At 43.4% G+C, this 57,671-nt stretch carries 56 protein-coding genes, 1 tRNA gene and 2 other annotated features (1 of these 59 running past the window's edge); of the genes, 5 read left to right on the top strand and 52 right to left on the bottom strand.

The features are described from left to right. The 4 genes from V1497_RS13225 to safA form a co-directional block, all read right to left on the bottom strand. Positions 1-477, bottom strand: the 5' portion of a protein-coding gene (locus V1497_RS13225) for a BofC C-terminal domain-containing protein (RefSeq protein ID WP_349408008.1). 96 nt of this gene lie to the left of the window's left edge; the window shows 477 of its 573 coding nt (coding positions 1-477); it begins with the start codon at positions 475-477; its stop codon lies beyond the left edge, outside the window. Between the two features lie 86 nt (positions 478-563). Beyond that, complete coding sequence (locus V1497_RS13230) at positions 564-1,319, bottom strand: YebC/PmpR family DNA-binding transcriptional regulator (protein ID WP_349408009.1); 756 nt, start codon at positions 1,317-1,319, stop codon at positions 564-566. Between the two features lie 282 nt (positions 1,320-1,601). Next, on the bottom strand, positions 1,602-2,168 hold the full coding sequence (locus V1497_RS13235) for a YhcN/YlaJ family sporulation lipoprotein (protein WP_349408010.1): 567 nt from the start codon (positions 2,166-2,168) through the stop codon (positions 1,602-1,604). Positions 2,169-2,244: 76 nt separating this feature from the next. Beyond that, positions 2,245-3,795, bottom strand: coding sequence for a SafA/ExsA family spore coat assembly protein (gene safA / locus V1497_RS13240; protein WP_349408011.1), 1,551 nt, complete (start codon positions 3,793-3,795; stop codon positions 2,245-2,247). 202 nt (positions 3,796-3,997) lie between these two features. Between safA and V1497_RS13245 the strand changes: the two genes are divergently transcribed. Beyond that, positions 3,998-4,543: a transcription repressor NadR gene (locus V1497_RS13245; RefSeq protein WP_349408012.1), complete on the top strand. Its 546-nt coding sequence runs from the start codon at positions 3,998-4,000 to the stop codon at positions 4,541-4,543. A 27-nt stretch (positions 4,544-4,570) separates the two neighbouring features. Here V1497_RS13245 and V1497_RS13250 read toward each other — a convergent pair whose 3' ends face one another. From V1497_RS13250 to V1497_RS13370, 25 genes are all read right to left on the bottom strand, one after another. Then, positions 4,571-5,020, bottom strand: coding sequence for an ACT domain-containing protein (locus V1497_RS13250; protein ID WP_349408013.1), 450 nt, complete (start codon positions 5,018-5,020; stop codon positions 4,571-4,573). Between the two features lie 95 nt (positions 5,021-5,115). Beyond that, a complete protein-coding gene (gene obgE / locus V1497_RS13255; protein ID WP_349408014.1) occupies positions 5,116-6,399 on the bottom strand; it encodes a GTPase ObgE in 1,284 nt (427 codons plus the stop codon). 21 nt (positions 6,400-6,420) lie between these two features. After that, positions 6,421-6,957: a Spo0B C-terminal domain-containing protein gene (locus V1497_RS13260; RefSeq protein WP_349408015.1), complete on the bottom strand. Its 537-nt coding sequence runs from the start codon at positions 6,955-6,957 to the stop codon at positions 6,421-6,423. Between the two features lie 180 nt (positions 6,958-7,137). Beyond that, positions 7,138-7,428, bottom strand: coding sequence for a 50S ribosomal protein L27 (gene rpmA, locus V1497_RS13265; RefSeq protein WP_221566230.1), 291 nt, complete (start codon positions 7,426-7,428; stop codon positions 7,138-7,140). After that, positions 7,421-7,768 carry a ribosomal-processing cysteine protease Prp gene (locus V1497_RS13270; RefSeq protein ID WP_349408016.1) on the bottom strand — a complete coding sequence of 116 codons (348 nt, stop codon included), beginning with the start codon at positions 7,766-7,768 and terminating at the stop codon, positions 7,421-7,423. The genes rpmA and V1497_RS13270 overlap by 8 nt, the downstream gene beginning before the upstream one ends. Next, positions 7,768-8,076, bottom strand: a complete 309-nt coding sequence (gene rplU, locus V1497_RS13275; protein WP_349408017.1) for a 50S ribosomal protein L21 — start codon at positions 8,074-8,076, stop codon at positions 7,768-7,770. The genes V1497_RS13270 and rplU overlap by 1 nt, the downstream gene beginning before the upstream one ends. A 12-nt stretch (positions 8,077-8,088) precedes the next feature. Beyond that, positions 8,089-8,289, bottom strand: a sequence feature (ribosomal protein L21 leader region). 47 nt (positions 8,290-8,336) lie between these two features. After that, positions 8,337-9,776, bottom strand: coding sequence for an Rne/Rng family ribonuclease (locus V1497_RS13280; RefSeq protein WP_349408018.1), 1,440 nt, complete (start codon positions 9,774-9,776; stop codon positions 8,337-8,339). A gap of 45 nt (positions 9,777-9,821) precedes the next feature. Continuing rightward, complete coding sequence (locus V1497_RS13285) at positions 9,822-10,610, bottom strand: M50 family metallopeptidase (RefSeq protein WP_349408019.1); 789 nt, start codon at positions 10,608-10,610, stop codon at positions 9,822-9,824. Between the two features lie 53 nt (positions 10,611-10,663). After that, positions 10,664-11,407 (bottom strand): peptidoglycan DD-metalloendopeptidase family protein, encoded by a 744-nt coding sequence (locus tag V1497_RS13290; RefSeq protein ID WP_349408020.1) that lies wholly within the window; start codon positions 11,405-11,407, stop codon positions 10,664-10,666. 189 nt (positions 11,408-11,596) lie between these two features. Further along, entirely contained in the window at positions 11,597-12,391 is a 795-nt protein-coding gene (gene minD, locus V1497_RS13295; protein ID WP_349408021.1) for a septum site-determining protein MinD, read from the bottom strand. A gap of 17 nt (positions 12,392-12,408) precedes the next feature. After that, positions 12,409-13,092: a septum site-determining protein MinC gene (gene minC / locus V1497_RS13300; RefSeq protein ID WP_349408022.1), complete on the bottom strand. Its 684-nt coding sequence runs from the start codon at positions 13,090-13,092 to the stop codon at positions 12,409-12,411. A gap of 62 nt (positions 13,093-13,154) precedes the next feature. Then, entirely contained in the window at positions 13,155-13,673 is a 519-nt protein-coding gene (mreD, locus tag V1497_RS13305) for a rod shape-determining protein MreD (RefSeq protein WP_349408023.1), read from the bottom strand. Beyond that, positions 13,673-14,563: a rod shape-determining protein MreC gene (mreC, locus tag V1497_RS13310; protein WP_349408024.1), complete on the bottom strand. Its 891-nt coding sequence runs from the start codon at positions 14,561-14,563 to the stop codon at positions 13,673-13,675. Before mreC ends, mreD begins: the two co-directional genes overlap by 1 nt. 12 nt (positions 14,564-14,575) lie before the next feature. After that, a complete protein-coding gene (locus tag V1497_RS13315) occupies positions 14,576-15,619 on the bottom strand; it encodes a rod shape-determining protein (protein WP_349408025.1) in 1,044 nt (347 codons plus the stop codon). A 74-nt stretch (positions 15,620-15,693) separates the two neighbouring features. Next, on the bottom strand, positions 15,694-16,323 hold the full coding sequence (radC, locus tag V1497_RS13320; protein WP_349410820.1) for a RadC family protein: 630 nt from the start codon (positions 16,321-16,323) through the stop codon (positions 15,694-15,696). A gap of 72 nt (positions 16,324-16,395) precedes the next feature. Further along, positions 16,396-16,989, bottom strand: a complete 594-nt coding sequence (locus tag V1497_RS13325) for a Maf family protein (protein WP_349408026.1) — start codon at positions 16,987-16,989, stop codon at positions 16,396-16,398. Between the two features lie 203 nt (positions 16,990-17,192). Beyond that, complete coding sequence (locus V1497_RS13330) at positions 17,193-18,224, bottom strand: hypothetical protein (RefSeq protein ID WP_349408027.1); 1,032 nt, start codon at positions 18,222-18,224, stop codon at positions 17,193-17,195. Between the two features lie 160 nt (positions 18,225-18,384). Next, positions 18,385-18,942, bottom strand: coding sequence for a hypothetical protein (locus tag V1497_RS13335; protein ID WP_349408028.1), 558 nt, complete (start codon positions 18,940-18,942; stop codon positions 18,385-18,387). Next, positions 18,942-19,511 (bottom strand): hypothetical protein, encoded by a 570-nt coding sequence (locus tag V1497_RS13340; RefSeq protein ID WP_349408029.1) that lies wholly within the window; start codon positions 19,509-19,511, stop codon positions 18,942-18,944. Before V1497_RS13340 ends, V1497_RS13335 begins: the two co-directional genes overlap by 1 nt. Positions 19,512-19,514: 3 nt before the next feature. Next, positions 19,515-20,459 (bottom strand): type IV pilus biogenesis protein PilM, encoded by a 945-nt coding sequence (pilM, locus tag V1497_RS13345; RefSeq protein ID WP_349408030.1) that lies wholly within the window; start codon positions 20,457-20,459, stop codon positions 19,515-19,517. Between the two features lie 15 nt (positions 20,460-20,474). Beyond that, positions 20,475-21,212 (bottom strand): prepilin peptidase, encoded by a 738-nt coding sequence (locus tag V1497_RS13350; protein WP_349408031.1) that lies wholly within the window; start codon positions 21,210-21,212, stop codon positions 20,475-20,477. Positions 21,213-21,441: 229 nt separating this feature from the next. After that, positions 21,442-21,825, bottom strand: a complete 384-nt coding sequence (locus V1497_RS13355; protein ID WP_349408032.1) for a type II secretion system protein — start codon at positions 21,823-21,825, stop codon at positions 21,442-21,444. Between the two features lie 16 nt (positions 21,826-21,841). Beyond that, a complete protein-coding gene (locus V1497_RS13360) occupies positions 21,842-23,053 on the bottom strand; it encodes a type II secretion system F family protein (protein ID WP_349408033.1) in 1,212 nt (403 codons plus the stop codon). Next, entirely contained in the window at positions 23,054-24,103 is a 1,050-nt protein-coding gene (locus V1497_RS13365) for a type IV pilus twitching motility protein PilT (protein ID WP_349408034.1), read from the bottom strand. Positions 24,104-24,113: 10 nt separating this feature from the next. Beyond that, positions 24,114-25,742: a GspE/PulE family protein gene (locus V1497_RS13370; protein WP_349408035.1), complete on the bottom strand. Its 1,629-nt coding sequence runs from the start codon at positions 25,740-25,742 to the stop codon at positions 24,114-24,116. A 102-nt stretch (positions 25,743-25,844) separates the two neighbouring features. Here V1497_RS13370 and V1497_RS13375 point away from each other — a divergent pair, with 102 nt between their 5' ends. Then, a complete protein-coding gene (locus V1497_RS13375; protein ID WP_349408036.1) occupies positions 25,845-26,219 on the top strand; it encodes a prepilin-type N-terminal cleavage/methylation domain-containing protein in 375 nt (124 codons plus the stop codon). A gap of 2 nt (positions 26,220-26,221) precedes the next feature. Continuing rightward, positions 26,222-26,722, top strand: a complete 501-nt coding sequence (locus V1497_RS13380; protein ID WP_349408037.1) for a prepilin-type N-terminal cleavage/methylation domain-containing protein — start codon at positions 26,222-26,224, stop codon at positions 26,720-26,722. Here V1497_RS13380 and V1497_RS13385 read toward each other — a convergent pair. The 4 genes from V1497_RS13385 to V1497_RS13400 all read right to left on the bottom strand — a co-directional run bounded on the left by V1497_RS13385 (position 26,719) and on the right by V1497_RS13400 (position 33,794). After that, positions 26,719-27,831, bottom strand: coding sequence for a hypothetical protein (locus V1497_RS13385; RefSeq protein WP_349408038.1), 1,113 nt, complete (start codon positions 27,829-27,831; stop codon positions 26,719-26,721). The genes V1497_RS13380 and V1497_RS13385 overlap by 4 nt on opposite strands. A gap of 118 nt (positions 27,832-27,949) precedes the next feature. Next, positions 27,950-29,647: a sensor domain-containing diguanylate cyclase gene (locus tag V1497_RS13390; protein ID WP_349408039.1), complete on the bottom strand. Its 1,698-nt coding sequence runs from the start codon at positions 29,645-29,647 to the stop codon at positions 27,950-27,952. Between the two features lie 99 nt (positions 29,648-29,746). Continuing rightward, positions 29,747-31,060, bottom strand: coding sequence for a folylpolyglutamate synthase/dihydrofolate synthase family protein (locus V1497_RS13395; protein ID WP_349408040.1), 1,314 nt, complete (start codon positions 31,058-31,060; stop codon positions 29,747-29,749). A 91-nt stretch (positions 31,061-31,151) separates the two neighbouring features. Next, positions 31,152-33,794, bottom strand: a complete 2,643-nt coding sequence (locus V1497_RS13400; protein ID WP_349408041.1) for a valine--tRNA ligase — start codon at positions 33,792-33,794, stop codon at positions 31,152-31,154. 104 nt (positions 33,795-33,898) lie between these two features. Next, positions 33,899-34,123: a binding site (T-box leader), on the bottom strand. 153 nt (positions 34,124-34,276) lie between these two features. Here V1497_RS13400 and V1497_RS13405 point away from each other — a divergent pair. Then, a complete protein-coding gene (locus tag V1497_RS13405) occupies positions 34,277-34,474 on the top strand; it encodes a hypothetical protein (protein WP_349408042.1) in 198 nt (65 codons plus the stop codon). Positions 34,475-34,674: 200 nt separating this feature from the next. Here the strand turns inward: V1497_RS13405 and V1497_RS13410 are convergent, their stop codons facing one another. The 9 genes from V1497_RS13410 to hemA all read right to left on the bottom strand — a co-directional run bounded on the left by V1497_RS13410 (position 34,675) and on the right by hemA (position 44,592). Next, positions 34,675-35,676, bottom strand: a complete 1,002-nt coding sequence (locus V1497_RS13410) for a spore coat protein YsxE (protein ID WP_349408043.1) — start codon at positions 35,674-35,676, stop codon at positions 34,675-34,677. Next, complete coding sequence (locus tag V1497_RS13415; protein WP_349408044.1) at positions 35,673-36,584, bottom strand: hypothetical protein; 912 nt, start codon at positions 36,582-36,584, stop codon at positions 35,673-35,675. The genes V1497_RS13410 and V1497_RS13415 overlap by 4 nt, the downstream gene beginning before the upstream one ends. A 12-nt stretch (positions 36,585-36,596) precedes the next feature. Further along, on the bottom strand, positions 36,597-37,709 hold the full coding sequence (spoVID, locus tag V1497_RS13420) for a stage VI sporulation protein D (protein ID WP_349408045.1): 1,113 nt from the start codon (positions 37,707-37,709) through the stop codon (positions 36,597-36,599). A gap of 567 nt (positions 37,710-38,276) precedes the next feature. Continuing rightward, entirely contained in the window at positions 38,277-39,581 is a 1,305-nt protein-coding gene (gene hemL / locus V1497_RS13425; RefSeq protein ID WP_349408046.1) for a glutamate-1-semialdehyde 2,1-aminomutase, read from the bottom strand. A 33-nt stretch (positions 39,582-39,614) separates the two neighbouring features. Beyond that, positions 39,615-40,544, bottom strand: a complete 930-nt coding sequence (gene hemB, locus V1497_RS13430) for a porphobilinogen synthase (RefSeq protein ID WP_349410821.1) — start codon at positions 40,542-40,544, stop codon at positions 39,615-39,617. Positions 40,545-40,588: 44 nt separating this feature from the next. Then, on the bottom strand, positions 40,589-41,380 hold the full coding sequence (locus V1497_RS13435; protein WP_349408047.1) for a uroporphyrinogen-III synthase: 792 nt from the start codon (positions 41,378-41,380) through the stop codon (positions 40,589-40,591). A 2-nt stretch (positions 41,381-41,382) separates the two neighbouring features. After that, positions 41,383-42,315 carry a hydroxymethylbilane synthase gene (gene hemC, locus V1497_RS13440; RefSeq protein ID WP_349408048.1) on the bottom strand — a complete coding sequence of 311 codons (933 nt, stop codon included), beginning with the start codon at positions 42,313-42,315 and terminating at the stop codon, positions 41,383-41,385. Between the two features lie 57 nt (positions 42,316-42,372). Continuing rightward, complete coding sequence (locus V1497_RS13445) at positions 42,373-43,200, bottom strand: cytochrome c biogenesis protein (protein ID WP_349408049.1); 828 nt, start codon at positions 43,198-43,200, stop codon at positions 42,373-42,375. A 27-nt stretch (positions 43,201-43,227) separates the two neighbouring features. Next, a complete protein-coding gene (gene hemA / locus V1497_RS13450; RefSeq protein WP_349408050.1) occupies positions 43,228-44,592 on the bottom strand; it encodes a glutamyl-tRNA reductase in 1,365 nt (454 codons plus the stop codon). A gap of 265 nt (positions 44,593-44,857) precedes the next feature. On the opposite strand from hemA, the gene V1497_RS13455 reads away from it, so the two are divergent. After that, positions 44,858-45,319: a hypothetical protein gene (locus V1497_RS13455; protein ID WP_349408051.1), complete on the top strand. Its 462-nt coding sequence runs from the start codon at positions 44,858-44,860 to the stop codon at positions 45,317-45,319. A gap of 53 nt (positions 45,320-45,372) precedes the next feature. On the opposite strand, the gene V1497_RS13460 is transcribed toward V1497_RS13455, so the two are convergent. The 10 genes from V1497_RS13460 to V1497_RS13505 form a co-directional block, all read right to left on the bottom strand. After that, positions 45,373-46,095 carry an amino acid ABC transporter ATP-binding protein gene (locus V1497_RS13460; protein WP_414703644.1) on the bottom strand — a complete coding sequence of 241 codons (723 nt, stop codon included), beginning with the start codon at positions 46,093-46,095 and terminating at the stop codon, positions 45,373-45,375. Between the two features lie 32 nt (positions 46,096-46,127). Then, the gene (locus tag V1497_RS13465) at positions 46,128-46,787 is read right to left on the bottom strand and encodes an amino acid ABC transporter permease (protein ID WP_349408053.1); all 660 of its coding nucleotides are present in this window, start codon (positions 46,785-46,787) and stop codon (positions 46,128-46,130) included. A gap of 124 nt (positions 46,788-46,911) precedes the next feature. Beyond that, positions 46,912-47,703: a transporter substrate-binding domain-containing protein gene (locus V1497_RS13470; RefSeq protein ID WP_349408054.1), complete on the bottom strand. Its 792-nt coding sequence runs from the start codon at positions 47,701-47,703 to the stop codon at positions 46,912-46,914. A gap of 329 nt (positions 47,704-48,032) precedes the next feature. Further along, positions 48,033-48,614: a ribosome biogenesis GTP-binding protein YihA/YsxC gene (gene yihA, locus V1497_RS13475; RefSeq protein WP_349408055.1), complete on the bottom strand. Its 582-nt coding sequence runs from the start codon at positions 48,612-48,614 to the stop codon at positions 48,033-48,035. After that, positions 48,611-50,929 (bottom strand): endopeptidase La, encoded by a 2,319-nt coding sequence (gene lon / locus V1497_RS13480; RefSeq protein WP_349408056.1) that lies wholly within the window; start codon positions 50,927-50,929, stop codon positions 48,611-48,613. The genes yihA and lon overlap by 4 nt, the downstream gene beginning before the upstream one ends. A gap of 183 nt (positions 50,930-51,112) precedes the next feature. Continuing rightward, a complete protein-coding gene (gene lonB / locus V1497_RS13485) occupies positions 51,113-52,780 on the bottom strand; it encodes an ATP-dependent protease LonB (protein ID WP_349408057.1) in 1,668 nt (555 codons plus the stop codon). 335 nt (positions 52,781-53,115) lie between these two features. After that, entirely contained in the window at positions 53,116-54,393 is a 1,278-nt protein-coding gene (clpX, locus tag V1497_RS13490) for an ATP-dependent protease ATP-binding subunit ClpX (RefSeq protein ID WP_349408058.1), read from the bottom strand. A 323-nt stretch (positions 54,394-54,716) separates the two neighbouring features. Continuing rightward, positions 54,717-56,012: a trigger factor gene (gene tig, locus V1497_RS13495; protein ID WP_349408059.1), complete on the bottom strand. Its 1,296-nt coding sequence runs from the start codon at positions 56,010-56,012 to the stop codon at positions 54,717-54,719. Positions 56,013-56,110: 98 nt separating this feature from the next. After that, positions 56,111-57,178 carry a hypothetical protein gene (locus V1497_RS13500; protein WP_349408060.1) on the bottom strand — a complete coding sequence of 356 codons (1,068 nt, stop codon included), beginning with the start codon at positions 57,176-57,178 and terminating at the stop codon, positions 56,111-56,113. 167 nt (positions 57,179-57,345) lie between these two features. Beyond that, positions 57,346-57,422 (bottom strand) — tRNA-Arg (locus V1497_RS13505). Between the last annotated feature and the right edge of the window lie 249 nt (positions 57,423-57,671).

The following is a 57,671-nucleotide window of genomic DNA, read 5'->3' on the forward strand; positions in this document are numbered from 1 at the left end:
ACTTTCAAGCTTCTTGACATCAATCTGGTAAAACGATTGGATGACTTGGTCCTCATGGGGTCTTCCATTAAATATTGTGAGTATCCCATCCTCCGTCAATCCAAAGTATCCGTTCACTTTAGATATAGGGGAGATATCATCAATTTCTTGTTCAAACATGACTTTGTTGAATGATTGATTGACTAATTGCCAATCAGCGTAGTTCGCCCAGAAATCCTCCATGGACCAAATGGTTTCATAAACGACATCTTTGCTGTACTCACCATCAAGGTAATTCTTTTGTAAATAGACTTCAACGGTTATCGGACCACTGACGGTATGTGCTTCCTGTTCAGCATGATTCATCGTTTTCGATTTGGAAGGCAGGCTTGCTTTCACTTCATCCTCATAGGTATGGAATAGAAACACGTATACTGCCCCTAACACGGTCACTAGTAAAGGAAAAATCCATGATGTCTTCTTCGGGAAGGATTTCACCTTGCGATCACCTCACGTAGTCGTTAAACGATAAATTACATTCGGTACTAGTTTTACCGTATTAAGGAAAAATATCCATCTTTCAATCAGGAAAGATAGTCTTCATACTCTTCTTCATTAATATCCAGGTTATGATAAACCTCCTGAACATCATCAAGGTCTTCAAGTGCATCGATCAGTTTGAAAACCTTTCTTGATTCTTCTGAATCAAGCTTCGTCAATGTTTGAGGAACCATCGTGATTTCTGAAGAGGAAATGTCGTACCCTTTTTGGATAAGCTCTTCTTTAACCTGCTTAAACTGATCCGGCTCTGTATAAACTTCAAAGCTTTCCTCATTTGTTTCCATTTCTTCAGCACCGCTGTCAATGACTTCTAACATAAAGTCATCCTCGCTCAATTCCAAGCCTGCTCGATTGATGACGAGCAACCCTTTCCGGTCAAACATAAATGAAACACACCCGGTTTCTCCCATGTTCCCATCATGCTTCGAAAAAGCATGGCGAACTTCAGCCGCTGTTCTGTTTTTGTTATCTGTCAAGATTTCGACCATTACAGCTACTCCGCCTGCTCCGTAACCTTCATAAACGATTTCCTCATAATTGACTCCTTCAAGAGTTCCAGTCGCTTTCTTGATTGCGCGTTCTATATTTTCATTTGGCATGTTTGCTGCCTTAGCTTTATCCATTACAAGACGCAAAGCGGGATTGGTTTCTGGGTCGCCTCCACCTTCTTTGGCTGCAACATATAGATCCTTGGCTAGCTTCATGAAGATTTTTCCGCGTTTCGCATCTTGTGCGTTCTTTCTTCTTTGTATGTTTTTCCATTTGGAATGTCCTGCCATAATTAATTTCTCCCCTTTTGTAAAAAGAGTGCTTTTTCATCTCAATATAGCACATTTTAAATGCTGGATAAAACGAAGGAAGACTTGAATGAACACTTTTTGTTTCGCTCTGTTATTGAAAATATTGAACAGCTCCAGGCGGACGCTTTCCGCGGGCAACGTTGGAGTCGCCGCCTTACGCTTCTATTAATATACAACAATAAAACGTGACGATGTCTTTTGCTTAAAAGCTTTACAAATGAAAAACGGCTCAGTTCTAACCTGAGCCGTCGGTCTTTCTATTTAGCGATTGTTCTGAAACGGACGTTGAAGGGCATCCCCTAGGTCGTCCATGATTGCCTCTATGTCGGAACGGGCTTCTTCAAATCCATTTCCGTCTCTTAAATCGTTATCCACGTCACGAATACGCGTGAACATATCTTCGTCTGTTGTAACTCGTACATTCTTGTCTGTCATCTTTTGGACAGCATTCTTTACTTCTGACCGAACGTTACGATCATTACGGTCATTCGTATCAACACCAATAAGGACAGTATCTCCTGATACAACAACACGTGCATCGTCTACGTCATCCATTTTGTTTACTTTCTTGGAGATTCGTCGAGCGAGGTCACTACCATTGTAATCGTCCGCATAATTGATTTCATTCATATCCAAGTCATTACGGTCACGATCACGGTCAGCTATTCTTGTCATCGGGCCATTATTTTGGCCATCATTCGTGTAATAGCCGATTGGACGAGTGTCATTGTCATAACGAGTATCCAACGCCTCATTATCATCACCATTACAAGCTGTCAAAGCACCCGTCAGCAACAATACTGATGTTAGAGCCATAAACTTTTTCATTAGAAAAACCTCCTTTCACCTTTTATGATGGCAATTGGAGGTTTAAATTAAACTTGTAAAGAATGGGAATTGTTTCCTATTCGGATTTCGATTCTTTCTTCTTTGGTTTTCTTGGCTGCATTTCAATGTCAATGTCCCAATATGGATCTCTTCCACCTGTTTGACCCATGAATGGAAACTGTTGACCTTGCCCCATACCACCAAACATTTGACCAAGTCCACCGTTTTGTCCTTGACCCATCATACCTGGCATCTGGCCATTTTGTCCTTGACCCATCATACCTGGCATCTGGCCATTTTGTCCTTGACCCATCATACCTGGCATTTGTCCGTTTTGCCCTTGACCCATCATGCCTGGCATTTGTCCGTTTTGCCCTTGACCCATCATGCCTGGCATCTGACCGTTTTGGCCTTGACCCATCATGCCTGGCATCTGACCATATTGGCCTTGATCCATCATGCCTGGCATCTGGCCATATTGGCCTTGATCCATCATCCATGGCATTTGACCATTACCACCATATTGACCTTGGTTCATCATACCTGGCATTTGACCGTTTTGGCCTTGACCCATCATGCCTGGCATTTGACCGTTCTGTCCCTGCCCCATCATACCTGGCATCTGGCCATATTGCCCTTGGTTCATCATACCGTGCATTTGATCCTGATCCTTCCATGGATTCTGTGCACTCTGATTTTGGTCCATATAAGGCATCTGGCCATATCCATTTTGTTGATAGCCTTGGCCGCCCATCCCGGACATACCGTTCCCGCTACCATATTGCTGATAATCCATATGCTGTGATTCCATCATCTGTTCATAATCCATTTGATTCCCCATCATTTGCCCATACATCATTTCACCATATGAATCCATTTCTTGCATATCATAACCATGGTGATACATATGCTCCATCCCATATCCTGGAGTCGAGTACATAGAACCATGGTGCATGGCATCATAATGACCCATATGCTCACCGTAATAGCCATCCATCATATATGGATCGCCATATCCATCCATCATCGGTTCACAGCATGGATCCATCATTCCATATGGACCTGGCATGTAGGGTTCACAACATGGATCGGGCATGCAATAATCCATCGGCGGACATTTCTCTACAGGCTTTGGTTTAGGTATTGGCTTTGGCTTAGGCATTTCATATGTTGTTGTCGTTTCTTCCTTGGAAAGACCGAGGGTAATATGAAATTCCTCTTCCGTCATCGGAGCCTTCGGTGGTTTCTTAATAGGCTCTTCTTTTTTGATCGGCTTTTCTTTCTTGATTGGCATTTCTTTTTTGATCGGCATCTCTTTCTTGATCGGCATTTCCTTTTTAATCGGCATCTCTTTCTTGATCGGCATTTCTTTTTTTATTGGCATCTCTTTTTTGATCGGCTTTTCTTTGCCCCCCATATTTAAAGGCATCACAGATGGGTTCTTCTGATGATGGGGGTTTGATTTAACCTTCGCCGTTCCGGTAGGCACCTTGACCTTCGCTCCTGGATAGATGGTATCCGGATTTTTGATTTGGGGATTTGCATCAATTACTGTTTGTAAATCTACACCGTACATTTTTGAAATTTTCCAAAGGGTATCCCCTTTTTTCACAATGTGAATTTTCAAAACGATCTCCTCCCTGCCTAATTCATTACACAGTATATGAGAATTTGGGCATCTTGCTACTCGACATCGAATTGTTCACCATAGACAATATATGACCGGATGAATCCGCATATTCGATATTGAAGGGATATCGTTTTAAGGAATGAACTTATGGTATCCTATTAGAGATAAATAAGTAGCTTTAGGGAGGAAAATGTCTCTTATGAAAGATAAAAAAACAAAGGTTTTAGGAGAAGAGAGACGTAGCTTGATCCTTGACTGGTTGAAAGAAAGCCGAACACCTTTGACAGGCAGTCAATTAGCAAAAGATACGAATGTAAGCCGTCAGGTCATCGTCCAGGACATTTCATTATTGAAAGCGAGAAATGAACCCATCATGGCGACTGCTCAAGGTTATATGTATATCCACCCTGCTCCGGCAAAACAAAAATTCACACGAATTATCGCATGCCAGCACACACCTGAACAAACAGAGGACGAGCTTTTAACGATCGTGGACTATGGTGTCATGGTGAAAGATGTAAGTATTGAACATCCTGTGTATGGTGATATGACAGGATCAATCATGATAAAAAACCGTTTTGATGTGGAAAAATTCCTTCATAAAGTAAAAGAAACAGGGGCTTCCTACTTGTTGGAATTGACTGGCGGTGTCCATATGCATACGTTGGAAGCTGACTCTGAAGCGCAGCTTGATCATGCATGTCAGGCACTACAAGAAAAGGGATACCTGCTCCCGATCAACTGAATGTGCCACTTGATCGATACGTTCCCATCATGCTCCAGAACCGATGATGCTCACTTTCTTCACATGCTCTAGCCTCTCGAGGGATTTCAAGATGCCATTGATGTCTTCCTTCGCTGAGGCTGTCTCAATAGACAACGTCACATTTGCCTTTCCTTGGAGCGGTATGGTCTGGTGAATCGTGAGGATGTTACAACCCAACCCTGCCAAAACAGCAAGTAAAGATGATAATGAACCGGAACGGTCCTCCAGGTGGATCGAAATGGAGACAATCTTTTCTTTCACCATCGTCTCAAAAGGAAAGATGCCATCGCGATATTTATAGAATGCGCTTCTGCTCATATCGACGGAATGGACTGCCTGATTCACCGTTTTCGCCTTCCCCGACTCCAACAATTCCTTCGCCTCCAGGGTTTTTGTCATCGCTTCTGAAAGCAGGTCTTCTTTTACGAGATAAAATCGTTCACCTTGTCGATCCATCCTTCACCCTCCTTATCGTGGAATTATTTTCTAAAGTATATCGGATTATGTATAGGTAAGCAATGAATTAAGAATAGACTGTCATAAGTGACAGTCTATTCAATGAATTCAAATTCATATTCAAGTATACGGACGGCGTCTCCATCTTCTGCACCGCGTTCTCTCAATGCTTGGTCGATTCCCATCCTTCTCATCTGCTGAGAAAAACGTCTCACGGATTCATCGCGTGAGAAGTCCGTCATTTTGAAGAGGCGTTCGATTTTAGCACCACGAATGACGAAGGTTCCATCACTTTCTCTTGAAATCTCAAAAGGCTGTTCTTCCGTTTGATGCTTATAAAGGACACGTTCCTCTTCTTCCTTCTCCGGTTCTGTGAGCGGAAATTCAGGCGTTTTCTCCAACTGATTAGCAATTTCGAACAGTAGGTCTCTTACTCCTGATTTCGTTATAGCGGATATCGGGAAGATCGGGTAATCCCCCACCTGCTCCTTGAACACTTCAAGATTTTCCTCTGCACCCGGGATGTCCATCTTATTGGCTACAATGAGCTGAGGTCTTTCCGTCAACCGAAGGTTATATTGCTTCAACTCATCATTGATTTTCAAGAAGTCTTCATAAGGGTCGCGACCTTCCATTCCAGACATATCTACGACGTGCACGATAACTCTCGTCCGTTCAATATGTCGAAGGAACTGATGTCCAAGACCTACTCCCTCATGAGCTCCTTCAATCAGTCCAGGTAAGTCTGCCATGACAAAGCTACGGTTATCATCCGTCTCGACAACACCCAGATTCGGGCTTAGCGTCGTAAAATGGTACTCCGCAATTTTAGGCTTAGCAGCCGATACGACTGATAGCAAAGTGGATTTCCCCACACTTGGAAAACCGACTAAACCAACGTCAGCCAACAGTTTCAATTCAAGTGTAATTTCTCTCTCTTCTCCAGGTTCTCCATTCTCGGATAACTCCGGAGCAGGGTTGGCAGGTGTTGCAAAACGCGTATTTCCTCGGCCTCCGCGTCCCCCTCTTGCAATGACGGCCTGTTGACCGTGGTCGACTAAATCGGCGATGACCTCTCCAGTCTGTGAATCCGTTACCACTGTTCCAGGAGGAACCTTGACGACTAAATCCTCAGCATTACGGCCATGCATGTTTTTCGACATTCCATTTTCACCACGAGGTGCCTTGAAATGACGGTTATAGCGGAAATCCATCAACGTTCTAAGACCTTCCTCGACTTCAAAAATGACGTTTCCGCCTTTTCCACCGTCACCACCTGCAGGACCGCCATTTGGTACATATTTTTCACGGCGGAAGGCAACCATACCATTCCCGCCATCACCAGATTTTACAAATACATTAACCTGATCCACAAACATTTTTGTTTCACCTCGATTTCTTCATCCTAGTTCCAGGATGTACAATACTTCATTTTCCTGACAGTAGCTTTCGATGATTGTAAGTGAATTATGTACATCAGCTTGTAAGTCCTTCTGTGCATTCTCGAATTCGGCAAGATTTAATTTACCTGCGAAATCAAAGCTGATTCGGGCTTTCTCTTCTAACAATTGAATGGTAATCATCAAGTGAGGTTCAGCCTCACATTCAATTACCTTTCCAAGCTGAGTTAGAAATGCAGATGTCCAATTGTAAAGAGGGTTATCGTATTCGGATAAGTCCCTTTCCTTACCGATCACTTCATAATCCAACCGAAAAGCATTTTGCTGCCAGTTGTAAGTCAATAATAATTCTGCCATTCTAGGCATGTGAAGATTCGATACTTTTGCTTCGTTCTTCGCTTCATGTACGACTTGTTCAATGATTTCCTGAGCACGATCCGTACGATCCAGTGCCAGGTTACCTTTAATCAATTGAAGATGATTCAGCCAATCATGGCGAGCATGACGTAATAAATCAACTGTATCCCATTTACCCATCGTAACAGCACTCCCAAACTCATAATTGACAAATCCCCCTTGTTAATGGAAAGGGGTTGAAAACGTTATGATCAACGGCATGGCTTTGCTTTTGCAGCTCGAATAAGTCGTGGCAATTGCTCAGCTCCAAAGTCGTTAAGAAGAAAAAAACTCTAACCAGTCCGGTTAGAGTTTTGAGTGTTACGCTTCTTTGGCTACTGGATAAACACTTACTTGCTTACGGTTACGGCCTAGACGTTCGAAACGAACAACGCCGTCCACCTTAGCGAATAGAGTGTCATCTCCTCCGCGGCCTACGTTTTTACCAGGATAGATTTTCGTTCCGCGTTGACGGAATAGGATAGATCCACCTGTTACAGTTTGTCCATCTGCTCTCTTAGCTCCAAGACGCTTGGAGATAGAGTCACGACCGTTCTTCGTACTACCAACACCCTTTTTGGATGCGAAGTACTGCAGGTTTAGTTTAAGCATGGGATGCACCTCCTACAACCTTTATTTTAATATATTGTCCATAATCACGTTCAATTGACCTCAGTGATACCAGCATGCCTTCTAATAAAAGCTGTATTTTCTCAGATGTTTCTTCACTTACAGCGGAAGGCGTTTTAAAGAGTAGATAACCGCCATCTTCACGAGTTTCCACCTCAGGTTCAACCTGGCAGATTTCCTCGATAGCATTGACGGACCCGAAGGAAACAGCTGTGACAGCTGCACATACAAGATCATGTCCATAAGGGCCTGATTCCGCATGTCCCGTAATGCTGAAAGACACGATTTTCTGCTGGTCACGATGTATATTGACTTTTAACATTATGCGTTAATCTTGTCAATAACGACCTTTGTGTACGGTTGACGATGTCCTTGCTTACGACGATAGTTCTTCTTAGGCTTGAACTTGTAAACAACGACTTTCTTACCGCGGCCTTGCTTTTCGACTTTAGCTGTTACAGTCGCGCCGTCTACCATAGGGCTTCCGACTTTAACGTCGTCTCCACCTACCATCAATACACGGTCGAATGTTACTGTTTCACCAGCTTCAGCGTTCAACTTTTCGATGTAAAGTTCTTGTCCTTCTTCAACGCGGAATTGCTTTCCACCTGTTTCGATAATTGCGTACATATTTGCACCTCCTATTATACTCAGACTCGCCATTGCAGGTGCCCTTGAATGAATATTGCCGTCGTATTTCTTCGTTACGTCGTTACTCCGGTCCTCACGTAGGCATACCTACGCTCCGGTCCTCGTAAACTTCCGTGCCTCGAACTACTCGGCTCTATTCCTTCAATCTTATCGTGCGGCTTGAAAACCTGCTCTGTGCGGTTGGAGCTAGGTGCTCCAAAAACCAACGAAAAAATCATACCATAACGAGCTTGTTATTGTCAATGCAGTTCCTTATTTATTCGAGCTTCAATCTTCTCCAAAGAACCTTGCTGTCGTACCCTGAAGCCATAGGGATCAGATACCTTGTTTTTCGTAAAGAAAAGCTTTGATGGTACACCGCTTGAGAGACGGTTTTCCCTGTCACAATCTGAGTCATTCACATAATCGTATAGGCGAGGGGACAACTCAATCCATATCGCTTCCTCTTCAATATGACGAAATTCAAATAAAGTCCGTTCTAAAGCATAGAACATCGTCTCCACATTATACGAAGGCTGGCTGCTATCATTTTCAGTCATAAGAGCCACTAAACTATCTCTCACTTTTTGACGCGTCACTTCCATTAAACCAAGAGCCGTGTAACCATAAATTTTTGTATGGACAGGATCCCTCTGAAGGTGTTCATGGAGACGTTTTTGAACCTTCTGTTTATGCTCTTCTTCTTTCATCCTGATAAAGTCAATCACAATCATTCCACTGATGTTCCGTAATCGTAATTGTCGGGCAGCCTCCTCTGCAGCTAGCAAATTCGTCTCTAAAATTGCACTCTCCCGATCCTGTTTTCCTGTGAATTTCCCTGTATTGACATCAATGACAGTCAGAGCTTCAGTCGTATCCACCTGAATCTGGCCGCCGTTCGCTAACCATTGCATTGGACGGAGAGCTTTTTGGATGACCTGCTCAATATCATAATACGAAAAAACATTCTCTGTTCCTTTATATAGCTTTGTTTCAAAGCGGTCTTGATACTTGTTACGGAATGTCCTGAAAACATCCACATCGTCAAAAATCAATTCGGCCGTACCATTCGAATGGTGGTTCAAAGCGGTGTCCACGATCGTACTTCCTTCGTAGAGTAACGAAACCTTCCGTCCCCCACGTGATTCAATCGCATTCCACTCCTGCCTAAGAACGTCAACTTCCTCTTTAAGTTGATCCATATCACATTGACTACTAGATGTCCGCATGATTAAGCCTTCTGGATTGTGGATGATGGATTCACCAATCCTCTTAACTTCTTCTTTCTCGCGTTCTGATAGCTTCTTTGATACGGCAACATGGCCACCAAACGGCAAATAAACAAGGTTTTCTCCTGGAATCGTAATATTTTCTACCAGGAGAGGTCCCTTGTTTTTAGAAGCTTCGCGTCGGACTTGGACGATGATCCATTGTCCTTCATGGACAAGCTCATTGATGGCCCCTTGGTCTTCCTTGTATCGTTTAAGGTCGGTCGCATGGATGAAACCATTTTGTGCGAATCCGATATCAATAAATGCTGCATCAATACCAGGCAGTACCTTGGTGATGCGCCCCATATAAATATTTCCGGCTTTCGGATAGGCATCCGGTCGTTCTACAAGGATTTCCACCACTTTGCCATCTTGTAAAATCGCTGCTCTTTTTTCAGACGTTGATAAATTAAAAACGATTTGATTCAATTCTTTGCCTCAATTCTAGTCGATCAACTACTCTTTTTATCCATTTTAACGAAAAAGGTCCTGGATTGCACATGTCCTGGCACTCTGTTTGAAATACGCAGTCAACACTTCTTTCTCCTTACAAATGAATGGACGTGATGACCTGATATGGATTTCATGTTCATACCCTTTATAAAGTCGAGATAGTACTTCAGCCACTGTCATGTTCGGATCAACTGAGAGAACTTTCATCTTTTTTGACTTCCCAACTTCATGCATTCTTTCCAACAAAAAACGCACATAATCATAGGGTTGATGTTTCCACTCCACATAGTGTGCGTACAAAAGAAATAACAAGATGATGAGCGAATTCAAATGGAAGGAATATAGGATCATCGAAAACGACAGGAATAAGCCTAATAAACAGATGGATAAGACAAGCATCCTGCTTTTCGCCTTCTTATAGGGGTACCAAAGCGTAAGGACTAGAAATAGAAGCTTTCCACCATCCAAAGGCCATATCGGCAAAAGATTGAAAATCAGGATCATCCAATTAATCGCAATGAAGCGTTCAAAAAAGAAGGGATCGCCTAACCCAAAGGTCAGACACACCATTCCAACCGCAATCATCCACAGATGTTGGAACGGGCCCGCGAGCGTCACAATCACTTCTTCGCGATACGGCCTGTTCCCATATTCATCCATCTCCGCCACGCCCCCAAAAGGGAGAAGCTCCACCTTTACGAGACGCCACTTGAAGGAGTGAGCCGCCAGTGCATGACCGAGTTCATGGATTAAAATCACGAGAAAAAGAATGAGAAAATCTCGGAAATAACCAGTCATGACCGCTATCAATGCGATCACCCAAAGAAGAGGATTGATTTTGATCAACGTAATGAGGTGCAACATCAGTCAGAGGATAGTACTTTCAAAGGATCGACGAAGCCACCGTTATCTTTGATCGCAAAATAGAATAATCCTGAATCCGTCTTCTCTTCCTTGGTTACTTTCCCTAAATTAACACCTGCATCAATGTAATTATAGAGCTTGATACCGTCCGCAATCTTATCGAGTTTCCCATACCAAGATTCACTGCCATCGAAATGTTGGACAACAACAGTTTTTCCGAGATTCTCCTTTTCACCGACAAAGATGATGAAGCCTTCTTTTATGGATGCCACATCTGAATTGCTCCCCGTTTCCAGGAGGACACCTTTCCCATTATCCTTGAACGATTGAAGAACTTTCGCATTCGCAGGTAAAGCATAATCCTTGATTTTGCTGATGTCCGTTTCTTCTCCTCCGCTTTCTTTCTCCTTTTTTCCAGGCAGGAGTGCAAGCGGCTTTCCGAATTTCTCTTCGTACCATCCAGCCACGGAAGCAAACTGAAACTCCTCTTCAAAGGCTTGATTAACATAGCCTTGTAGGTGTTCGAATTGTCCAGGATTTTTGAAGATAATCCCAACGACTAAAAATAGGCAAATTGAGGCCATGATTCGAAAAAGGAGACCCTCAGTCGAAAATAACGGGTGGCCATTCTCACTCCGTTCAGGGAAATTCCTATAGCTTGAAACCGCATCACCGGGCTGTTGTTTATGTGTTTTCATATGATTTTGATACTTACGTCGTATCTCATCCGCTCTACTCTTCATGGACTTCCACCCTCTGCACATGTTTTGTACATGTTTATGACTTGTCCTGAGGGTTTATGCTTGATTTGATGGAAGGCGATAAGCTGGTTTAACTGAGGATTGGCTTTGAGGTAACACATTTACTCAATATAAAAAGCTTGTAGCGAAATCCGACGGACCGCTACAAGCTTAAAATTTCTGAAACTCTATTTATCTCATCCCAAAGAACTGCTTCACTCTTTTGAACAGTCCCTTATCTTGCTCAAGAGACATCAACGGAACAGACTCTCCAAGAATCCTTCTCGCAATATTACGATAGGCTTGAGAGGCTTTCGTGTCTGGGTTCAACGCAATCGGTTCCCCTCGGTTCGAAGCACTGATCACATGCTCATCATCGACAACGATACCAAGCAATTCAATGGCAAGTACATTCACGATTTCATCAACATCTAAAGAATCCCCATTTTCCATCATATGGGCTTTTAGCCTGTTGACGATGAGTTTAGGTGATTCGATGTTCTCTTGCTCCAACAAACCGATAATACGATCCGCATCCCGGACAGAAGACGTTTCTGGATTCGTCACGACGATTGATTTATCAGCACCGGCAATCGCATTCTTGAACCCTTGCTCGATCCCTGCAGGACAATCGATGATTACGTAATCGTAATCTTGCTTGAGTTCGGTTACAATCCTTTTCATCTGTTCTGGTACTACGGCACTTTTGTCCTTCGTCTGAGCTGCAGGCAGAAGGTAAAGGCACTCGAATCGTTTATCTTTAATTAAGGCCTGATGGAGTTTACAGCGGTTATGTGCAACATCCACCAAGTCGTAGATGATACGGTTTTCAAGTCCCATGATGACATCCAAATTACGCAAACCGATATCGGTATCAATCAAACATACCTTCTTTCCAAGGAGTGCAAGTGATGTCCCAATATTAGCTGTTGTTGTGGTTTTTCCAACTCCGCCTTTTCCAGATGTAATTACGATAGCTTCACCCACAAAACATTCCCCTTTCCCTACAGTCGGTTTAAACCGGGTCTGATCTGGTGTAAGACATGCAGACGGTCGATTTTGACCGTATCCTCTGAATCATCCAAGTATGCACATACACCAGTATATTCTTGTTCATCTTCTTCATGTTGAAAAACATGTTCTGCAATCCGTACTAAGGACGGGATCATCTTAGAGGCTGCAACGACTGCTGAACCGCGTCCTTCACAACCAGCATGAGCGATGCCCTTCAGGCTGCCCATAATGAAAATGTTTCCTGTAGCGGCGACGAATCCACCAGGATTAACGTCTCCTACAAGTAAGAGATCCCCATTGACCTTTAGCGTCTGTCCAGAGCGGATCATCCGATTGACAGATGTTATTTCATTTTCCATTTTCATGTTTTCTGCTTCTTCTTTCGTAATCACATCGGATTCGATTACTTCGACAAGCAGGTTTTTCTTTTGATATATGATTTTTCTAAGCAGTTCTTCTTGATATGCTGTCAGGTACCTTTTGCCTACCCTCACATTCACTGGAATCTTTGGACCATCCGAGTTTTGATTTTCAGACGGATGAATCAATTTCGAATCCAGTTCAGAGAGTAGATGATCAAAGGAGCAATCATCATCCAGGTTTAAGATGAGCCCTTCTTTCGTCCCCTTTATTGTTACAAATTGATTATTAGTCTGTTTTTGTTTTTGCGCCATTACCCTGTTCACCTCAACAATCACAAATTCGACAATGTCAAATGGGATTCCTTTTTTCTACCCTATTTTTCTTGTAGGTCAATGGCGACATCGATCAACCATTTCCGAAGCGGGTAATAGACCAAGACGACAAATACGCTATTCAACAATAAGGTTGGCAAATAACGATCATATATGAACACTTCAACCATCATATTGGCGATTCCGATCAGGCTATAAAGACCATAGATCAGAAATTCAAATGCCGAAAGACCTATAAGCATGACGAACAATGTCACAAAAATGTTTCCATGGAAATAACGGGCAATGAAGGTCGTCACATATGCCGTCAAGCCCATCGAAAACATATATACACCGATCAAGTCACTGAAAATGAGATCATAAAGGAGTCCAAAAACGATTCCGTACGTGACTCCTCTCATTGGTGAAACATACATCCCTATGAAACAAACCATCACCACTACAAAACGCGGAATGATGACCATATCACTTTCCATATGTTGAGGAATGAAGAGCTGCATCAAAGTGCTTTCGCTGATGAATAACAAATATGTAAGAAGAGGAAGAAGAAAGCGTTTCATTACTTTCCTTCCTCCTCGGTTTGATCAGGGTCCGTCTCGACGTCTACTTCCTGCATCGTCCGTTTGACGACCATCACATGATCAATGTCATAAAGATCAGCTGCAGGCTGAATATACGCTGTTTGAGTCGGTTCCACTTTATCAGGCTCTACATCGACGATCTTCCCGATTTCCAGTCCTTTTGGAAAAACGCCTCCGTACCCTGAGGTCGTGACCGTTTGGCCCTTCTTCAATTCTTTATCAATACCAATCATCTTCATCAGCAGCACTTTCCTCTTCGGGTCATACCCTTGGATCAGACCATGGATCCGTTCGTCTTCGCCATGGATGACAGCAGATATCCGACTATTCGGATCATGGCTGCTTATCAATTCGATAGTCGAATGAAAAGCAGAAACCTTATCCACCTTTCCAATCAATCCCTTGGCCGAAATGACTGCCATGTTCGGTTCAATGCCGGCTTGCTTCCCTTTGTCGATTTGAACAGTCTGGTACCACAATTTCTCAGGCGAACGACCGATGACTGTCGCTTGCCAAACCGTGAAATCAGACAGACTTTCTTTCTTATCAAGTGTCTGCCGTAGCGTTTCATTATCTTTCTTCAAATCTTTCACTCGGCTTGCGAGCTTATCATACTCATTCAATTGCTTTTTCAAGATTTTATTCTGTTCATAGATTTGTTTCATTTCAACAACGTTCCCAAAGAAACCCGCTACAAAATGTGCGGGTTTATAGAAGATTGACTGGGACCAGCCAACTGTATCATGTAGGAATTGTTCAGGCCATGATATGTTTTCTCTTTCTTTCATTGAAAATCCAATCATCGCCACTAGAACAATCATACTGACTAATAGAATGATAAGACGTTTGTTAGAGAAAAACTGCGGCACGATTCACACCTCTTAGTACTTTGATTTAGAACGGCCGCTGCCAAAACCAGGTTTATTACTGATTTGCTGGTAGTTCTCAATGGCACGTCCAGTTCCGATCGCCACGCAGTCTAACGCATTCTCTGCAACGATGACTGGCATCTTCGTCTCTTCACTGATTATACGGTCAAGGTTACGTAGAAGTGCTCCGCCCCCTGTCAAAACAATGCCGCGGTCCATGATGTCAGCAGCAAGTTCTGGTGGAGTCTTTTCCAATGCAAGCTTGACAGCATCCATGATCGTATCGACTGTATCTTTCAATGCACCGGCAATCTCTTCACCTGTGATCGAAATGGTTTTCGGAAGTCCTGTGAGCAAGTCACGTCCACGGATATCCATCTCTTCCATGCCATCAGAAACATCTGCAGAACCGATGTCCAATTTGATCGCTTCAGCTGTACGTTCACCGATGATGACGTTGTATGTCTTTTTGATGTACTGGATGATCGCGTCATCCATTTCATCTCCTGCTACACGGATCGATTGTTTTTCAACAATTCCGCCAAGAGAGATGATCGCTACTTCAGTCGTACCTCCTCCGATGTCAACGACCATGCTACCTGTCGGCTCCCACACAGGAAGGTCTGCCCCGATTGCAGCAGCTAGAGGCTCTTCAATCGTTTCAACTTCACGTGCACCAGCTTGCTTGGTTGCTTCTTTTACAGCACGCTCTTCAACGTGTGTGATACCAGATGGTACGCATACCATGACGAATGGTTTACGTGAGAAGACGGATCGGTTCTTCTGTGCTTGCTGGATGTAATACTTCATCATCGTAGCTGTCGTATCATAATCTGCGATAACGCCATCTTTCATTGGGCGGCGAGCGACGATGTTACCAGGCGTACGTCCGATCATGTTCTTCGCAGCATTTCCGACCGCTTCAATGTCTCCGCTCTTTGTATTGATTGCAACAACGGAAGGTTCCCGAACGACAACACCCTTCCCTTTCACATAGACAAGTGTATTTGCAGTTCCTAAATCAATTCCCATATCTCTTGAAAATCCACCAAACATTTATGTAAATCTCCCTTCATTACTAGCAAAACTCATAACTTTGATTATACTCCAAACCAAAAGGCTTGAACAGTCTAAACGTAGCCTTTTTCTTTAAGACTTACGAATTTCTGATCACCGATAATGATGTGATCCAGCAGGTCAATTCCGACGATTTTACCGCATTCCAAGAGGCGTTGAGTCACCTCGATATCCTCACGGCTTGGATGGGGATCACCGCTTGGATGATTGTGGAAACAGATGACGGATGCTGCTGAACGTTTCATCGCTTCCTTGAACACTTCCCTCGGATGTACGATGGATGCATTCAAGCTGCCAATGAAAACTGTTTGTTTGTGTAACACCTGATTTTTGGTGTTCAAATAAATACAGACGAAATGCTCTTGTGATAAGAACCGCATTTCATCCATCACGTACCGTGCACCGTCTTCAGGGGATCGGATGATGTACCGCTCCTCAATCTGAAGCCTGCTGACACGCTTCCCAAGTTCAAGCGAAGCAAGGATCTCAACAGCTTTAGCATTCCCGATTCCTTTGACAGTGGTCAACTCATCAATGGTCGCATCTTTCAGAAGATGCAGGCCTTCGAATTGTTGGATGACCCGTTGCGCCAACTGCAGAACGGATTCTTCTTTTGTACCTGATCGTAACAGGATTGCGAGAAGCTCTTGATTAGAGAGTACGTTCGCACCCTCTTTCAGCATACGCTCTCTTGGTCTTTCATTCAATGGAAAATCACGGATTGTCAGGGGTTTTATACCCAATTCACATCCTCCTTAGGATAAATTCCGTGACTGACTGAGATCATTTGTTATTCCAAATTCTTTCAATTCACGAACGGTTCGCGACAATGGCAGACCAACTACGCTGTAATAATCTCCATTCAGACGTTTGACGAGCGTAGCACCATAGCCTTGGATGCCATAAGCACCTGCCTTGTCGAAGCTTTCACCGGTCCTTACGTATTCTCTTATTTCCTCTGAAGTCAGCTTCCAAAACGTCACTTCTGTAGCTTCGTGAAAATAAATTTCCTTTTCCTTGGATAAGATGGCGACACCTGTATAAACGAAGTGGGTTTGACCAGATAGATTTTCAAGCATCTCCTGGGCTTCCTTCTCACCACTTGGTTTCCCTAAGATCTGGTCATCCAATACGACCACCGTGTCCGCACCTAAGACGACATCCTCCTGATTGTGCTGGAAAACATCTCTCGCTTTACGTAATGCAAGTTGTTCGACCACCTGGGCCGGAGAATAGGATTCACTTATATTTTCATGTACAGAGCTTTTTTGGATAGTGAATGGAAGGTGGGCAATTTCGAGTAATTCTTTACGTCGAGGTGAGCCTGAGGCTAAGATGAGGCGTTTCATACAACCACCCTTTACGTCTAGAGTAGGGTTATGATTGTCATTTTCCTGTAATGGAAGGGATTATTTACAGAATATCAAATACCTTCCAGTTCGACAACCAAAATAAACGATCACCCTCCTTTATTATCGTTCGTAAAAGGAGGGTGATTTATGACTACCATCTTGTCGAAAACCAAGAAAGATCCTCAGGTCAGGTTTCAGCTTTAAAAAGATTCAATGAGGGCTTTGTAATGGATCAAGGCGTCGAGCTTCGCTTGCTGTACCGTCCATCGATCACCAGATATCTCTGATACATTACCCATTGCATTCACAAAAGCGACAGCAAGTGGTTGTTGTTGAGAAGGAAGCTCAGATATGGATGCCAGCGCTTCTTTTTTCCACGATGCAACTTCTGAAGGATTCGAATTTGCCGTTGAGAACATGGCTTCAAGCAATTCTTTTCCTTTCACTAACCACGTTACATTTAACGTATCAGGTACTTGAACAGCTTCTGCTTCCATCGGGCGTTGATACGGATAAGGTGATTCAGCGAGAATTCCGCTTTCTTCATATAAAGCGGATAATTCTTTTACTTCGGTTAATGATCCACCAATTCCGATGAAGACGCGATTGTCACTCTTGTCCACAACTGCTGCATAACCCTTCGCTTTAATGTTCGATGCAATCTCTTCTGCAGATGAAAGACTCGTATAAAGACCACCCTGGACAACAAAAGGAGATACAGTAAAGTCGAGTGTATTGACTTTAGGGGATGATACAGGGTTCTGAACGGGTGATGCGGGAGTGTCCTTTGATACAGGCGTTGATTGTGATTGGAATTCTTCACCTGTGAAAATCATCAATACGATAAGACCGATCAAGCATCCAATCAAAACCGCACTACCAATTGGTACAAGGAGCTGTTTAGGCAGTCGAAAAGGTATTTTAGGACTTGGAAGTTGACGATATTCAGGCTCCCGTTGTTTTTTTCGTTGAATGGGTAGTCCCGGTTTACGCTCGTTTGTGAAATATTCCGATTCGTCCCATTGCTTCTCATCACGGTTTGCATGAAACAAATAAACATTCGATGGATTGACGTCTTTTGGCGGAGCCAACTCAAAAAAGGGATCAGCTGAATCAGCGTCTATTGATGCTGCTATTTCCTGGTCATCCAGCTTTTCCTCATCTCTCATTTCCCGCACAGGCCTGTCCTTTCCATTGACTCGTATTGAGATTCCTTTATCCTTCTCAGGCACCCTTATCAACTCCTTTCCAGTCATTCTATTCTATGTGATTTGCAACCTGATTAGAACTTGTCTGATAGGATAGTAGAGACACTATATCACAGGGAAAATAAAAAAGAACAAGACCACTGTCGTCTTGTTCTGAAAAGGTTTCGAGTATATCTGACAAACCTTACTTTTTATGATAGGTCGTTACTGCTAGCGTAAATGTAATAGGTGCCTTTGCTTCCTTAACCTCTACAGGAATGTCGACTCTCTCGATGGTATAGAGATGCGCTGCACCTTCCACCTCATCGATGAAGGATTTGACTGAGCTCATATCCTTCGCCTCCACTTCAACTGTAAAAGTCAAAGGTATGAGAGTCGAGAGATCATTTTCCTCCTGATTCGGTTGGTTCATAGCCTCTGCATTCCGCTCTTCATATCCTTCAATCGCGATTTCAACAATCTGGCTTGAAGACTTCACTTCAGCCTCACGAAGATCCAGGACAACTTGATCCGTTAAAGGCTTTTCAGGTATTTCGAACACGGCATCCTCTTCGTCCACTTTTTCCTGCAACTTCTTGTTGGCCGTTTCGATGAACGTCTCTTTCATTTGGATGTCAGATTTCAATTCATTCATTTTCAATAGATTGGGTTGGATAAGAAACACATAACCCGCTGCAAATAACAAAAATAAAATAATCGACAAAAGCATAACCATTCTTTTCTGAGATGGTAAGGAAGACATTAAGGTGTCCCCCCTTCATTGGAATAGGTAGTAGGGTCATATTTCACATCGTAATCAGCGGTGTATTTCTTTACTTTTGCAGCTTTTTCCTTATCAGCTTCATTCTTTGTCAGCTTCAAGAGCTGCACACCCAAAATGCCAGGCGTTTCAGCCAGTTTCTGCTGGTAGGCTGCAACATCTTCAAGGCGTTGGAATTGAGCAAGAACTTGTATACGCCCATCATTTGTAAAAGAAATATTCACTAAAGCATCTTTTGCGAGCGGTTGAAAGACGTCATCGACAACCCTGGTCGTCTCCATCCGTTCTGAAAAGACTCGGTCGACTTCTTGCTTGAATGCTGTCGAATCCTGCGCCATCTCTGATAGTTTGTTTCCGATTTCTGTGCTCTTTGCTTCTAAAGTAGATCGTTCACTTTCCAGCTTTTTCACTTCGGAATTCGTCCAATACGCTGAAAACGCAAGCAAGATCACACCAGTCAAGGCGACCACAACGAGTATAACCGAGGATCGCCGTGTTCTTCTGACAATTTTCTTCTTCTTTTGAGGAAGCAGATTGATATCGACTTGCATGTCCTACTCCCCCTTTAACCCTAAGCCGACAGGTGCGTAGAATTTAGTTGGTACGTCCAAACCTCTGAAGAGCTTCACACTGCCTTTAGGGATTTCGATGACGTTGATGTTGAACGCCTCTTCAACTTGATTCTGGAATTTTTCAAAAGAAGGATGGTCGCCAGATATGAGAAAAGCATCGAATTCCACCCCTTCGGACAGGGAGAATTGATAGAAGTTCATAATCCGACCGATTTCAGTCGTAATTTCTGTCCATCGCTCTTCATAATCAAAATAATCATGTTTCGTTCCTTGGTGGTCCTGAGGTGGGTGTAAGGAAATGAATCGCGTAAATACTGGGGAATGCTTATCAAACGCAGTCCCACTTATCCCATTCCGCTCTACGTTCAATAGGAGGTAACGTTTGGTATCCTCAACCATACCGATATGGTGATACAAACGATAAATCGCCAATGAAGAAAGTTCGGCATCAATCGGTTTAAGCTTTGCTTCCTCCAGCACGCTCATATACTCCTTCATCACATTTTCCGGTGCAGCAAACAAAAGATAGTCGGTCGTCTCTTCATGCTGTTCCAGCTTATGCGTATCGAACACAGGTTCATCGAAAGGAACATGGATGGATGCGCCGATTTCAACCCCGATGTATCCTTCCAGTTCCTTTTCAGGAATTGCCGAAGGGACTGGGATTTTACGGATGAAGGTGATCGCATCGGGGACGGTGAAACGGACTTTTTTTCCCTTCAGCTTCCATTCGTCCACACATTGATGGATCATTTTGCTCAAGGTCGTACGATCCAGAATCTTCCCTTCATGAATCACCCCTTGAGGCAAAATTTTCTCGCCAAGCTTGTCCACGACTAAAGGAGACTTACTTGTCAGTTTTACATAACGGATGCAATCATCCTGAAAAACAAGAAAGACGGGTAACGTTCTCTTGAACAATTTCATGGTGAACGAACTCCTTTAATTAAAGTACCATGCTAAGATGGATTCCCCCCAAAAGAGAGTAAGTAGAGCAGCCAATACGATAAAAGGTCCGAAAGGGACATGTTGTTTCCGCTTCACCTTTTGCTTCACTATTAAAGCGATGCCGATGACCGATCCAATCAAGGAAGCAAGAAATAAGACAAGTAACGTACCCTTCCAGCCGAAAATGAGGCCAAGTAAGGCAAACAGCTTAATATCGCCTCCACCCATACCACCTTTACTGACAATCGCAATCAGAAAAAGCAAACCGAACCCTGTCATGCTTCCAACCCAGGCATCCCACCACGGATCCGTCGGCAACCATAGTCGATAGACTACGAGAATCGGTGCAAAAAAGAGCACAATTTTGTCCGGAATCAGCATATAGTTGAGGTCACTAACGAATACGATCATACATAATGAAACGGTGATGAGACTTAATAGAAGCATCGGTGACCATCCAAATTGCAAGTAGCTGAAAGCAAACAAAAGTCCGGTACTGAGCTCGATAATCGGGTAGATAATGGCGTATTTAGTGTGGCAGTAACGGCACTGCCCTTTCGATAATATGTATGATAAAACAGGAATGAGATCGATCGGCTTAAGTGGCTGTTTGCAGGTTGTACAATGGGAGCCTGGCGAAACGATCGACTGTTTCTGTGGGATGCGTAAGCCGACGACATTGAAGAATGATCCCAACACCAAGCCGAAAATGAAAAACAAAGCAATGTACATCAAAATCTCTCCGTATATAGGAAATGAACCCTCTCGAGATGAGAGGGTCGTTTATTAATAGAAGGATTGGTTGATTTGGAATTTCCCCTTACCAGGAGCGAACCGCAAATTTTCACTTCCACAGTACGTGGTGGTAGTTAATCGAAGATCTTTTAAATTCCTGTCGCTTCTTAACTTGCTTGGGCTTCCTGAAGGTCGTGAATTCCTCAACTACAATAATATTTATTTACTAATTAGATGTAAGAGTTCCGGTATAGGAGGCTTTACCATTTGCATCAAAACTTATTTCTACAGATCCTCCTGTATATGGACTTCCGGTTTTCGGATCTTCTGGCATTTCTTCTAAGTAACCATCTGATACCAATTTGCTTACTTTAACTGTGTCGTCGGAAGAGATATCTTCAGCCATAACATATAGTCTCGCAGCTTCTTCAATTTGCTCGATATTCGCTTCATGAGCATTCTCTTTAGTATTCGACATCAACGCGCCGATGGATGGCACCGCAATCGCTGCAATGATCCCAAGGATGACGATTGTTGCAAGCAGCTCGACAAGGGTGAACCCTTTTTGTGATTTCAACACGCTCTTTCTTTCTGACAAAACCTCTACCATACTGCGTCTCCCCTTTTTATAAATTAATATTTTCATACAACCCAAACATAGGTAACACGACTGACAATACGATTACACCGACGACAATGGAAAGGAATAGAATCAGGATTGGTTCTAGCAGGGTCTGGAGACGATCCGTCGTATGCTCCACTTCTGCTTCATAGAATTGGGCGATCTTGTTCAGCATCACATCAAGGTTTCCCGTCTGTTCACCAATCAAAATCATATGTACCACTAATGGTGGAAAAGGCCATTCACCCCTCATCGGCGCTGTCATTGAATTCCCTTGTTCAACGGCTTGGAGGCTTTCATCGATGACTTTTTTGAATACTGCATTTCCGAGAACGTTTCGTGTAATCGTCATAGATTGCAAGATAGGGACTGAGCTGGTAAATAACGAGCTGAGCGTTCTAGAAAATTCAATTAATAGCGTTTTTTGTAAAATTGAGCCTAATAATGGCACCTTCAGTATAGCATAATCTATGTAATATTTACCAGGTTCTTTTTTTCTCAAAAAATACAATGCTATTAGTACCATTAAAATGATAGTAACCATGACCCACCAGTAGCTAACGCTAAAATTACTGATGGCAATGACCCATTTTGTCAGCTGTGGGAGTTCTTGTTCAGAGCTGGCGTACATGGATGTGAATTGCGGTACCACCATGTAAAGGAGGATGTTCAACACCGCAATCGACACCACCCCTAATAAAACGGGATAAGTGAGGGCGGATATCACTTTCTGTCGCATTTCGTACCTTTTCTCGAAGTAATCTGCCAGGCGGATCATCGCAGAGTCCAAGTTACCACTCACTTCACCAACTCTAGTCAAATGGACGACAAGGGGAGGGAATACATTCGGATGCCTTTCCATCGCAAGCGATAAGGATTCCCCTTCTTGCACCAGATCCTTCATTGAATCCAGCGCCTGTTTCAGCTGCTTATAATCCGTCTGCTCTTCAAGGATTTCGACCGCTTTGACGACTGAAATGCCTGCTTCCAACAACGCTGAAAATTGTCTTAAGAAGACGACCAGCTCACGTGGTTTCATCCCTTTATTGATGGTAATTTCTTTGTTCAGCATCGTTTTTTGATGCTCTGTCACCTCTGTAGCCGCAATCCCCCGCTCCTTCAGAAGGGTCACTGCACCTATACGTGAGTCTGCATTCACTTGTCCTTTTGTCTTGTTTCCTTGCCGGTCTCGACCTTGATAAGCGTAGATTCCCATTTACACCATCATCTCTTTTAGAAACGGTCTGACCGATTCTCGTGATATTGCACCGAGCTTGAGTTTTTCTTCAATCGACATTTCCAACGTATACATACCTTGAGCTCTGCTCGTCTGCATCAAGCTCTTGATTTGATAAATTTTCTCGTTTCGAATCAAGTTGGAAATCCCCGGATTGTTGATCAACAGTTCTGTAATAAGCGTCCGACCATCTTTGTTGATATTTTGGACCAATCGTTGCGATAAAACAGATACAAGGACGGATGCGAGCTGTACACGGATTTGGGACTGCTGATTAGCTGGGAACACATCGATGATCCGATCGATCGTCGAAGCGGCATCCGTCGTATGGAGCGTTCCTAACACGAGATGGCCTGTCTCGGCTGCAGTAATCGCTGTCGAAACGGTTTCCAGATCTCTCATCTCCCCGACCAAAATGATATCGGGATCCTGACGAAGGGCAGCTCTGAGACCTGAAGGGAATCCTTTCGTATCCAGTCCGATTTCTCGTTGCAGGATGATCGACTGGTTATGGCGATGCAAGTACTCAATCGGGTCCTCCAACGTAATGATATTACGGTTCTGATTCTGATTCACATAATCAATCATTGAAGCGAGGGTCGTCGATTTACCGCTTCCTGTCGGTCCAGTGACGAGAACGAGCCCTTGTGATTTACCCATGATTTCTTTCATGTTAGGCGGTAAACCCAGATCATCAATTGATGGAATGACATTCGGGATGATCCGGATTGCGAGACTAATACTTGACCGTTGATGGAAGGCGTTGATCCGGAATCTTGAAACACCTTTGATGCCATAGGAGAAATCCAATTCTCCTGCATGGATGAATTCTTCCCATTCCTCTTCATTCATCATTTGTCGAGCGATAAACTCAGTGTCCTTCGGCATCAATTTCTCCATCTCTCTCGGAATCAACTCGCCATGCACCCGAAAGATCGGAGCAAGTCCGCAGGACAAATGGACATCAGATGCCTTCATATCATGAGCCAAGATCAGTAGCTGGTGAATCTGTTCCAAGTCATAATTCATAGAAATCCCCCTAATCGACTAAAGATACACGCATAACCTCATCAACGGTCGTCAACCCTTGTTTCGCTTTATGAAGCCCATCGTCAATCAGCCAACGAACATCGTTTTCCTGTAAATGCTTCTTGATCAGATCATTTGAGCTTTTCCGCATGATTCGTTCACGGATGACCTCATCCAGCTTGATGACCTCATGAATCGGAATACGCCGTTTGAAACCAGTATTGCGACACGTTTCACACCCTGCACCACGGTAAAGTCGTTCGACCGACATGCTTCTTGAATAGAACAATTGCCTCTCTTTTTCAGTAGGTTCATAGTCTTCCATACAATCCTTACAAATCCTACGTACCAGCCTTTGCCCCACGACACCTGTCACGGATGAGGCAATCAAATACGGTTCAATTCCCATATCAATCAACCGGGTAATGGCGCTGACAGCATCATTCGTATGTAAGGTTGATAACACAAGGTGTCCGGTTAGTGAAGATTGAATCGCGATTTCAGCTGTTTCTGGATCTCGGATTTCCCCGACCATGATGATATTCGGATCTTGTCGGAGAATCGATCGTAACCCTTTCGCGAATGTCAGTCCGACTGAATTGTTCACTTGTATTTGATTGATTCCTTGGAGCTGATATTCAACTGGATCCTCGATTGTAATGATGTTCACTTCTTCTCGGTTCAAGCGATTCAACCCGGTGTACAACGTCGAGGTCTTTCCTGATCCTGTCGGTCCTGTCAGAAGAATCAACCCATTCGGTTTATCAAGAAGGGATTTGAATGTTTCAGCATTCCTTTCAGTGAAATGAAGATTAGACATCTTCAAATTCGTTTTGGATAGATCGAGAATCCGGATGACGACCTTCTCTCCGAACATCGTCGGGAGGATGGAAATACGAAGGTCGATTTTGCTTTTGTTGATCGTCAGCTTGATCCTTCCATCCTGAGGTATCCTGAATTCCGTGATATCAAGATCCGCCATGACTTTTATTCTTGAAGTGACAGCTGCTTGCGTTGATTTGGGTAAGGATTGCTCATTCCGAAGTACACCATCGATCCGGAATCGGACCAATAGCTGTTGCTCCTGGGGATCGATATGGATATCACTTGCAAGGCTTTCAACAGCATCCGAGAGGATCTGGTCCACGACCTTGACCGCTGAGGCATCCACCTCATCACGCTTCCCATCCTTTTCAAGTGGCTGTTTAAGCTTCTCTAAGCCTCCGTAATATTTATTGATCGCCTGAATGATTTCCGATTTCCCTGCAATAACCGGCATGATCTGGAATCCGGTCGACAATCGTAAATCTTCGATAGAATGATAGTCCATCGGGTCTGCCATCGCGACCGTCAACTGGTCATTCCGTTTATTGATTGGTATGTAAATGTTACGTCGCGCTAATTCTTTCGGGACGAGAGTAGTGAGACTCGTATCAATCGTGATATTGGCAAGGCGGACGTGAGGAATCCCCAGCTGGAATTCAAGCACTTCAATGAGTTTTCGTTCCGTAATATAGCCTCTGTCGACCAGTGCATCTCCGAGCTTCTGTTCCTTTGATTTCTCTGCCAATGCTTCATCAAGTTGATCCTGGGTAATCAGGTTTTTACTGACAAGAAGATCCCCAAGACGTAGTTTCATGTAATCACCCTTTATTACCACATTTTCATCTTTCCTTTCTACTATTTTACTATAAAAACCTCCTAAGGGATGTTAAAATATAGATAATTATGAAGAAAGTAGTTGAAAAAATTGATGAATCTGAACGAAAAAGGGATATCATTAATTGAAGTGTTAGTCACTGTTATGATTCTTGGTATTGTTTTTACGCTTTTATTCCAGACGACAGACTATGTCACAACAGCTACGAACCTTCATGATGATCAGAAAAAAGCTGTTGAGCTAGCCGAGCAAGAGCTCAACTCAGTCCTTCTTCAGCTTAAGGAAGGGCAATCACCTCCATCTACATACATGAAAGATGGCTATATCATAACAGTCAGTCAATCAAATGCGCCTCAATCACCACCCAACCTTGACCGCCATGTCTCTTTATCAGGTGTTCATACGAATCAAAAAAACTTGATCACGATCACAGTGACTGTGTCCTGGGGGAACTGAACATGAACAATGAACGTGGAATGACCTTGATTGAACTATTAGCTGCGCTCACCATCTTTTCGTTGATTGTCGGAGTCGTATATAGTCTTTTAACATTTGCTCAAGCATCATGGACGCATACTGAAGGGGTTACGAAGGCAGAGACAGGTGTGCAGGAGCTCCAGACTGTCCTCACCCGTGAACTTGCTTCTCCTGTTAATTTGAAGGTTTTGAACAATGGCCTTCAGTTCGAGAGTCAGGATGGGTTTTATTACATATTGAGTCTGCAAGGAAAGCAACTGTCCTTGTATAAAAATGAGGTGTCCTACGCGACGAGTCCCCTTTATCAACAATTCTCACTTCCAATTGACGGTGTATCCGTAATGGACAAAAATAAAAACACACTTCCATCGGGAAGTGCGCTGAGTGAAAAATTCGGTTACCTACGTATTTATTACACGAAGGAAGGATTAAAATCCAAACAAGCTTTTACGGAGTTCACCTTGAACTTGTACGACCCTTAATTTTTGATTAAGCTCCCTGAAGCCTGGGTGAGGACGGGTATCTTTTTAGTCTTTTTAAGAGCACCGATCTCACTATTCAATATTTTGATATTCCTTCCAGGAGAGACGGGCACAGGTACGCCCAACGTTTCCTCATATTTGAATCCAGCCAATATGTATATGCCCCGGTTCGATTCAATCGTAGAATCCGTTACCTCAATATTCCCTTTAGGTGTTTGAATCACCATGTCGCTGTGGGAACTGTTTCCTGTGCTTTGCATGGTGGTCTTTTCAATGATGATATCGCCTTTTTGGGAGGTAAGCTGGATTTTCGAGTTTCCATTCGATTTTGTCGTTATCGTAAACACGCCTTTGAAGGTCAAACTCCCTGTGGCCTCAAGGATAAGATTATCCTCTTCATTGAATTCATCTCCACCAACACCAAATACGGTTACATCCCCATCAATCAGATTTCCTTCATTTTCTTCATCACATTCATCATCGTCGTCTTTCTTTTTACCTTTTTTTGAGCCGTTGTTTTCTTTACATTCATCCTTGCTTTTTCCATTTGCCTGATTATAGCGATCCAGAAACTCACGGAAGGTCAACCATATCGTGTCGACTACTTTTCCGTTCTCCTTCTTTTCAATAAGGACTTCAGCCTTCCCTGCAGTTTCAACGACTGTCATTTCGTGTTCCGCATAGAACCGTTCTCCGGGATCCTTTTGGTGATTATGATTTTTATCACCCGAGACCCCTTTTACAACAACCGTATATTCTCCTATGTAACGAGTTAATTTGTCCTTTGATAGTTGCTTTCCCTCTTTGTCCAAAGCGTATTGATATAAATCCAGCTGTCCGGAGGGCTGGGTAATGACCATTGGAGCGCTTGGTACGTGCAGGTTGCTGACAAGGTAGGAAACCTTCTCAAGCTGGTCCTGCCGTTCGAATGTTTCCATTGCACTGACGGCCAAATTTACAGCTTGTTTCTGATGAATCAGTCTCGTCTCGTTCAGAAAGAGTTTATTATACATCGTGAAACCTGTTGGGACGAGTATGCCAAGCACCATGATAACCATTAAGACGACTACAAGAACCCCACCACGATTGGATTTGATAACCTGTAACATACAACCACCCTTAACCATTCGTTATCTATTCCATTATCTTGTAAAAATAAATGAATGTGAAGATAAAATTGTACCACTTACCAAAAGAAACACGAAGAAGGGGCTGTTAATCCCCTTCCTAACTGATATAACTGGCCACTTTATTCCTTCCTTGCTGTTTGGCACCAGTATACATGGCTCTGTCTGCATTCCGGATCAACGTCAACGGATCTTCACCTTGTCTAGGCGCTGTAGCCACTCCGATACTGACAGTAATGTTGATGCTCCTGTTACGGAAATCGCCAAGATCATTCTGGATTGTGAAAGGATTGAGCGAAATATCCTCCCGGATTGCTTCAGCTAGCTCCAAACACGCTTCATGATTCAAATCTGGAAGAAGGATGACGAATTCTTCTCCCCCATAGCGTGCCACCGTCCCGTTATTGCCGATCATCTTGACGAGCCGATCCGCAACCTGACACAGTACAATATTTCCTGCTTGGTGACCATATGTATCATTGACTCTCTTAAAAAAATCGATATCCAGTAGGATCAGTGAAAAAGGCTTCTGGTCGTAATCATATTGGTGATACATTTCTGAAAGTCGATCCTCGAAATATCGGTAATTGTAAAGATTCGTAAGATGGCATCTCTCACTTCGATACTTGGTCGCTTCATAATTTTTCGCGTTATCCACGGCAACTGCAAGATAATTCGATAAAATTTCCAAGATCATCACATGCGCTTTTTCGAATGCTCGTTTTTGATTGGATGCAAGCGTGATCGCCCCTACCACTTCATGGTTGCGAATCATCGGAACGGAGACGACAGATTGAGCTGTTACAGGAAGTATCCCTTTCGAATACTTCCGCCACTGATGCCTTCCCTCAAACCTGAGACTATGGCCGCTTTCCCATACTTTGCCGCTGATCCCTTCCCCTTTAAACAAGTGGGTGAAATGCGTGCATTCGGCCTTTTGTGATTCATACTTTCGAATGACCTTAAGCTGGTTATCATCGACGATATCCAATATGTATGCGTAATCGACTTTCAACATTTTTGTAATTCGAGCGAGATAAATGTCGAGTATTTCGTCCACCTTGAGACTCTCAGTCAATTCTTGTCCAATTTTACTTGTGAACTTGAGAAGGTGGTTGATTTTCTGACTTGAATGGAACATTCTCAAAATAAGCGAAATAACGACGAATGGGACACCGACGAAGAGGATGGCAGATGTACCTAATTGTGAATATAAAATGAAAAAGGTAATCCCGACAGGTAATACGAAGGATTCCATCAAGAATTCCAAAAGGAAGTCCTTATCAAACAAAGAACTGGTTTCTTTATATAATTTTATTCTTAAAAAATGTAAGATGAGATGATTGATGAAGAGTGCTGTCAGTGAATAACCGATGACTGGGAGAATAGCAGGATATTCGTTCATTCCGAGCCCGCCGATCTTTCCACCAAGCAAATAGTACACCAACGCTGATCCGACGGAAACGACCATGAACATCAATGAGCTTGTCCCAAGTCGATAAAGTGGGTATTTCAAACGAATAATGGATACGACAATCGTGATCTGAACAAGAACAAGTTCGACTAGCAGACCGAAATGCAAGAATATGGCTAGTGAAATCCCTTGGATGACAGAGATGTTCGTACCCTTGATTTGGATAGGATATAAAGCCACGACGACCATCAGGAGCAGCATCCCTGTGATATCGAACCAATATCCATGAAGAGACGGGATCGAATACGTGAAAAATGCGCCTAGTACAATCGCCCAAGCGACTAAGCAAAGCAGCGCAAGCCACATCTTTGCCCTTTTGTTCATCCGATCCCCTCCTTCCTCCAAATTTCTTAATTACCGATCGTGACTAACGTACTAGTTTCCAGTTATTCATATTTTAACAAACTATTCTAAATATTGTCATTAAAAAGTTTCGCAATTTTCGTTTTTCAAATATTCACGGACCGCAGAGATGAAATATAAGGAACCTGTTATGATCAGAATGTCGTTCTCGCCCATAAGGTTCCGTTCGATTCGAATTGCTTCCCTGTAATCTTCAATGACATCCTTTTCCGGAAACCGGGAATGATCATACAACGAACGAGCGGAGCTTGCTCTTGGGAAATCGAATGAGGTAAAGGTAATATGATCGACTGAGTCATATAGCACAGATAACATTTTGTCGATTGGTTTGTCTTTCATAGCACTGAAAATAAGGCGTTTAGTATGATTCGGGTAATGAGATATGAGCGTTTGATTGAGGCTTTGTACGCCTTCTTGATTGTGTGCACCATCTAGTATGATCAAAGGTCGTTCGCTCACTTTTTCAAATCGTCCAGGCCATGTCGCCTTCATCAGACCTTGATACATTTGAGATTCAGTAACCTTATATGGATGATGTTCCATCAGGTTCTCCAGCATCGTAATCGCCATGGCGGCATTCTTAACCTGATGTAAACCGCTCATCCCAATCGTTACTTCATCATAGACGGTGTTCGGTGTACGGAGAGAAAAGCGTTCACCATCCCTCAAGCTTTGATGCTGAAGGATCTGATAGTCTTCACCGAGCTTATAAAGCAAAACATTTTTTTTTTCGGCCTGTTCTTCCACAACCGTCAACGCTTCCGCTTGTTCAACACCTGTCACCATCGGGATCCCTTGTTTCATGATGCCGCTCTTTTCAATAGCGATTTCTGGCAATGTATCTCCCAATATAGCGGTATGGTCATATCCGATATTTGTAATCCCTGTCAATATAGGTTGTATGACATTCGTGGAATCAAACCGACCCCCTAGACCCGTTTCAAGAATAACAAGATCGGGCTTTTCAAAATTTGCAAAATACTCAAAAGCGATGACCGTAATGACTTCAAATTCCGTTGGCGTCCCATATTGAGAGGCTGCAACCTTTTCGACAACGGGCCTTACCTTATTTGCGACACGGACGAGATCGTCATCATCGATCGGTGAGCCATTTATGGAAATACGTTCATTGAATTGCTCGATGTAAGGCGATGTGAACGTCCCTACCTTATAGCCCGCTTCCTCCAACATGCACCGTAAATAGGTCAGGGTTGACCCTTTACCGTTCGTCCCGGCTATGTGGATGGCATCTCGTTTTCTTTCTGGATGACCGAGCTCGTCCAGCATCATTTCCATCCTGATAAGCCCTGGCTTCATTCCGAATGCTAACAACTCATGTATCCAATGCATTGTTTCTTCATATGTTTTCATCATACAAATCTCCTAAACCTAAAATGAAGAAGAGGATGACCCGCATAAGTCTTACTTGTTGTATGGGGCCACCCTATTCTTGGAATGTTATTGATTAATTTTTCAATTCTTTAATACGTTCTTCGACTTTCTTACGATTATCGAGATACGTTTTTTCTTTCTCTCGTTCTTCTGCAACGACTTTTTCAGGTGCTTTCTTCACGAAGCCTTCATTGCTCAACTTTTTCTGAACGCGAAGGACCTCTGAATCCCACTTTTTATATTCATTTTCCAATCGTTTAATTTCTTCTTCAAGGTCAATGAGTCCTTCTAATGGAAGGAATATTTCTACCCCGCTGACGATGGACGTCATCGCTTTGTCCGGAGCCTCAAGATCAAGAGACATCTTCAACGGATCTGGATTACAGAACTTGTCGATGTAGATGCGGTTTGATTCTAGCTGCTTCAAGACCTCCCCATCATGTGGGTTCAATTGGATTTCGATCGGTTTGCTCGGCGGTACGTTCATTTCAGAACGGGTATTCCGAACAGAACGGATGATTTCAGTCAGCAGTTTCATTTCTTTTGCAGATTCCTCAAAGTGAAGGTCTTCTCGCTTTTCAGGCCAAGCTGCAACTGTAATCGATTCACCTTTGTGCGGGATATGCTGCCAGATTTCTTCCGTTATGAATGGCATGAATGGATGTAACAGTCTCATCGTCTGGTCAAGTACGTATGCAAGAACAGAACGTGTCGTCTTCTTCTGTGCTTCATCATCACCATATAGTGGAAGCTTCGCCATTTCGATATACCAGTCACAGAAGTCATCCCAGATGAAGTTGTACAATGCACGGCCAACTTCACCAAATTCATAGGCATCAATTAGCTTTGTCACTGATTCGATCGTCTCGTTCAATCGAGTCAGAATCCATTTATCAGCCAATGTTTTTTCACCGGTCAAGTCGATTTCCTCGTATGTCATGCCTTCCATGTTCATCAACGCGAAACGGGAAGCATTCCAGATCTTGTTTCCGAAGTTCCAAGTGGATTCGACTTTTTCCCAATAAAAGCGTAAATCGTTTCCTGGCGAGCTTCCAGTTGATAAGAAGTAACGGAGGGAATCGGCTCCATACTTATCAATGACATCCATCGGATCGACACCATTACCAAGAGATTTACTCATTTTACGACCTTCAGCATCACGTACGAGACCATGGATAAGGACATCTTTAAATGGACGTTTGTCCGTGAATTCAAGGCCTTGGAAAATCATACGTGCTACCCAGAAGAAGATGATGTCATAACCGGTTACGAGAACATCTCCTGGATAGTATCGTTTATAATCGGCAGAATTTTCATCCGGCCAGCCCATTGTAGAAAATGGCCATAATGCTGAGCTGAACCATGTGTCTAAAACATCTTCATCCTGTGTCCAGTTTTCAGGATCCTTAGGAGCCGTTCGTCCAACATACAGTTCCCCAGTTTCTTTATGATACCAGGCAGGTATTCTATGCCCCCACCACAATTGACGGCTGATACACCAATCACGGATATTCTCAATCCAGTGTAAATAAGTCTTTTCAAAACGGTCAGGGACGAAATTCACTTTCCCTTCCTGTTTTTGTAATTCAATTGCTTGATCGGCTAGTGGCTGCATTTTTACAAACCATTGTGTAGAAAGATAAGGTTCAACGACAGCTCCACTTCTTTCGGAATGGCCGACATTATGCATGTGTTCTTCGATTTTGAACAGGACGCCCTGATCCTGCAGATCCTTAATGATTTGTTTTCGGCATTCAAATCGATCCATTCCTTGATAAGGTCCTGCTTCCTTATTCATCGTGCCATCTTCGTTCATGACGAGGATTCTCTTCAAGTTATGACGGTTACCGATTTCAAAATCATTCGGGTCATGAGCCGGCGTGATCTTGACCGCCCCGGAACCGAATTCCATATCAACATAATCATCTGCGACAATTTCAATTTCTCGGTTTGTAATTGGCAGTTTGACTTTCTTACCGATCAAATCTTTATAACGGTCATCATCAGGATGGACAGCAACAGCAGTATCCCCAAGCATCGTTTCAGGACGGGTCGTCGCAATTTCAATATGACCGCTTCCATCTGCGAGTGGATAGCGCATGTGATAAAGTGCGCCTTGTACATCCTTATAGATGACTTCGATATCTGACAACGCAGTTTTCGTTTTCGGATCCCAGTTGATGATATATTCACCGCGATAGATCAATCCCTTTTCATAAAGGGTGACGAAGACTTCATTTACCGCGTTTGATAAGCCTTCATCCAGGGTGAATCTTTCTCTTGAATAATCAAGTGAAAGTCCGAGCTTCGACCATTGTTGGCGAATGAACGTCGCATATTCATGCTTCCACTCCCACGTTGTTTCTAAGAATTTTTCCCGTCCTAATTCATAACGGTTTGTTCCTTCTTCTTTTAGTTTCCCCTCCACTTTTGCCTGTGTCGCAATTCCAGCGTGGTCCATTCCAGGCAGCCATAGAGCATCATACCCTTGCATCCGCTTTGTACGGATCATGATATCTTGTAAGGTCGTATCCCAAGCGTGGCCCAGGTGAAGCTTACCGGTTACATTCGGAGGAGGGATGACGATCGTATAAGGTTCTTTGTCTTCCCCGCCTTTTGCTTCAAAAAACTTTCCATCCAACCAATATTGATACCATTTTTCTTCTGTCTTTTTTGGATCATACTTCGTTGGCATTGATATGTCCTGCTTTGACATGTGTGATTTCCTCCTTCTCATCATGTGCTTTTGACTTGTACGTACGAGTCGTATCTTTTCATAATTGAAAAAGTCCTTGAAATAAAAAAAACCTCTTATCATCCTCAAAGGACGAAAGAAGTTCGCGGTACCACCTTTGTTTACAGACGCAGTCATCCATGCGCTGTACACTCATAACGATAACGGATCGGATCCGATTCCTCTTACTGCTTCGTTCAGAGGAATTGCTCCAGGGCGACATTCAATTGCTACATCCTGAGGAATCTTTCAGCTGTTGATTCCTCTCTCTTTAGGGTTCACAATTTACTCTTCCCTATCAAAGCTTCTTTTTTATTCGCGTTAAGTACTATCTAGTTTACGTATGAATCGTAGTGTCGTCAATAGGCTTTCCACTTTTTTCGGATTTTAAACAAAAATTGGGCACACGACAAACGCATTTGTCATAGTTTATACTATCCCTCTTCGTAGAAAGGACTTTGCTGATGAAGAGACGGCGCGGCTTCGACAAATACAGGTTCCAATATCATCTGAGACAATTCAGGAGTATCTGTGAACAATTCGTTTTTCCGCTTTTGATTTTTCAAGCGATTCGAACCCTTTTGTTCCCTACGGCCTTCGATATTGCTCTGGTCGTCCTTCTCTTAGTCATCCATCTGGCCATCTATTATGAATTTTGGTGATACCAAAAGACTGTTTTCGTTTCATACCTTTTTAAGTGCAAAAAATAAAGGGCTGACCCAAGAGAGCCAGGCACCTCCATTCTTGTTAATATTTAAAGGAAATAGAAGCGTAAGGCGGCGACTCCAGCGTTTGCCCGCGGAAAGCGTCCGCCTAAAGCTGTTTAAAAAGAAAGTACCGGTCGGCTTTTTTCGGTCAGCTTTTATTCAGACATCTCATGTAGGAATCGATCTGTGAATCGATCAAGAGCAGCCATAACCTTCAGTTTCCGATCCAATTTACGGACAAGCTCCAGCTGTGATAGATCTGGTGATCCTTGATACGTTTGGATTGTCGCAAACACCGGTTCTGGAAACTTCAAGTAACTGGCGAGAAGGAGCTTTTCCTCAGGCAATAATGGCAAGTGTGTTTCATAGCGGTTCAACCATCCTATTGCGTTTTGTTCGCTCCACTCAGGATATTGGGCTGCCGTCCTGAAGAAATAAGCTAAATCACGAACAGGTGTATCCAGGATCGCCTTTTCGAAATTGATGAAGTGCCCTTCCCCGAATTGATCTTGGACAACATGCCCTCTGAACGGTCTTCCATGACAGAGCACACTGCGATACCGCTTGTTCTCTTCACAGCTTCTATACCAGTCATGCACTTTTTGCTTCGCTTCTTCGGCGATTCGCATCAATTTATGAAATCGAGAGAGATACCTGAGCTCAAATGGTGAAATGTACGTTTGGCGTTCAGCTACTTCCGTAAAACGTTCCATCTCAAGCTGTCTGTGCTCAAACCTCCTGACCAGTCCGGAATAGGAATCCTTCACCACTTCCTCTGAAAAGGTTTGGGCTTTCACGGTATTCACATGAAGCTTACCAAGCTCATCAATTATAAAATCCTCATACAACAAGCTTGATTGGGAATCATGCTCATACCATTTCGTTACATAATAGATACGATTATTCACGAGTACGTATGGGTCTCCATACTTCGTAGGTGTAATTGGAATGACATGATCGTATTTCAACTCATGTAAACGTTCCATACAATGAAGGAACCAATTCATCTGCTCGAGGTCCATACTCGTTTCTTTAAGGGCAAATGTCCCTCTTTTTGTGGTAATCTTTTGGACTTTACCATAGGACTCGATTTTCTCTGGATATAAATCATAATAGTAAAGAATGATTCCATCTACAGAAATTGTTGAAGCCCTCATGTGACCACCTTCTTTGAACGATGATCGATCCAATAACATACTTCTTCAACCAAATTACGATTTGATTCCCACTCTCTTTCGAAAGTATCCAAGATTTCACTCGTAGAAGAATGCCCCCCTGACTCGATCCGTTGTACACACCTTTGGACTTCTCTTGGCGCGATCAACTCTGCAGCCAGTAATTGATCATATCCGTTCGCTAAAGGAAAATGGTCATGGATGGAATCCAGCAATCGATAAAGGGACTGTGTATCCGTCGCCAAACGCCAGTCTGCCAACAGATCACATATACCTTTCATGCTGATTTCCGGATCACCAGTACCCCCTTGCCAAAACATCCTTCCATGGACACGCTTTGCTTGGTGAGTAAGAATGGACGGTTCAAGTAATGGCAGCTTAATATGCTTGAAGCGGTCACGGATCGTTTCGTACGAATGCATTCGTCTCCTTGCTTCAGGAAAACTCCGATTGAGGATCGGCAGGTTCAAATCCGTCCTGTGTAACCCAAAGGAACGGATCATTTCTTCCCTTGATTCTTGCCGAACGTTTCTGAACTCCTTAGCATGTTCCAGGCCATTGGTCAGCAACCTTCCTATCAACATCCCCCACGTCTGTTCATGGTTATACTTTGGAAACGGTTCATACCGTTCATCATGAAGCGTGAGGTAACGCTCTTCATAGGGAAGGTGCCAATGTCCATCTCTGGTCCGAATCATCCGATCAGCAAGGATTTCATAGCTTTCCATTATTTCTCGCCAATTAAAGTGCCAAGTCATTGTTTGCTCATCCGACCAAATTCTCACTCGCTTGGTTCCAGCATCCGTCTCGATGACTTCATTTTTCTGTTTCCATCGCAAAGGTTTCAAAGGATAATTCTGCTCAATGAGCTCGAAAACATCAATGCTCATACTGACACCACCCTAACGGTGAGCCGATACTGGAATATATAAAATTTGTCCCTCTTCAATATCTTCACTTTCAAGTCGATTCACTCTCATGAGTTGACTTGTTGGTACGTCATATCTGCCAGCAATCGTATCAAGGGAATCACCCGCTTGGATGATGCACATCTTCATTTTAGTCAGCTCTTCGTCATCCCTTGTAAGCATTTTTGTCAGATAAAGTGCATTCTCTTCCCTTTGAGGTCGTTGAGGGGATGAAGCAACCTCTTCTTCCATCTCTTCATACTCTTCTTCATCTGATTCATACTCGTACTCATACTCCTCTTCCTCATACGCATACTCTTCTTCTTCATATTCCATGGCTTCATACGTCGCTTCTTCAGCTTCATACGTTTCAGCCTGATAAGCATCATTACGCATGTAACTTAAATTGAATGGCTGAGACTGTTCCTCGTCCTCTTCCACCCGGCTGGAGAAACCGACTTGAGGCTCGTGTCGAGGAGTTTGTTGGTGAACGGATTCCACTTCATCCTGATCGAATCGTTGAGGAGCCCTCCGAGATTCAAACTCTAGTATCGGAAAAGGATTGGAAGCTTCCTCTGAGAATTCATAATGCTCTTCGTTCTCTGGTTCTCTTCCTTCTTCCTGATTGCTTGCTTCATACGGCTCGTCTTGCTCTTCCATCGGATTCTCATAAACACCTGAAATACAAACAGATGCCGAGACTTCGATACACGACGGCGTAGGAATGTCATAATCAAAATGGTCAACCGAGACATAGAGATCATTTGAATTTCTAACCCTGTTTTTCGGCAGTGTGATATCAACCGGGAATTTGTGTTCCAGGTTGGCACACTCCTCCTTGGACTCCTTCAATTGGGAGAAAGAACGATAACTTAATGGATTGACAGAGTATTCTTGGTCCTGACCCTCCGTATCGTTTTCTCCTTTACACCGGTATTCGCCTGAAAGGCACAGATGACCTTTAATACAGACTTGATCATCCATTTCCTCTATTGTCACATTCGGATCAAGTGCAATGGAATAAAGTTCATCGACCTCCTGTCCCTTATTCAACCAGACGGATTCCTCTATTGAAAACTGTAACCTTGACTGATTACGCTCTGACATTGCAAACTTCCCCCTCTCAACACAATTATTCCTGTACAATACAGGTGTATGTGAGAGCCTAGAATTTATACCTAAAAAAGACAGCTTCCCTTAAAGTCAGCTTTTCTCTTTCAATGTCCTAGGGACGCCCTTTTCTTACCGTCAAATCAGCTTTTTTCCCTGTTTCACGGTACGAAAGACGAGTATTCCTACCGTCAAATCAGCTTTCTCCCAATTTCACGGTACGAAAGACGAGTATTCCTACCGTCAAATCAGCTTTGCCCCTTTTTCACGGTACGAAAGACGAGTACTTTGCCCGCAACTCAGCTTTTCTCTGTTTCGATAGGAGACATTGAATCCATATAAAAAAGCAAGGGTTGGCAGTGTGCCAAATCCCTTGCTATTAGCTCTGTTAAAAAAGGTTGTTAATTTTGAACAGCTTCAGGCGGACGCTTTCCGCGGGCAACGCTTCAGCCTCCTCGAGCTCGTTCCTCGCTCTGTGGGGTCTTCAGCTGTTGCTTTTCCCGCTGGAGTCGCCGCCTTACGCTTCTGTCTTCTTTAAATATCAACAATAAAAGTTAACAGAGCCTATTTATTAAGAAATTCTGCGACAGCTTTGAAAGCTTGTTCACTAGCTTCAATCGTACGATCGATGTCTTCGTCCGTATGTTTGGTGGATAAGAATAATCCTTCATATTGAGATGGCGGAATCGATACACCTTGCTCGATCATCGCTTTGAAGTAAACAGTGAAAGCCTCCAAGTTGGATGAGCTCGCTGTTTCATAATTGACCACTTCACGATCTGTGAAGAAGAAGCCTACCATCGAACCTGCACGATTGATATGATGTGGAACATTATACTTACGCGCTGCTTCCGAAAGACCCTTCTCCAATCGTTCAGCCTTCCTGTTGAATTCTTCGTAAGATTTTTCGGTCAGTTGACGGAGCGTTTCATAGCCTGCCGTCATTGCCAGTGGATTTCCTGATAATGTGCCTGCCTGGTAGATTGGACCGCTCGGCGCTACTTGATCCATGATTTCTTTCTTACCACCATAAGCACCGACAGGAAGTCCTCCTCCGATAACCTTTCCGAGGCAAGTCAAGTCCGGTGTGACACCATAATGTCCTTGTGCACATTGATACCCTACACGGAAACCAGTCATGACTTCATCAAAAATCAAGAGTGAGCCATGATCTGTCGTGATCTCACGTAAGAATTCTAGGAATCCTTCTTTCGGAGGTACGACTCCCATGTTTCCAGCAACAGGCTCGACGATGACGCCAGCAATGTCATCACCATACTCTTTAAACGCATAACGGATACTTTCTTCATCGTTGTACGGTACCGTAATCGTATTTCGTGCAATTGACTCTGGTACACCAGGACTGTCAGGTAATCCAAGAGTAGCAACGCCTGATCCTGCTTTAATCAGTAAGGAATCGCCATGACCATGGTAACAGCCTTCGAACTTAAGGATTTTGTTACGGCCCGTGTAGCCACGTGCGAGTCGCAACGCACTCATGGTTGCTTCCGTTCCTGAGTTGACCATACGGACGACATCGATTGAAGGTACACGCTCGATGACTAATTCGGCAAGCTTCGTTTCCATTTCATGTGGAGCGCCAAAGCTCGTACCCAATTCTGTCGCCTTCTTCAGCGCTTCAACAACTTGATCATCAGCATGTCCGAGAATCAACGGTCCCCAGCTAAGTACATAATCGATGTATTCATTGTCATCTAAATCGACTATTTTGGAACCCTTTCCTCTTTTCATATAGATCGGGTCCATTTCTACTGACTTGAAAGCCCGTACTGGACTGTTTACTCCCCCTGGCATCAATGGGGTCGCTTTCTTGAAGGCTTCTTGTGATTTTTCAAACGAACGGTTCATGTTATCACCCTTCCGAATAGTTTTTGATACGTTTTACTTTTCGTCAAGATATCGTGCTGCATCCTTTGCAAAATAAGTGATAATCAGGTCGGCACCTGCACGTTTCATGCTCGTCAACTTTTCCATGACGATCGATTTTTCATCGACCCATCCGTTCATGGCTGCCGCCTTGATCATGGAATACTCTCCACTCACATTATAAGCGACAAGTGGGAGCGGAAAACGATCCTTCATCTCTCTCATGATATCCAAGTATGCTAGAGCAGGTTTTACCATCAAGAAGTCTGCTCCTTCCTCATAATCGGATTGCGCTTCACGAATCGCTTCCAATCGATTTGCAGGGTCCATCTGATAGGTTTTCCGGTCTCCAAACTGCGGTGAGCTGTGTGCTGCGTCACGGAATGGTCCGTAAAAGGATGATGCATATTTCACAGCGTAGGACATGATTGGAACATCAGTATACCCTGCTTCATCAAGACCTCCACGAATCGCTGATACGAACCCATCCATCATGTTTGAAGGAGCAATGATGTCTGCTCCTGCTTTTGCCTGGGAAATCGCAGTCTGGGTCAATAATTCAAGGGATTCGTCATTTAAGACATCTCCATCGTGGATGACGCCGCAATGACCATGATCCGTGTATTGACATAGACACGTATCCGCTATGACGGTCATTTCAGGATAGTGTTCCTTCACATAGGCGATTGTTGATTGCACAACCCCTGATTCATCATAAGCGGAGGATCCACGTTCATCTTTATGCTGAGGTACACCGAAAACGATGATGGATTTAATCCCTAAGCTCACGATTTCGTTAAGCTCTTCATCGAGTCGGTCCAATGAATAATGGAAAACTCCAGGCATCGATCCGACTTCCTTCTTTACTCCTTCACCTTCCACGATGAAAAGAGGGTAGATAAGGTCCTCTTTATGTAAGACTGTTTCGCGTACGAGGGACCTCATGCTTTCTGATCTTCTTAATCGGCGGTGCCGTTGAAATTCGATATTCACAGTTTTTCCTCCTTTAACAGATATGACTCAATCGAATGGACTAAACCATCGATCGTATACTCCTGCGCAATGATATCAGCAGTATGACCGTATTCTTCAAGGGTATTGGCGGTAATCGGACCGATACATGCTGTTCGAATCCCATCGAGTGGAATCTCCTCTTCCAGGAGCTCGAAGAAGAACCTCACACTTGACGAACTCGTGAAGGTAACGATATTGACCATTTTCTCTTGGATAACCGTATTCAATCTCGTTTTTTCCGCTTCATTTGCCACAGTTTCATAAGCGATGATACTCGTAACGCGCCTTCCGGCTTCAGACAGTCTTTCCTCAATGGTCGAACGCGCCAAGTTTCCCTGAGGCAACAAGATTCTATCGCCTTTTTCCGTCTGTTGAACAAACTCTTTCACAAATTGTTCAGCAACGAACTGTGAAGGTTGGAAATCCACCTGCACCCCTTGATCCTCGAGCAGATTCATGGTCTTTTTCCCAATCGCACCAACTTTACATCGATTCAGCCTTGAGAGAGGAAGGTTCTCCTCTTTCATATGATTGAGAACGTATCGGACGGTATTCTGACTTGTAAAAACAACCCAATCATACTGTTCCATTTGATGCAGGGCTTTCCGGATTTCTCCTGGTTCTTGTGGAGGTTGAAAAGAAAGGAGGGGTATGACAACCGCTTCCCCTCCTTTGCTTTCAATCACACGGACAAAAGGGAGAGCCTGTAGCTCAGATCTTGTTATTAAGATGGTCTGACCTGAGAATGGCTTTCCTTTTTCCTTCATGATTAATCAAGCTCCTCTTTTACCTGATCCAATATCTTTTTCGCTCCGCGTTCATCTAATCGTTTCGCTAATTCCATACCGATTTCCTCTGGGTTATGACCGACAATTGTATCTTGGATGATGGTCTTGCCATCTGGTGTTGCAACAAACCCGGTAAGCTTGATTTGCTCGTTGGATTTGTCGAGTTCAGCCAGACCGCCAATCGGCACTTGGCACCCGCCTTCCAATGTACGAAGAAAGGCTCTTTCCGCACGTACAGTATCGAAGGTTTCAGGACAGTTGATTTTCTCAAACCATTCCTTCAGTTCCGTATCCTTCTCACGGCACTCTATCGCAAGAGATCCTTGTCCCACAGCTGGGATGCATATATCTTTCTCAAGATATTCAGTAACAATATCATCCGACCATCCCATACGTTTAAGCCCAGCAGCAGCTAGAACGATGGCATCATAGTCTTCTGTTTCCAGCTTGGAAATCCTTGTATCAATGTTTCCACGAATCCATTTTATGTTGAGATCTGGACGCTTAGCCAATAATTGCGCCCCTCTTCGTAAGCTGCTCGTACCGACAATTGCACCTTCGGGGAGCTCCTCGAATTTTTGATGATTCTCAGAAATAAGGGCATCACGATAGTCTTCCCTTGGAGGTGTACACACTAATTCCAATCCTTCAGGAAGGACAGATGGCATGTCCTTCATGCTATGGACGGCAAAGTCGATTTCTCCATCCATCATTGCCTGCTCGATTTCTTTTACGAACAGCCCTTTTCCACCAACTTTAGAAAGTGTGACATTAAGAATTTGATCACCCTTCGTCACGATTTCCTTGATTTCAAACTCGAAAGGTGCACCCGCTTTCTTCAATTGTTCGATGACCCATTTCGTCTGGGTCATCGCAAGCTTACTTCTTCGAGATCCGACAACGATCTTCCGCATAATTGGCCTCCAGACATATTAAATAGTTTTAGCTTCTATCTTGAACAGTACCTCGTTTTAGTACCATAAGTGAAATTCGGTTAATGTTGCTGCCAAGAAATAATTGATGAGGATGACGAGAAGCCCAGCGACATTCCAATAGGCTAATTGCCTTCCATAGGCTTCCCTCGCTACCTTCATGTAAAGGTAATACCCATAAACGATCAAGACAATGAAAGAGCTGATCACTTTTGCATCATAGAAAATGGCAGGGGCGAGTTCCATCTTGTATCCATAAATGAGTCCTAGAACGAGACTGAGGAACAATACTGGTACGCCAGTCACATTCAGCAAATAAGAGAGATTTTCTAGCTTTGTCAGACTCTCAAACCGCCAAAGTCGCTTGCCGACCTTCTTTTCCTTCAACATATTGTATTGGACAATGTACATGATCGATAAAATACTCGACAATGTAAACGCACCATACGCAATGAAAGCCATCGTAATATGGATGATGGCAAGCTCATTTATCAGCTGATCTGAAAAACTTGGTGATACATAGTTGTTGGGAGCAAACCAGCTGACTGCCATTAAAACAAAACCGATAATATTGGTGAAAAAAACAAAAAAGTCAACTCGGAAAAACCAGTTGATCAATAGTGACAGGGTGACGATGACCCATGAATAAAAAAACAGCCCTTCTGTGGGTGTCAGTATAGGAAAACGGTTCGTATCAACGATTCGCAAGAACAATACGAACAATTGCAATACCCAGACAATAGAAAGCAACCAGAAAGCGATTCGATTCGCCTTCCGGTTGTTCTGTAAGAAGTCCACAAAATAAAGTGAAACACTTAGTGCATATAAAATGATTGTAATATCATAGACCCATCTAATAGAACTCACGATGTAACTCCTCTCCGGGGAGCAAGACTACTGCGTTGCCGGGTTCGCTGCAGGCGAAAAGCTTTTCTCTTTCTCCGGCACGCCTTGTTCGCGAGCAAGACGCTCCTCTTCTAAAACTCGATCCAACTCTTCTTCAATCCCAAACAGCTCTGTGAAGAGATCCAGATTTTGCTGGGCATTCGGCTCTGCAGCCAATTCCTTCACTCGAGTGATCGGATCACGCAAGAGCTGATTAACGATACTCTTCGTATGCTTGCTTAAAACTTTTCTTTCACGATCGGTCAAATCAGGCATTTTACGCTCAATACTCTTCATTGTTTCACCTTGGATCATGAGCGCTTTTTTACGAAGTGCAGTAATGATCGGAACAACACCAAGTGTATTGATCCAATTCAAGAATGCGAGCAATTCTTCCTCAATCAGGACCTTGATTTTAGCAGCCTCTTGTTGACGTTCGGCCATATTCGCTTCCACAATTCCTTCTAGGTCGTCGATATCATAGAGGAAGACACTTTCGAGATCTTGAAGATCCGGGGACAGGTCTCGTGGTACCGCAATATCCACCATGAAGAGTGGCTTGCCTTTTCGCTTCTTCAATACCGGACTGACATTCGATTTGCTGAGTACGTACTCTTGGGAACCTGTGGAGCTAATCACAATATCCGCCTTCAACAGCGAAGCTTCTAGCTCGTCCATCGTGTAAGCTTTCCCTTTGAACCGCTCAGCAAGCTCCTTCGCTTTTTCGTACGTTCGATTCAGGACAGTGATTTCTTCTGCTCCGTTACTCCACAGGTGTTTTGCAGTCAATTCACCCATTTTACCGGCACCGAGAATTAATACATTTTTCTTCTCAAGGCCATCGAAAATCTTCTTCGCCAGCTCGACTGCTGCATAGCTCACAGAAACGGCATTCTCGCCAATGTCTGTTTCGGAATGAGCGCGTTTCGCAAGTGTAATCGCCTTTTTGAACAACTCATTAAAGACAGTACCTGTCGTCCCTGCTTCCTGTGCTGCAAAAAAGCTTGTACGGACTTGTCCAAGAATTTGGGTTTCGCCCAATACCATCGAGTCCAGCCCGCAAGAGACCTTGAACAGATGTTCAATGGCGTCTTCGCATTCTTGTATATTCAAATAAGGCGTTAACAAATCTTTATCTAATGTAAACCATTCTGCTAAGAAGGATTTGATATAATATCGTCCAGTGTGTAATTGGTCTGCAACTGCATAGATCTCAGTACGGTTGCAAGTCGAGACGATTACACATTCAAGTATGCTCTTGGTATTTCGAAGTGTACGTAATGCCATTTCCAATTCTGCTTGTTGGAAAGAGACTTTTTCACGAATTTCGACCGGGGCAGTCTTATGGTTCAATCCTACTTTTAAAATGTGCATCGTTCGTCACCCCCTGTAAAATATGTATTACGAGTTCCACAAGCCATTATAACACGTCCGTCTTACATCTGAACGATGCAAATGTGAACAGTGTTTGAAGTCTTATGATAAGATATTTGTTGTGGACGGAAATAGTATTCCCTAAAAATCGAAGAATTAGTATAGTAGGTTCTATAAAGCCTGTATCCATATTAAATGTACCAAATTTCGCTGAATTTCGCAAAAATGCAACATGAAAGGAATACTTCTGGGTAGGGAGGAACGTATGAAACAAGGTATTTTTCCAGGAACGTTGATTGCAGGAATCGGGTTATATTTCTTATCAAAGCAATGGGCTGTCCCGTTCATTGGTGAAATGGATGCTTTACCTGCATTTCTGTTGATTATCGGAATCGCATTTTTATTACAAAACAAACAGCCATATGCTCTTTTCTCTGGTGTTGTCATCTGTGGTATTGCCCTTCACTACTATGCCAGCGGGACCATTGAAGGTTGGCCATCCCTTTGGATTGTGTATTTCCTCAGTATCGGACTTGGCTTCATCCTTCAGAATAATAAAACGAAACAAGGTGGTTTATGGATTGGTGCTGCAATGACGATCGTTGCGCTTGTTGCGTTATTTTTATCGCGAACACCTGGCATCATCGGAGACATCATCGCGTATACCGAGCGATTCTGGCCGGTCGTATTGATCTTGGTCGGAGGCTATATGATGAAGAAGAAATGAATAGGAATAAAAAAGAAACCTGGCTCCATCCTTTTAGATGAGCCAGGTTTTCTTTATAGAATTGAGCTCAGGAAGTCCTGAGTCCGTTGCTCTTTCGGATTGTTGAATAATTCTTGTGGATGCCCGACTTCGACGATTCTTCCATCGTGCATATAAAAAACCCAATCAGCGACTTCCTTGGCGAATCCCATTTCATGTGTCACGACGACCATCGTCATGCCCTCTTTTGCCAATTGCTTCATCGTAGAGAGGACTTCCCCGACTAATTCTGGATCCAATGCTGAGGTCGGTTCATCGAAAAGCATGATGTCCGGTTTCATAGCAAGTGCCCGAGCAATGGCAACACGCTGTTTTTGACCACCAGACAGTCTGGAAGGATATTCGTCCGCTTTTTCAGCTAGACCTACTTTATCCAACAGCTCTTTTCCTTCCTTGATTGCCTGTGCTTTATTCATCCCTTTAACCATCGTCGGGGCCTCAATTACATTTTCCAATACCGTCTTATGAGGAAAGAGGTTGAAGTGCTGGAAAACCATTCCGACCCTTTGGCGGACCTTATTCAAATTATCACGTTTAGGATCGATTTCCTTATCCTCAATGATAATCTTCCCGTCATTCTTGATTTCTAAGAAGTTCAGACAGCGCAGCAGTGTACTCTTTCCCGATCCACTCGCGCCGATCAAGACGACCACGTCATTTTCTTTCACGGTCATATCGACGTCCTTGAGGACATGGAGATCGCCGAACTTTTTATTCAATTTTTCAATTTTGATCATTTCTCTTTTATCGCTCACGTTCATCCACTCCTTTAATCACTAGCTGAGAGCTTGTTTTCCATTGCACTGACGATTGCTGTTAGTAAGAAGACCAGAATCAAATAGTAAACAGCAACAATTAATAGATAAGTCATAGAATCGAAGCTGTTGGCACCTGAGGTTGTTGCAACATTAAACAGCTCATACATTCCGATGAATGCAGCCAGGGAGGAATCCTTCAAACCGATGATGAATTGGTTCCCCAATGGAGGCAGTGCTCGCCTGAAAGCTTGCGGAAGGATGATCCTTCTCATTGTCAATGATGTGGTCATACCAAGTGATCGGCCTGCTTCCATCTGCCCCTTGTCGATGGACTGGATCGTCCCTCGGAAGATTTCCGCAATGTACGCACCATTATGGAAGGCAAGCGCAAGGGTGGCAGACCAGAACCCTGAAATATTAAACTCGGTCAGACCGAAATAGAAGATGAAAATTTGGACGATCAACGGGGTACCACGGACAATGTAAATGTAGACATTTGCAATGACTTCCAAAATCTTGATACCTGAAATTTTCAGTAGGGCAAAGAATAGACCGATGAATATTGCGATTAGGATTGAAACGGCCGTCACTTGTAACGTTAATAGCATCCCTTTGAAAAAGATGGGATAACTATCCATGAATGTCTGGAAAAAATGCGAAAAGCTTGGCAAAGTGTATCATCTCCTTAAAGCATCTGAGTAAGTCGGTGATGGTTATTATAGGTTCGCAAAAATTTAGACTAGAAACGAAAAGTGCGCAAGGATGCGCACATTTCGTTTCTAGCTTTAGAGGTTACTACGGCTTCGTTGTAATGTCTTCGCCAAAGTACTTTTCACTTAACTCTTTCAACTTGCCATTCTCTCTAAGCGTTTCTAGTGCTGCATTGATGTCTTCCAACAATTTGTCATTGTCTTTCGATACTGCGATTGCTTGTTCACTTCTGCCCAACAATTCACGTGCTTCAATTGTAAATCCTTTTCCAATCGCTTCTTTACCAGTGACGAAGTCTGTAATGACCGCATCATGCTTCCCTTTACTCAAAGCTTCTAATGCTGTTACATCACTATCATAGATTTTAATGTTGTCCGTCACTTCTTCTGCCATTTCCGCATAAGTAGATCCTTTGGAAACCGCAATTTCCATACCTTCAAGATCTGCTTTTTTCTGGATATCACTATCTGGACGTGTGAAAATCTGAGGACCTGAATAGTAATATGGAGTAGAGAAATCTACTGCTTTTTTACGTTCATCCGTAATCGTATGACTGGCTACAGCTGCATCAAAGCGCCCAGTCTTGACACCTTCAACGATACTCGCAAATTTAAACTTTTTCTGGTTTGGCTCTAGACCTAATTCCTTCGCCACTGCCTCTGCTACTTCAATATCAAATCCGGACATTTCCCCGGATGCATCAGTTGTACTGAAAGGTGCGAATTCCCCTGAGGATGCAAAAGTGAATTGACCATCCTCGACTAAATCATACTCTCCGCTTCCTTCACCACTGCCGTTGTCTCCTGAACCACCACACGCAGCAAGTAGTAAAGAGAATGCTAGCAGCATCGTTGCCCATAAACTCAATTTCTTCATTCGTTCTTGACCCTCTTTCTATGATTTTTTTGGATACGACCGAAGAGAAACATACAGTGATACACAGTCAATCTTTTGAAATCGGAACACTTTTCGGAAATTTCCAACTTCAATGCATGGAAGTACTCCTATAAAGCTTCCTGCATTTCTTCTCTCCACCTCTGTATATTTCCCACCTAAAAAACACCATTGGATAGAACGTAAGTCCCAATTTAGTGGAAGTACCCTATTGTTACCTTTCTACATGAAAGTACAAAAACCTCCTAGTTTTTTATAACTAGGAGGTTTTATTCATGAGAAGGCCGTCGAAACAGCACTTCAATTCGCATTTATACATGTTTTTGGATGGCGGACCATACCTTTTCTTTTCCGAACGATGTTTCAGAAGAGAATGGCAAAACGATGTCTTCTTTTGATAGCCCTAAGGTTTCCCGTATCGTTTTCATGTGCTTCTGATGTTTCCCTTTTGGGATTTTGTCGGCTTTGGTTGCAACGACAATGACCGGAATTTCGAAATGGTTGAGCCAATCATACATGAGCTGATCGTCTTGTGATGGCGCATGTCGGATGTCGACGAGCAGAACGACCGCTTTAAGGTGCTCACTTTCCATCAAATATTGTTCGATCATACGTCCCCATGCATCTCGTTCTTTTTTCGATACTTTTGCGAATCCGTACCCAGGTACATCAACAAAATACATGAAATCATTCAACAGGTAAAAATTCAAGGTTTGCGTTTTTCCAGGTTTGGAAGAGGTCCTCGCCAAACTCTTACGGTTGATCATCTTGTTGATGAACGAAGACTTTCCAACGTTGGAACGCCCTGCTAATGCAATCTCAGGCTTCATGTCATTTGGATATTGTTCTTTTTTTACGGCGCTGATGATTAATTCAGCTGTATTGATTTTCATTCTTGATCCCCTAACAATGCTTCTTTTAGTACTTCATCCAGATGTGCGACAGGGACGAACGTCAAATCTTTCTTCACACTTTCTGGAATATCATCGAGATCCTTCACATTTTCTTCAGGAATGATGATTTTCTTCAGGCCTGCTCGATGAGCGCTCAAGGTCTTTTCCTTCAAGCCACCGATCGGCAGGACACGGCCTCTCAAAGTGATTTCTCCGGTCATGCCGACCTCTTTTCGAACAGGTCGATTTGTAAGCGCGGAAATCAATGCTGTGGCCATTGTGATTCCTGCTGAAGGACCGTCCTTCGGCGTCGCACCCTCAGGCACGTGAATGTGAATGTCGTTCTTCTCCGAGAAGTCGCCATCTATATTCAACTGTTCCGTGCGAGACCGGATATAGCTGAATGCTGCCTGGGCAGATTCCTTCATTACATCGCCAAGTTTACCCGTCAATGTGAGCTTCCCTTTTCCTGGAGATACCGAAACTTCAATCGACAACGTATCTCCACCTGCTGTCGTATAAGCTAATCCTGTCGCTGCACCGATCTGGTTCTCAACCTCAGCTTGCCCGAAACGGAATTTCGGCCTGCCGAGATAATCTTCAATGTTCTTGTCGGTGATGACGACCCTTTTCTTCTCACCAGAGACAATCTGCTTAGCTGCTTTTCGGCAAAGAGAGGCGATCTGGCGTTCTAGATTCCGGACGCCTGCTTCCCTTGTATAACGGCGGACTACCTTAAGGATTGCTTCATCCCTGATCTGAACTTTTCCTTTATCCAGTCCGTGCGCTTTCGTTTGTTTCTTCACAAGGTACTGCTTTGCGATATGAAGCTTTTCCACCTCGGTGTATCCTGCAATATGGATCAGCTCCATCCGATCGAGCAATGGACCTGGTATGGTCGCCATATTATTTGCCGTAGTCACGAACATGACTTTGGATAGGTCATATGGCTCTTCAATATAATGGTCACTGAACGTATTGTTCTGTTCAGGATCCAATACTTCCAGCAGCGCAGACGCAGGGTCTCCTCTGAAATCATTGGACATTTTATCAATTTCGTCCAAAAGGAAAACAGGATTGATGGAACCGGCTTTCTTCATACCTTGAATCAACCGTCCAGGCATAGCACCGACATAGGTTCTGCGATGTCCCCTGATTTCAGCCTCATCACGTACTCCACCAAGAGAGATCCGGACGAATTTCCGCCCAAGTGTACGGGCAATCGACTTAGCTAACGAGGTCTTTCCTACCCCTGGGGGACCAACGAGACATAGGATAGGTCCCTTCAAGGAATTCGTCAGCTGCTGGACAGCCAGGTATTCCAGGACACGTTCTTTAACTTTCTCTAGACCATAATGATCTTCATTAAGGATGTCTTCCGCATGGTTGATATCCAAATTGTCTTCGGTTTCCTCTACCCATGGAATATTCAACAACCAATCGATGTAATTACGGATGACCGCACTTTCAGCTGATGTCTGCGGCATCTTTTCATATCGATCCAATTCTTTGAGAGCAGTCTTTTGGACGTTTTCAGGCATATGGGAGTTTTCGATTTTCTCTTTCAGAGAGGAAACCTCGCCGCCTTTACCATCCTTATCCCCCAATTCTTTCTGGATCGCTTTCATCTGTTCCCGGAGATAATACTCCTTCTGTGTCTTTTCCATGGATTTCTTGACACGCTGGCCAATCTTCTTCTCAAGACCAAGCACTTCTTTTTCATTGTTGAGGATTTTAATGATTTTATTAAGACGTTCCTTGATATCTAAGGTTTCAAGTATTTCCTGCTTTTGTTTGATCTTCAAAGGCAGGTGGGAAGCCACAATATCGGCTAATCGCCCTGGTTCCTCAATGTCTTGTACGGATGCTAAGGTTTCTGCTGTCACTTTCTTGGATAAGTTTATGTATTGCTCAAAATATTGCAACAACATTCGCATGAGAGCCATTTCTTCAGCATCTGCTTCTTGACGTTCATCAATCATTTCAACTTTCACTTCAATGTATTCCTTTTGATCGTCGAACGCTTTGATTTCACCGCGTTGCAGTCCTTCTACTAGGACGCGGATCGTACCATTAGGTAGCTTGAGCATTTGATTGACCTTCACAAGCGTTCCCATTGGGTAAATCTCATCTTCCGTTGGTTCTTCTATGGCCACTTCTTTTTGAGTGGATAAAAAGATCTGTTGATCATCCATCATCACCTGTTCAAGGGCTTGGACCGACTTCTTTCGACCGACATCCAAGTGAAGAACCATACTAGGGTAAACGAGAAGTCCCCTGAGCGGTAACAACGGTATTTCTCTTGTCTGAGCCATAGAAACACACCTCCAAATTCTATTTCAATAACCAAATCATTGGTTCATGATGTATGTAAGCCTTTATAGGTATTTCATCTTATCAATTTTACCCGTTCTTCCTCTGTTTGTCTAATGAGATACAATACGAACCATTGTGGCATTCCCACATAGAAAAGGAGCCCAAAAAGAAAGGCCCCCGCCTCAGACAACCTTTGGCGAGGACTCTTGCGCAGCAATTTCTTCAATTCTTTCTTTATGGTACTTATCCTTGAAGACATGCTCTAGAACTTCTTCAAGATGCTCCACATATTTGATTTCGATGCCTTGGATTTCTTTCAAGATGGATTGTTTGTTTTCTTTAGGAACGAAAACTGTTTCCACTCCTGCCTGGCTTGCTGCTGTAACCTTTGCAAAGACACCACCGACTGGTTTGACTTTTCCGTGGATGCTGATTTCACCGGTCATCGCAATCTTGTTATCGACTTCTACACCTTTAATCGCGGAATAGATTGCTGTCGCGATTGCAATCCCAGCAGATGGACCATCAACAGGCGCACCACCTGGAAAGTTGATATGGATATCGTAATTGTTTGCCGGTACTCCCATCCTACGGAGTACAGTCAACACATTTTCGACTGAGCTTTTCGCAAGACTCTTTCGTCGAATGGATTTGGTTTGGCTTCCAATGCTTTCTTCTTCGACGATTCCTGTAATCATGATTGAGCCTTTTTCTTTCGATGGGATTACGGTTGCTTCTATTTCCAAAAGAGCTCCGGTGTTTGGACCATATACGGCTAATCCATTGATGTATCCTATCCTAGGAAGCTCATGGATTTTCGATTCCATCCGTGGTGAAAGCTGACTCGAATGCAGCACCCACTCGATATCTTCCTTTGTAAGGTCCTTCCGTTCTTCCGTGATCGCTAATCCTGCAGCAATTTGTACACTGTTGACCGCTTCACGGCCATTCCGTGCATATTTGGAAAGCAATAGCAGAGCCTCATCTTCAATGGTGAACTTAATTTTTTCGACTGCCCTTTTCGCGATTCGGACGATATCCTCTGCGGAAAGCTCCTTGAAAAAGATTTCAAGACACCTCGATCGGATAGCCGGCGGAATTTCCTCTGGAGTCCGGGTAGTCGCTCCAATCAACCGGAAATCGGCAGGCAGACCATTCTTGAAAATGTCATGGATATGCTGAGGGATCTGATGGTTTTCCTCACTATAGTAGGCACTTTCAAGAAATACCTTTCGATCCTCAAGAACTTTCAACAGCTTGTTCATTTGGATCGGGTGAAGTTCTCCAATTTCATCAATGAAGAGCACCCCGCCATGAGCATTCGTGACCGCGCCTTGTTTTGGTTGAGGTATGCCGGCTTGGCCCATTGCTCCAGCCCCTTGATAAATCGGGTCATGGACGGATCCTATAAGGGGATCTGCGATTCCTCTTTCATCAAAACGTGCTGTCGTTGCATCCAGTTCAACGAACACAGCTGTCGGTTTGAATGGTGACTTACCGTTCTTTTTGGCTTCTTCTAATACGATCCTTGCGGCTGCGGTCTTACCGACCCCCGGCGGCCCATAGATGATAACATGCTGCGGGTTCGGACCACACAATGCAGCTTTCAACGCCCTGATTCCTTCGGCTTGACCGATGATTTCATCAAATCTGGATGGACGAACTTTTTCCGATAACGGTTCACTCAGTGATATACTCCGAAGCTTTCTCAATTGATCCATTTCTTTTCGAGATTCTTTATCGATCGACACTTTCTGGGTCCGTTGATTACGTAGTAAATTCCAAAAGTAAAGCCCGATGATGATGCCGAAAAACAGTTGGATGATTAATGCTACGCCTGTCCAACTCATGCTTTCCCCTCCTGTATGTATGAATGATTATCCTCTAGTATCTCCGAGCATGAGGTGGACTAAACGTCAAGATTTGAAGGGAAGTCACTGATTTTATAAAGGAAGAGCTGGATGGTCCAGCTCTTTTTCCTTATTGAGCAGGACCTGTGTTGGTCGTGGCCGCTGATGATAGACCGATTTTGCCTGGTTATACGTAAAATCTGAAAATTATAGCCCGATTTGAGAAATTATAGACATATTTCACAAATTATACGTCGATTTTTAAAATTATAGACAACCACCCGCTCCCAAATAAAAAAGCATCCCTTGATAGGGATGCTTCGTATTGACGAGCATTATGCACTTTCTTTTGGCGTTTCTTTTTCTCCTTCAACGACTGTTCCGTCTTCCAAGACCAGCTTAGGAGTAACTTTATCAGAAACCGTCTCCTTCGTGATGATACACTTGCTGATTTCCTCTCGGGAAGGAAGATCAAACATAACATCCAGCATGATGCCTTCAATGATTGAACGCAGACCACGTGCACCAGTCTTTCGTTCGATTGCTTGCTTCGCAATCTCTTTCAGTGCATCATCTGTAAATTCAAGTTCAACCTCATCAAGCTGCAACAGCTTTTTGTATTGCTTTACAAGTGCGTTCTTCGGCTTCGTCAAGATTTCAACAAGTGCTTCTTCGTCTAATGGAGTAAGGCTCGCTGTAACTGGAAGACGTCCGATGAACTCTGGAATCAAACCGAAACGGAGTAGATCTTCAGGCAAGACCTTGGATAGGTATTCACCTTGCTTCAAGTCAGCTTTTTCAGACGTTTCTGTACCAAATCCGATTACCTTCTTACCAAGACGACGCTTGACGATTTGCTCGATACCGTCGAATGCACCACCACAGATGAAGAGGATATTCGTCGTATCAATTTGGATGAATTCTTGATGAGGGTGCTTACGTCCACCTTGAGGAGGTACACTTGCTACTGTTCCTTCAAGGATTTTAAGCAAGGCCTGCTGGACACCTTCACCTGAAACGTCACGCGTAATGGATGGATTTTCGGATTTCCGTGCAATCTTATCAATCTCATCAATGTAGATGATTCCGCGTTCTGCTTTTTCTACATCGTAGTCTGCTGATTGAATCAGCTTCAGAAGGATGTTCTCAACATCTTCCCCAACGTAACCTGCTTCTGTAAGAGAAGTAGCATCTGCAATCGCAAATGGGACGTTCAGGATACGCGCTAATGTTTGAGCAAGCAAAGTCTTCCCGCTACCTGTTGGTCCGATCATAGCGATGTTACTTTTTGCAAGCTCTACTTCATCGGACTTCTTAGACGCGTTGATACGCTTGTAATGGTTATATACCGCTACAGAAAGCGACTTTTTCGCCTGGTCCTGACCGATGACATAGTCATCAAGAATCTGACGGATCTCTTGAGGTTTTGGAACATCTTTAAATTCAACATCTTCTTCTGTTCCAAGCTCCTCTTCCACGATTTCTGTACAAAGCTCGATACATTCATCGCAAATATAAACACCTGGTCCAGCGACCAGTTTACGGACTTGATCCTGGGTTTTCCCACAGAAAGAACACTTCAATTGTCCTTTTTCTTCATTAAATTTAAACATCTAATCACCCCTAAAAATGGTTTGGATGAATTGTTACTTTAGTTATTTGTCATCATGTGTTTTTTACACATTGAAACATTTACAATATGTCGGGAGTAACAAATCGTTCTAAGTAGAAGCAGTATTATGTATTCGATTTTATCACGAAGGACCTTAAAACAAAAACAATAAACCTTGTCATAAGTTAAACGTCAACAGTTCAGCTGATATGTATCAGTATAGTCATATTTCCTTAAAGCGATTCCCTTAAACTGATTTTTTTCTTTTTGTTATAAAACAAGGCACGAAATAAATCGCGCCTTGTCTCACGTTCTTACTATATATTATGCAACAGACTTGCTGTTCTCTACAAGAAAATCAATTGCTTTTCGGACTTTCAAGTCACCTTTAAGAAGGTCAGGCCCGCCTTGCATTGCAAGCATCTGCTTCATCTTGTCTGTTTCCATTTGGTACATTTCCGCCATCTTCGTGATTTCTTCCTCAACTTCTTCCTCGCTTACTTCGATGTTTTCCGTTTCAGCAATCGCTTCAAGAGTCAAGTTTGTGCGGACACGCTTTTCAGCATCTTCTTTCATTTGCTCTTTCAACTGATCTTCTGAAGTACCAGAGAATTGATAGTACATGTCAAGGTTCATACCTTGCATTTGAAGACGTTGGTCGAACTCTTTCATCATACGATCAAGTTCAGAAGTTACCATTGCTTCTGGTACATCAATTTCTGCGTTTTCAGTCGCTTTTTGAACGAGTTGATCTTTCATGTCGTTCTCAGCTTGTGTCTTCTTCTCAGTTTCAAGGCGCTCTCTGATTTTCGCTTTCAATTCATCAAGTGTTTCAACTTCTTCGTTTGCATCTTTAGCAAACTCATCATCCAATTCAGGAAGCTCAAGCTGCTTGATCTCATGAATCTTCACTTTGAAAGTCGCTTCTTTACCAGCAAGTTCTTCAGCATGGTATTCTTCAGGGAACGTTACGACAACGTCCTTTTCTGCACCTGCTTCTTCACCTTCAAGCTGTTCTTCAAATCCAGGGATGAAAGATCCAGAACCGATTTCGAGTGAATAGTTCTCAGCAGTTCCACCTTCAAACGCTTCACCGTCAACATATCCAGCAAAGTCGATGACAACAGTGTCGCCATTTTCTACTTTACCTTCTTCTTTGACAGTAAGTTCAGCATGTTTCTTTTGCATTTCAGTCAATTCGTTTTGAACATCTTCGTCTGTTACTTCAGTATCCTGCTTTTCTACTTCAAGACCTTTGTAGTCTCCAAGCTTCACTTCAGGCTTGACCGTAACTGTTGCTTTGAAGATCAAGTTTTTGCCTTTTTCCATTTGCTCAATGTCAACATCTGGCTGGTCAACAGGCTCGATTCCTGTTTCTTCAACAGCTTGGCTGTAAGCTGTAGGCAGTAGGATGTCGAGAGCATCTTGGTAAAGTGCCTCTACTCCAAAACGCTTTTCAAACATTGAACGAGGTACCTTCCCTTTACGGAATCCAGGTACGTTCACTTTCTTTACGACCTTTTTGAACGCTTGGTCTAATGCTTCGTCGACACGCTCAGCGTCAACATCAATGGTCAATACACCTTGATTGCCTTCTTGCTTTTCCCATTTTGCACTCATGACTAACTTCCCTCCAACATTTATCTTCTTAAAAACTTCATTTACGTTCGAATGAGTTTACAACCACTACATTATAACACATGCGCATTGGTTTTCAACTAGTTGGGTGTATCACCGTTCACACCCAAATCTTTCATGGAGATTTGTTCAATTTCCATGATCTTCTCCACTACATTTTCAATGGCTTTTTCTTCTAATGAGAAAGCCACCTGTAGTTCATCTCCATCAAACTCGATACCATTCAAGCGATGGGCTACTTCCAATACAGCTACAGCCCATAACTGCTCGTTTAACGGCTCCGGCTGGAACGGATAAATCATAAACAGATAATGATCCCATATTTGGACTGCCATATCCAATAAGGTTGGATTGTCTTGCTCCAATTGGTGGACGATGATTTTTTTGACCAATCGGTAAAACTGTCCATCGGGTATATCATGTAGTTCGTTCGGCTTCACTTCCATCGATCGTCCGAATTTATGTACAAGTATGGTATCGTTCGTGACGCTTTCCTTCAACATTTGGAGGACAATGGTCTTCAATGAAGGATTTGCTTCAGGATATGTAAGATATTTGATTAGCTCTTTCCGGATTGTCGGCTCGTCGGGTGATTCAATGGACTGTACCGCTTGCCACTGTTGCTTGGAATCCTCTGACTGAAGCTGATTTGAGAGATGTTCGAGCTCCTTATCAGAAATGGATTTGGCCCTCTGGCTGAAAACGACACCTTCTTCAGAATCTTCTTCTGCCATTTTTCTACTGAAGTATAGAAGCTGATAGAAATTTTCCGCCATTTGTGGAGGCAGGCTTTGTTCTTGGATGACAGCCTCCAGGATTTCGACGACCTCTTCATAATCCCCTAGCTGAATCAAGATAGATATGTATATCTGCAAGACATCATAGTAATCTCCAATGTCTTTTTTCAGCACTTCATCACATTTTTCCTTGGCTTCCTTCAACCTCCCCAACTCGACAAGGCTTAAGACCACACCCACATTACCCTGCGGATGTTCAGGATCCATTCCGAGCAGCTGTTCAAAATAATCCAATGATTCCTTGAATTTTTTCTGTTTCAGGGCTGACATTCCTTTATTCACAAGCTTTCCTGTGAGGTTCGGGAAATAAACGATTTTACCGTCATGCTGCCCTTTACGGTGTTTTTCCAAAACAATCTCCCCGCTTTTTACCATCATTACAGCAAGTTTAGCAGTTTAGCAAATTAAAAACAAATTTTATTCTCAAACTGTCTTTACACTAGTATAAACAAAATCCACCATAAATAAAAAAACGCTTCTTCAACAAAAGATGAAGAAAGCGTGATTATGTAATGGAATGGCGTCCCAGGAGCGATTCGAACGCCCGACCGACAGCTTAGAAGGCTGTTGCTCTATCCTGCTGAGCTACTGGGACATGAGTGATAATAATATAAAGCTTTTTAAAAGATCCTGTCCTTTTCTCTACATGCAACAACCTAGATGCGAATGCGTCAGGACAACTCGTTGATTGTTCATGATGCATCGCTCGTTGCTGAGCTACTGGGACATGTAAAATAAAAAACTTTGTGAAAATCTGTTGTCTCGTCGTCCCGATTTCAGATTGTTCTTCATGACGACTCTCAATCGGTACGCTGATGAAATTTCCTAGAAGCTAATTCAGCGT

This window comes from Pseudalkalibacillus sp. SCS-8, from assembly GCF_040126055.1.
In the GTDB taxonomy this organism is placed as follows: Bacteria; Bacillota; Bacilli; order Bacillales; family Fictibacillaceae; genus Pseudalkalibacillus; species Pseudalkalibacillus nanhaiensis.

Bases quoted from the DNA above. Each gene is read 5' to 3' on its own strand.
- V1497_RS13230 (WP_349408009.1), bottom strand. From the start codon at position 1,319: ATGGCAGGACATTCCAAATGGAAAAACATACAAAGAAGAAAGAACGCA.
- V1497_RS13235 (WP_349408010.1), bottom strand. From the start codon at position 2,168: ATGAAAAAGTTTATGGCTCTAACATCAGTATTGTTGCTGACGGGTGCT.
- V1497_RS13245 (WP_349408012.1), top strand. From the start codon at position 3,998: ATGAAAGATAAAAAAACAAAGGTTTTAGGAGAAGAGAGACGTAGCTTG.
- V1497_RS13250 (WP_349408013.1), bottom strand. From the start codon at position 5,020: ATGGATCGACAAGGTGAACGATTTTATCTCGTAAAAGAAGACCTGCTT.
- obgE (WP_349408014.1), bottom strand. From the start codon at position 6,399: ATGTTTGTGGATCAGGTTAATGTATTTGTAAAATCTGGTGATGGCGGG.
- V1497_RS13260 (WP_349408015.1), bottom strand. From the start codon at position 6,957: ATGGGTAAATGGGATACAGTTGATTTATTACGTCATGCTCGCCATGAT.
- rpmA (WP_221566230.1), bottom strand. From the start codon at position 7,428: ATGCTTAAACTAAACCTGCAGTACTTCGCATCCAAAAAGGGTGTTGGT.
- V1497_RS13270 (WP_349408016.1), bottom strand. From the start codon at position 7,768: ATGTTAAAAGTCAATATACATCGTGACCAGCAGAAAATCGTGTCTTTC.
- rplU (WP_349408017.1), bottom strand. From the start codon at position 8,076: ATGTACGCAATTATCGAAACAGGTGGAAAGCAATTCCGCGTTGAAGAA.
- V1497_RS13290 (WP_349408020.1), bottom strand. From the start codon at position 11,407: ATGAAGAGTAGAGCGGATGAGATACGACGTAAGTATCAAAATCATATG.
- minC (WP_349408022.1), bottom strand. From the start codon at position 13,092: ATGGCGCAAAAACAAAAACAGACTAATAATCAATTTGTAACAATAAAG.
- mreD (WP_349408023.1), bottom strand. From the start codon at position 13,673: ATGAAACGCTTTCTTCTTCCTCTTCTTACATATTTGTTATTCATCAGC.
- V1497_RS13315 (WP_349408025.1), bottom strand. From the start codon at position 15,619: ATGTTTGGTGGATTTTCAAGAGATATGGGAATTGATTTAGGAACTGCA.
- radC (WP_349410820.1), bottom strand. From the start codon at position 16,323: ATGCTGAAAGAGGGTGCGAACGTACTCTCTAATCAAGAGCTTCTCGCA.
- V1497_RS13325 (WP_349408026.1), bottom strand. From the start codon at position 16,989: ATGAAACGCCTCATCTTAGCCTCAGGCTCACCTCGACGTAAAGAATTA.
- V1497_RS13335 (WP_349408028.1), bottom strand. From the start codon at position 18,942: ATGTCTTCCTTACCATCTCAGAAAAGAATGGTTATGCTTTTGTCGATT.
- V1497_RS13340 (WP_349408029.1), bottom strand. From the start codon at position 19,511: ATGCAAGTCGATATCAATCTGCTTCCTCAAAAGAAGAAGAAAATTGTC.
- pilM (WP_349408030.1), bottom strand. From the start codon at position 20,459: ATGAAATTGTTCAAGAGAACGTTACCCGTCTTTCTTGTTTTTCAGGAT.
- V1497_RS13350 (WP_349408031.1), bottom strand. From the start codon at position 21,212: ATGTACATTGCTTTGTTTTTCATTTTCGGCTTGGTGTTGGGATCATTC.
- V1497_RS13355 (WP_349408032.1), bottom strand. From the start codon at position 21,825: ATGGTAGAGGTTTTGTCAGAAAGAAAGAGCGTGTTGAAATCACAAAAA.
- V1497_RS13360 (WP_349408033.1), bottom strand. From the start codon at position 23,053: ATGGGAATCTACGCTTATCAAGGTCGAGACCGGCAAGGAAACAAGACA.
- V1497_RS13365 (WP_349408034.1), bottom strand. From the start codon at position 24,103: ATGAATTATGACTTGGAACAGATTCACCAGCTACTGATCTTGGCTCAT.
- V1497_RS13370 (WP_349408035.1), bottom strand. From the start codon at position 25,742: ATGAAACTACGTCTTGGGGATCTTCTTGTCAGTAAAAACCTGATTACC.
- V1497_RS13380 (WP_349408037.1), top strand. From the start codon at position 26,222: ATGAACAATGAACGTGGAATGACCTTGATTGAACTATTAGCTGCGCTC.
- V1497_RS13385 (WP_349408038.1), bottom strand. From the start codon at position 27,831: ATGTTACAGGTTATCAAATCCAATCGTGGTGGGGTTCTTGTAGTCGTC.
- V1497_RS13390 (WP_349408039.1), bottom strand. From the start codon at position 29,647: ATGAACAAAAGGGCAAAGATGTGGCTTGCGCTGCTTTGCTTAGTCGCT.
- V1497_RS13395 (WP_349408040.1), bottom strand. From the start codon at position 31,060: ATGATGAAAACATATGAAGAAACAATGCATTGGATACATGAGTTGTTA.
- V1497_RS13400 (WP_349408041.1), bottom strand. From the start codon at position 33,794: ATGTCAAAGCAGGACATATCAATGCCAACGAAGTATGATCCAAAAAAG.
- V1497_RS13405 (WP_349408042.1), top strand. From the start codon at position 34,277: ATGAAGAGACGGCGCGGCTTCGACAAATACAGGTTCCAATATCATCTG.
- V1497_RS13410 (WP_349408043.1), bottom strand. From the start codon at position 35,676: ATGAGGGCTTCAACAATTTCTGTAGATGGAATCATTCTTTACTATTAT.
- V1497_RS13415 (WP_349408044.1), bottom strand. From the start codon at position 36,584: ATGAGCATTGATGTTTTCGAGCTCATTGAGCAGAATTATCCTTTGAAA.
- spoVID (WP_349408045.1), bottom strand. From the start codon at position 37,709: ATGTCAGAGCGTAATCAGTCAAGGTTACAGTTTTCAATAGAGGAATCC.
- hemL (WP_349408046.1), bottom strand. From the start codon at position 39,581: ATGAACCGTTCGTTTGAAAAATCACAAGAAGCCTTCAAGAAAGCGACC.
- hemB (WP_349410821.1), bottom strand. From the start codon at position 40,544: ATGAGGTCCCTCGTACGCGAAACAGTCTTACATAAAGAGGACCTTATC.
- V1497_RS13435 (WP_349408047.1), bottom strand. From the start codon at position 41,380: ATGAAGGAAAAAGGAAAGCCATTCTCAGGTCAGACCATCTTAATAACA.
- hemC (WP_349408048.1), bottom strand. From the start codon at position 42,315: ATGCGGAAGATCGTTGTCGGATCTCGAAGAAGTAAGCTTGCGATGACC.
- hemA (WP_349408050.1), bottom strand. From the start codon at position 44,592: ATGCACATTTTAAAAGTAGGATTGAACCATAAGACTGCCCCGGTCGAA.
- V1497_RS13455 (WP_349408051.1), top strand. From the start codon at position 44,858: ATGAAACAAGGTATTTTTCCAGGAACGTTGATTGCAGGAATCGGGTTA.
- V1497_RS13460 (WP_414703644.1), bottom strand. From the start codon at position 46,095: ATGATCAAAATTGAAAAATTGAATAAAAAGTTCGGCGATCTCCATGTC.
- V1497_RS13470 (WP_349408054.1), bottom strand. From the start codon at position 47,703: ATGAAGAAATTGAGTTTATGGGCAACGATGCTGCTAGCATTCTCTTTA.
- yihA (WP_349408055.1), bottom strand. From the start codon at position 48,614: ATGAAAATCAATACAGCTGAATTAATCATCAGCGCCGTAAAAAAAGAA.
- lon (WP_349408056.1), bottom strand. From the start codon at position 50,929: ATGGCTCAGACAAGAGAAATACCGTTGTTACCGCTCAGGGGACTTCTC.
- lonB (WP_349408057.1), bottom strand. From the start codon at position 52,780: ATGAGTTGGACAGGCGTAGCATTAATCATCCAACTGTTTTTCGGCATC.
- clpX (WP_349408058.1), bottom strand. From the start codon at position 54,393: ATGTTTAAATTTAATGAAGAAAAAGGACAATTGAAGTGTTCTTTCTGT.
- tig (WP_349408059.1), bottom strand. From the start codon at position 56,012: ATGAGTGCAAAATGGGAAAAGCAAGAAGGCAATCAAGGTGTATTGACC.